The following is a 57671-nucleotide window of genomic DNA, read 5'->3' on the forward strand; positions in this document are numbered from 1 at the left end:
TATGTCCATCAGGTCAAGGAGAAGTGCCTGGGAGCTTACGCCCACCAGGAAGTGTCCTTTGAGCGGGTTGTCGAGGCGGTCCAGCCGGAGCGGCAATTGAATCACCATCCGGTATTTCAGGTCATGTTCTCTTCCGAATTCGATGACGAGCAGCATATATCTCTTGCTGAAGGGATGGATATGATCCCGATCGAACTGGAAAATAAAGTATCCAAATTTGATCTTTCGATTCATGTGGTTGAGCAGAAAAACAGTGTTAAATGTGAACTGCAGTACCGTCTCGATCTGTTTGGTGAGACGATGATGAATGAATTGGCGGATCACTGGTTGTCTCTTTTATACGGAATTGTTGAGCGATTCGATCAACAGGTATTTCATTTGCCGATTCATCATGTCAGCGTGAACACGGGCGATTCAGCCCACCCGGCGTCCAGCCCGCTCGCACAGCCTGAGCATATGTTTTTCTATGATTATATCGATCAGCTGGCAGGCCGCCAGTCTGGCGCAGCGGCTATTGTATTCGACCGGACCACAGTTACTTATAGTGAACTGACCACGTATGCCAGCCAAATTGCCGGTTATCTTGCCGAACGTACCTATCCTGCACAGTCAGCGATCGGCGTCTATATGAATAAAGATTGGAAAGTGATCCCTATCGTACTGGGTATTATGAAAGCCGGTCATATTTTCGTTCCTCTGGACCCTCAGCATCCTGTGCAGCGGACTCAATACATGATGGAAGATGTAGATTTACAGGCTGTTTTTGTACAGCAGAATCATCAGCTGGTCGGAACGAAGAGTATGGAGCTGCTGGAAGTGGACAGCCTTTGGGCGGATATGATGGCGATGGATGCCGTTTTTGTAAATACCGCACGTCAGCCGGAAGATAAAGCCTACATCATTTATACATCAGGTACGACCGGCAAGCCGAAAGGAATCCCGATTAATCACCGCAATCTGGCTTATGCCTGTCCGTCCTGGAAAAAGGCCTATCATACGGACAAAGTGAAACGCTACGTGCAGCTGGCGAGCATTGCTTTTGATGTCTTTATCCAGGACATGGTTCGAAGTCTTTGTTCGGGTGGCACATTGATTTTGTGTGATCGCCATACACTGATTAATATGCCTGATCTGTACCAATTATTGTACTCGCAGCAGGTACAGTTTGGTGAATTTGTACCTGCTGTTTTGAAAAAGCTGGCTTCCTATATGAAGGAGCAGCATAAGCGGTTGCCGGAGCTGCAGTTGATCGTTTCAGGAGCAGATACATGGTATGCCAAAGACTTCGCAGACCTTCGTCACTTGTTCCATGAGCAGGTTACCTTCATTAATTCCTACGGAGTTACAGAAGTGACTGTGGATAATCTTTATTTTGAACTTGGCCCCGCAACGGTGCTGGAAGGGGAGATTGTACCCATTGGCCGCCCGCTGCCTCATATTCGTGCCTATATTCTGGATGCTCATCAGCAGCCGGTACCACATGGTGTATCCGGTGAATTGTACCTGGGTGGCCCATCCGTATCGCAAGGGTATTATCGTCAGCCTGCGCTTACTGCTGAGAAGTTCGTATCCCTGCCGCATATTGATGAAGGTCTGCTGTACAGAACCGGCGATCTGGTACGCTGCTCATTTGCAGGACATATGGAGTTCCTGGGACGCAGGGATTATCAGGTCAAGATCAGAGGATATCGTATTGAAATTGGTGAAATTGAATCGATCATTCGCAAAACCGGACTTGTACGGGATGTGAGAGTGACTGCCAGAGAAGTTCATTCGGACAAACGGTTGGTTGCGTATCTGATCCCGCATTCGGATTCCTCCGGCAAGCTGGTTCACAGTGAACTGATTTCCATACTCAAGAATGAACTGCCGGCTTATATGGTGCCCTATGCCATTGTGGAGCTGGAACAATTTCCTTTGAATGCCAATGGCAAAGTCGATGCTCAGGCATTGCCTGAACCGGACAGCAGTCTGCGGGAACAATCCTTTGTACCGCCGCAAAATCCGTTTGAAGAATTGGTTGCTCATATCTGGCAGCAGGTGCTTCAGTTGGAACGAGTCGGCCGACATGATCACTTCTTTGAACTGGGGGGACATTCCTTGATCGCTGCGCAGGTAGCTTCAAGGTTACAGCAGCAGCTGCAAATGCCGATTCCATTAAGTCTGATTTTTGAATGTCCTGTATTGGAACAAATGGCTGTGCGCCTAGAAGAATCCGTCATGCAGACATTGAACGCCATGTCAGACGAAGATGCAATGAATATGTTGACACATTAAGGGGGAACCGTGAATGAGCTCCATGTCCGGACAGGCTGTACTTTTATCCGAAAGCAAAAACCAGCTGCTGCAGCAGTTACTGAGTCGCACAGGATCAACCGGGTATTCGATTCCAAAGGTACCGGCAGGACAGCGTATACCGCTATCTTTCAGTCAGCAGCGATTGTGGTTCCTGGACAAATTCCTGGAAGACAAAAGTGTGTATAATATCCCGCTGTTTATGCGGCTGCATGGGAGTCTGGATAAGGAAGTGCTGTTCAAGTCCATTGTTCATATGCTCAGAAAACATCATATTTTAAGAGCAAGCATTGCAGATCATGGAGAAGCTGCCGAACTCCAAATTGGAGAATCCCTGAACGGATGGATAGAAACGATACCTTATATAGCCGAGAAGGACGGCGAGCGGGAATCATTTGTACACCGTATGGCTGAGCAATGGTTAAGCCATGAGTTTTCATTACAACAAGGTCCTTTGTTCAAAATTGCTTTACTGGAGCTATCCGATACTGAATTCGTACTGCTGATCTGCCTGCATCATATGATATTCGATGGCTGGTCCCAGCAAATATGGATCAGAGAGTGGACACAGCATTACAACCAACTGGTTACCGGAACAGCACAGATCGGGGAAGAATCACTGCGTATACAATATGCGGATTATGCCTGCTGGCAGCATCGGCAGCTGGAATCCGGCCAATGGGATCATCAGTTATCGTACTGGTCAAAGCAGTTGTCCGGGGCCCTGCCTGTATTGGAACTTCCGACAGACTATTTGCCTCCGGCGATACAGACATTCAGGGGGCGTCAGCATGTGCTGGATCTGTCTGCAGAACACAGCCGACAGGTAAATGCGTTCTGTCTGCACCATGGAGTCACACCGCATATGTTCTTTCTGGCTGCGTATAAGGCACTTCTCGCCATATACAGTGCCCAGGAAGACATCCTGGTAGGAATACCGGTGGCCGGCAGGCACCATGGAGAACTGGAAAATATAATCGGCATGTTTGTAAATACGCTTGTGATTCGCAGTCTGGTTGATCCGGCGTATTCTTTTGCAGACCATGTACAAAATATTAAAAAGCTTTGCCTGCAAGCATATGAACATCAGGATATCCCGTTTGAGAAACTGGTGGAACAATTGGCGCCGGATCGCAGTACGAGCGGTTCTCCCATTTTCCGTACACTCTTTTCCATGCAGAACTATTCTTCGGACGATAATGTGGATCTGCATGGTCTGCAGTCGGAATGGCTGGAAGTCGAAAATCATACCGCCAAATACGATCTGTCTCTATTCATGAGCGAACAGACAGATCGGTTTACGGCGGAATGGCAGTACAATACAGAGCTGTTTTGTGCGGATACGATTGCCCGTATGGGCAGACATTTTGAACAGCTGGTGGCACAGGTACTGAATGACCCTCATATTACGCTTGGTGAAATCAATGTCTTAACACCGGATGAGACGTTGATGTTCTCGGAGGTTAACCGGACTCAATCCGATATTCATTCCGGATCGGTCCAGGAGCTGTTTCGCCGGCAGGCTGTGTTATATCCCGATTGGCCGGCTGTACATGAAGAAAACCGGATATTGTCCTACCAGGAGCTTGAAAATCTGTCAGATCGGGAGGCACTCCGGCTGCTGCAGCATGGAGTACAAGCGGGCCAGCGAGTGGCCGTTTGTCTGGAACGCTCCGCTTCGTTTGTTGTTGCCGTACTCGCGGTATTAAAAGCCGGAGCCGTGTATATACCGCTCGATCCTTCCCTGCCGGAATCGAGGCTCGCCTATATTCTTGAAGATGTACAGCCGCAGGCCATTTTTGCAGAAAGAAAAGCAGTATCTTTTCTGCATAAGTATACGGACCAGTTATTGATTATGGACATCGATAATCCGGCTGGAAATCAGGCTGCTGTCGGTGCGGATGAATCAGATCGTTCCGGGTTGGATTCCATACCATTACCTATCGGATCGGCAAATGATCTAGCCTATATTATCTATACATCCGGTTCTACAGGCACTCCCAAAGGTGTATGTATCCGCCATGAGGGGATTATCCGACTGGTTCAAAACACAAATTATGTGGATATTCAGCCGGGCCATCAGGTGGCGCAGATTGCCAATGCTTCTTTTGATGCCATTACATTTGAACTGTGGGGAGCCCTCTTGAATGGAGCCTGCCTCCACATTATGCCGCAGGATACGGTGCTGTCTCCTCCTGCATTCAGTGCATGGATCAAGGAGCGAAGCATTTCCTTTATGTTTGTTACAGTGACGCTTTTCAATCAGATTGTGCAGCAGGTTCCGTCCGCTTTTGAAAAGCTGGATACACTGCTTGTCGGCGGAGAAGCTTGCCATCCCAAATGGATGAATGAAGTGATCCGGCATGGTAAACCGCTTCATTTGTTAAACGGCTACGGGCCTACCGAAAGTACAACCTTTGCACTGACATATGAATTAAATGATCTGGTGCCGGATACACAGTATTCGATTCCGATTGGTCGACCTATTAGTAACTCCAGCGTATACGTGTTGGATCCGTATGGACGTCAGGTACCTGTAAATGTGCCGGGTGAACTTTACATTGGCGGAGCAGGCCTTGCCTCCGGTTACTGGCAGCGCGATGAATTAACAGCCAGTCGATTTGTTCGCTCTCCGCATCTTGATGAGGAAGTACTTTACCGCACCGGCGACCGGGTGAAGTGGCTGCCCGATGGAACGATCAGTTATCTGGAACGGCTGGATCATCAGGTGAAGCTGCGTGGGTACCGGATTGAACTCGGAGAAATTGAAGAGACGGTAAGGCGCCATTCTGGAATTCGGGAAGCTGTGGTTCGGTTACGGTATTCGGCAGATCAACAGCCATTTCTCGCCGCCTACTTTACAGCCGGGGAGCCGGTCGTGCTGATGGAGTTGAATGCGTATTTGAAATCGGTGCTTCCGGATTACATGATTCCATCTGCCCTGCTGCGGGTGGATAGCTTCCATATGACAACCAATGGCAAGATCAACACGCATCTGCTGCCTGATATTCCTCACGGTTATTTTGAGAGTGCAGAGTATGCTGCTCCTCAGAGCGAAATGGAAGAAGTGGTTGCTGAAATATGGCAGGATGTACTCGGTATATCCCGAATAAGCATGCATGATTCTTTCTTTTCAATCGGTGGACATTCTCTGCTCGCGATTCAGGTTATTGCCGCTCTGGAACAAATATTGGAACAGAGCTTGAGTATCCGGCTTTTATTTGAACATTCGACAGTTCGTGAACTGGCTGCAGCTCTGGATGCATTATGGTCTGAACAATAAGTGCCTTCGTCTATTAATATTTTGAAAAGAGGAATCAGCATGGAGTTTACAGTGGCTCAGATTCAGGCAGCACAGAGCGTGCTGCATCGGCATACGAAAGAGACACCTGTTCAGACCAGTGAACTGTTGAATCGGTTAACAGGAAAAAATGTATGGCTCAAACCCGAATTCAATCAGTACACCGGTTCATTCAAATACCGCGGCGCTTTCAATTTTCTCGCTTCTCTGGATCGTTCACAGTATAGAGGAGTAATTGCAGGCTCATCGGGCAATCATGGCATAGCGGTATCCTCGATTGCTGGCCGCATGGGGATTCCGGCGACAGTTTGCATGGCAGAAGATGCTTCTTTGTACAAAAGGAAAACCATTCTTCATCAGGGAGCTGAAGTGGTGTCCTTTAATCGGATGCTGCAGAACAGGGAAGAGGTAGTAAAGGGGATAGCGGAAGAATATCAGCTGTGCATGATTCCTTCCGCCAATCATCCATTGATTATGGCAGGAGCGGGAACCATCGCTTTGGAAATGCTGTCCGATGTGGATGAGCCTGTACTGGATGCGATTATCGTTCCGGTAGGAGGGGGAGGGCTCGCATCGGGTGTAGCGCTGGCAGCACATCATGTCCATCCAAATATCCGCATTATCGGGGTAGAGCCTGCCGCAGCCAATGACGCCAGCCTTTCCATAAAAGCGGGCCGGATTGTGACTATCGATACACCGCAGACCCTGGCGGATGGGCTTTGCCACAGTCATATTGAAAAATTGCCTTTCCGTATTATGCAGGAGCAGCTTGAAGATATTGTAACTGTAACCGAGCAGCAGATTGAATACGCATTGGAGTTGGCACATACCCGTCTGGACCTGGCGATTGAACCCACGTCGGCTGTCGTTATCGCAGCCCTGCTGTTCGCCGATCTGCCCCGGCACTGGCGCCATATCGGTATTGTACTGACCGGAGCCAACATGGATCCGTCTGTATACCCGTCGCTGCCAAACCACATTATGCAAAGTTCGGCAGTTCATTGAGACGTATACCGTTTGGCGAGATTGTTCAGCATGGGATGAGGAGATGCACCTAATGAAATCATTATTCAGCAACCTTAATTTTTTATCTCTGTTTACAGGACGTATGGTTACCAATATCGGTGACAGCATTTATTATGTAGCTTCCATGTGGCTGGTCTACCAGTTGAGCGGCAGCACATTTTACACGGGACTGGCAGGCTTTCTGATTTTGCTGCCCAAGACGCTTCAATTTCTGACCGGACCACTCGTGGACAGATGGAATGTCAAAAAGACCCTGATCACTACCCAGCTGCTGCAGGCAGTACTGATCCTGATCATTCCGGCTGCCTACATGCTGGATCTGCTGAGCGTGCAATTGATATTGATTGTTATGCCGTTGCTTGCCATTATTGCAGAGTTTGCCTATCCGGTGCAGACCAAGATGCTGCCGCTGGTGTTGACCAAGGACCAACTGGTCAAAGGAAACTCCCTGATGGCATTTGCTTACCAGGGAATTGATCTGGTGTTCAATGCGCTGGCTGGTGTAATGGTGAATCTGGTAGGAGCTATTGCATTGTACTGGATGGATTCGGTTACTTTTATTGCCGCCGCCATCTGTTTTGCCATGCTGAAGCTTTATCAGCCGGGTCTTCTGCAAAAAGAACCTGCAGCAGTGGCTGCCTCCTACTCTTTTAAAATATATATATCCGATTTGCAAAAAGGCTTTTCGATTGTTTTTCATTCCCTGCTGCGCTTTTTTCTGATCGGACTTGTGGTGGCGAATTTTGCTATCGGTTGTTCGATGGCAGTACTGCCTGCATTTGCAGATTACATAGGCGGGGCAGAGAGCTACGGATTGTTGCTGGCGGCGATGTCGGCCGGTTCACTGATTGGGGCTTTGGCAGGTGCGTCTTGCAGCAAATACCGGATGGGGAAGCTGATTATCGTATGTTTTACTATAGGTGCCGTATGCTGGACCATATCAGCCATGGTTACCCTGCCGGCTGTTTCAATTGTGCTGTTTGGAATCGCATGGATTTTTATCGGTATGGTCAATGTGATGTTCGCAGGCATTTTTCAATCGGTTATTCCCAATCATCTGCTGGGCAGGGTCAATTCGGTGATGACGAGTATCAGTGTAATTGCAATGCCGATCGGCTCCCTGCTGGGAGGATATTTTGCCACGCGTATGCAGCCTTCGCTGCTGCTCGCGGCGGCAGGTGGCGGAATCTTTTTTATAGCTGTAGTATGGCTGCTTCATCCTCGTCTGCGTCAACTTCCTGCAGTTACTCAAATCGACCGGTCCATTCTGTCTTTGAATATACCGGAAGAGAAGGAGGACGTTGAACTATCCAAGCCCATTAATCCACAGTGCAAAACAATTGGGTAATGCTCGGTAATTTCTTTCATTGACTTTAACGATTAACTTTTTTACAATAAAACCATTGTTATAACCGGGTAGCTTTATGCTGATCGGTTCATAGTTAATGCTCAGTGAAAAGGAATAGTAATATCAGCAAGCATTACATAGAGAGTCGGCGGCTGGTGCAAGCCGATATGATGCTGGTGTGAACTCGCCTTGGAGATATGCGTCAGGAATAACGGAATGCAGCCGGATCACTACCGGATATCATAACCGCAGATTCTGAAACGCATCGGCTTCCTGCCGTTATCAGGAAACTAAGTGAGTGAATGGTGAAGCATACCTGTTCGCTAACTAGGGTGGTACCGCGAGATCTAACCTCTCGTCCCTAGCGATATATACGCTGGAGACGGGAGGTTTTTTGTTGCTTTCGGACGTGAATGCTGTGTCGTCCGGACGAATAACAGAATGCATTATCAGGAGAAGGGCATCACCGGAGCAGCCATTTTTATACTACAAGGAGGAAATACTATGACAGAAGTACACACTTCCCAGCCGGGCTACCGTCCGCAGGAACTCGAACCCAAGTGGCAGGGCTACTGGGATGAGCACAAAACATTCAAAACGACCGAGGACCCGGGCAAACCGAAATTCTATGCGATGGACATGTTCCCGTATCCATCCGGCGCCGGTCTGCATGTAGGCCATCCGGAAGGTTACACGGCGACAGATATCGTTTCCCGCTACAAGCGCATGCAGGGTTACAATGTACTGCATCCAATGGGCTGGGATGCGTTCGGCCTGCCTGCTGAGCAGTATGCGATTGACAACGGCGGTCATCCGCGTGAATTTACGATTCAGAATATCAATAATTTCCGCCGTCAGATCAAGTCCCTGGGCTTCTCTTATGATTGGGACCGTGAGATCAGCACGACCGATCCGGATTATTACAAATGGACACAGTGGATCTTTATCCAGCTGTATAACAAAGGTCTGGCTTATATCGCCGAGATTCCGGTCAACTGGTGTCCTGCACTGGGCACGGTACTGGCAAATGAAGAAGTCATCGATGGTAAAAGTGAGCGCGGTGGCCATCCGGTCATCCGTCGCCCGATGCGTCAATGGATGCTGAAAATCACCGAGTATGCAGATCGTCTGCTTGAAGATCTGGATGAGCTGGACTGGGCGGAAAGCATCAAGGATATGCAGCGCAACTGGATCGGCAAATCCAAAGGTGCGGAAGTTACTTTCCAGGTAGAAAATACAGAAGAAGAAATCCGCGTGTTCACAACACGCCCGGATACACTGTTTGGGGCAACTTACTGTGTGCTGGCTCCTGAGCATCCGCTGGTAGAGAAAGTCACAACAGCGGAGCAGCAGGAAGCAGTCAAAGCTTACCAGGAAAAAGCTTCCCACAAAAGTGATCTGGAGCGTACCGACCTCAACAAGGACAAGAGCGGTGTATTCACAGGCGCCTATGCAGTGAATCCGGCGAATGGCGAGAAACTGCCAATCTGGATCGCCGATTATGTGCTGGCTGCCTATGGTACAGGTGCAATCATGGCTGTACCGGCTCATGATACACGCGACTGGGAATTCGCTCAGAAGTTCGAACTGCCGATCATCGAAGTGGTTGCCGGCGGCGATGTCACCAAAGAAGCCTATACCGGTGAAGGCGAACACGTAAACTCCGGTATGCTGAATGGCATGCAAATGGAAGAAGCGATCTCCACCATGATTCAGTGGCTGGAGGAAAACGGCAAAGGTGAAGGCAAAACGACGTATCGTCTGCGTGACTGGCTGTTCAGCCGCCAGCGTTACTGGGGAGAGCCGATTCCAATTCTGCATCTGGAAGACGGAACCATCAAGCCGGTACCGGAAGACAGTCTGCCACTGCTGCTGCCGGATCTGGAAGAGATCAAGCCGTCCGGTACAGGCGAATCGCCGCTGGCCAATGCAACCGACTGGGTAAACACGATCGATCCGGAGACAGGCATGAAAGCACGCCGTGAGACCAACACGATGCCGCAGTGGGCCGGCAGCTGCTGGTACTACCTGCGTTATATCGATCCGAAAAACAATGATGAACTGTGCTCCAAGGAGAAACTGGATTTCTGGATGCCGGTGGATCTGTATATCGGCGGCGCCGAGCACGCTGTACTGCATCTGCTGTATGCGCGTTTCTGGCACAAAGTGCTGTACGATATCGGCGTAGTTAACACCAAGGAGCCTTTCCAGAAGCTGGTTAACCAGGGCATGATCCTCGGTACCAACAATGAGAAAATGAGCAAATCCCGCGGTAACGTCATTAACCCGGATGATATCGTCAACGAATACGGTGCGGACACGCTGCGTCTGTACGAAATGTTCATGGGTCCTCTGGAAGCGACCAAGCCGTGGAACGAAAATGGCGTAGAAGGCATGCACCGCTTCCTGGCACGGGTATGGCGTCTGTTTATTAATGAAGAAGGCACTATCAGTTCCAAAATTGTCGACAACGGTGGCGATGACAATTTCAAGCGCACATGGCACAAAACGATCAAAAAAGTGACCGAAGATATGGAGAATCTGCGCTTCAATACGGCGATCAGCCAGCTGATGATCTTTATCAATGAAGCTTACAAAACCGACGAGCTGCCTCGTCAGGCAATGGAGAACTTCGTTCAGCTGCTGTCTCCGCTGGCACCGCATATTGCCGAAGAACTGTGGTCTCGTCTCGGTCACAGCGGCAGTATCACCTATGTGGAATGGCCGAAGCATGACGAAGCCTGGACAACCGAATCCGAAGTGGAAATCGTTATCCAGATTACCGGTAAAATCGTGCAGCGCGTCAACGTTGCCAAAGACATGGATGCCAAAGCGATGGAAGAATTCGCCCTGTCCCTCGATGCGGTCAAACAGGCGATCGAAGGCAAGACGGTTCGCAAGATTATTGCTGTGCCGGGCAAACTGGTTAATATCGTAGCCAACTAATTTAGACTATTGTTGGACAATGAATAATCGATTTGAGTATTGAGCTTCTTATTATTTACCTCCTATGCGATGGGAGACCAATTACCGGGATACCGGTAATATACCGGGTCCCGACAAACAGAGGTGCAGGTATGAAACGTAATATGATATGGATAGCAGCCGTGTCGGCTCTACTTGGAGTCAGTCTGATTTGTTTTGGTGCAGGGCAGCCTGCGGATGAAGGGACACCCTGGACTGTACTGAATGAGAGAACCGAAGCTTCACTGGCAGAGAACGCTCAGATCGATCATGGAAAAGGAAAGACGTATTCTGCCGATGCCAGGCAGAATGCGGAAATCCCTGCTCCGCAGACAGCGACGGTCCAGCCGGTATCCACACAAACGAAGCCGGACAGCCAGCCGGATTCAGGTCAATCTGCTGCGTCCTCTCTTGAGAGGACAGGTGAGCATGCAGCAGCTGTGCTCGGTTCCGATACCGGTACAGCCGCTCACTCACCCGGACGATCCGAAGATGCAGGTACTGTCCAATCCGGTAAAGGATCACAGCCCATATCTGGCCAGTCATCTGATCGGGTAGCAGAATCTGCGGCCGAGTCATCGATCAGTACAACCACTGCAGAGGATACGTCCGGCAGAATCAGTATCAATCAGGCCGGTCTGACCGAACTGACTGAACTGCCCGGCATTGGGGAAAAGAAGGCACAGGCTATTATCGATTACCGTAATGCACACGGTCCTTTTCGGAGTGTAAGCGAACTGGATAATGTCAAAGGGATCGGCAGCAAAATGCTCGCCAAACTGCTGCCATACGCAAGGCTTTAGATGGTTAAGGGGGAAGACCAGGATGCGTAAAGACTGGGATACGTACTTTATGGATATTGCACATATGGTATCGACACGTTCACGCTGTCCGCGCCGTCATGTCGGTTCCGTACTCGTACAGGGCAAAAAGCTGCTCGGTACCGCCTATAACGGAGCACCAATGGGTGTGCCGGACTGCTCGGAAGCGGGCTGCATGATCTCGGAAGAGGTCGAACTGGTGATATCCGGCGGTGTCGAGACGATGGTAAAAAAACAGCGCTGCATTCGTACGATCCATGCCGAGCAGAATCTGCTGCTGTTTACAGACCGTGCAGACCGCGAAGGTTCTACTGTATATGTAACGGATGAACCCTGCTGGACCTGCGCCAATATGCTGGCCAACAGCGGTATTGTCGAAGTGGTCTATCACCGTGCATATCCCAAGGATACTCGCAAAGTACATGAAATGATGCGTCAAAAGGGAATTGTATTCCGTCAGCTGCAGGCCTATGAGCCGCCGCAGCAGACGGTAATTATCGATTGATTGAATATATGCCGTGCAGATACATGTCTGCACCCTCTGTTATTTCTCATCGCACAGGAGAATAGAAGAAGTCACCGTTAATGGAAGAACCATTATCAGATCCGCCGGATGCCTGTCATCCCGCTGGTAAGATAATGGTTCTTTTTTGCGGATATCTATGGAAAAGATCCGTTTTCTCTATTCTTCCTGTGTGATGGAGACACATGAGGAGCAGATTCGCCAAATTTGAAAAGCAAAGGAGAAACGATGAAAACAAGACCACTGGTTGCATTGTGCGCAGCCTGGGTGACCGGCAGCATGTTTGCAGCTGTTTTGCAAAATGGCGGTTTTGGATGGGGAATGCTCGGACTATCGCTGATCGCGGCGGCGCTATTTATTTTTTTGCCGGATCACAGACGTGTGGTACTGATCCTTGCACTGACAGTGACCTGCGCTGCGGTATACTGGCACTGGAACGACAGACATAACATCAGCATGCTGCCGGCGCTGCTGCAGCAGTCACCGGAGCAGATAAATGAACAGCCTGTTTATGCAGAAGGAGTGATTACCAGCCTGCCGGAGACGGATGGAGACCGCGTCAGTTTCCGAATGAAACTGTATCGACTATCACAATCAGAGAAAGCAAAGCCACAGCAGGAGCAGGAGTTGGAGACGGTAATCGTACAGCTCAAGCTGGCTGCACGTCAGGAGCTGCAGCAGGCAGCAGTATGGAAGCGCGGCGACCGTATAACAGTCCGAGGGACCTGGAAACTCCCTGGAGAAGCTCGCAATTTCGATACTTTTGATTACCGTCAGTATTTGCGGACCCAGTACATTCACTGGATGATCAAAGCCGAAGGGGCCTCCACACTTCAGCCTTCCAATATTCATGTTACCGGTCCTGCTTCATGGCGATGGCAGCTGCTGCGCTGGAATGACGATACCCGGCAAATGCTTGGCAGCCGGATCGGACAGATTTTCCATACCGAAGATCAGGGTTATATGAAAGGACTGCTCATTGGCGATGCCAATGATATCGATCCGCAGCAGTTCGCTTCTTTTTCCCGGCTGGGACTGACGCATATTCTGGCCATCTCCGGCCTGCATGTAGCGATCTATACCGGCATCCTGCTCTGGCTGCTCCGCAAAATAGGTCTGACACGTGAAAGAGCCTGTCTGGTAGTCATGCTGCTGCTTCCCGTCTATGTACTGCTCACCGGGGCTTCACCGTCTGCGATTCGGGCCGGTATTATGGGAATGATTGCACTCTATGCGGCAAGCCGGGGAATGCTCAAGGACGGGCTGCATATTTTGTGTGCTGCCTGCTGGGGTATGCTCCTGTATGAGCCGTATTTTCTGCTCAATATAAGCTTTCAACTTTCCTTTGTTGTGACGGCAGGATTGATTTTGTATGTGCCTTTGATGCAGCCCTTGCTGCAAAAGCTGCCTTCCCGGCTGGCTGGAGCACTGACAGTGACGCTGGTCGCACAGATGATTTCATTTCCACTAACGATTTATTATTTTAACCAGTTTTCGCTGTTATCATTTGCGGCCAATCTGGTACTGGTACCTGTATCCAGTCTGATTGTACTGCCGATAGGTTCCATAGCGCTGGTACTCAGCTATATATGGCTGCAGGCCGCGGTATGGATTGGCAGTATGGTGTCGTGGATCAATATAGGATCTTTTCGGATTATGGAATGGCTGGATGGACTGCCATTTATGCTGACGATCTGGCACTCTCCATCGCTTGGCTGGATACTTATTTATTATGGTGCGCTGTATCTGCTGCTTCGATCCGGCCGGGACCTGATACAGTGGAAGCAGGAGCAGGACGGTTTCTCCACATCAAATGCAGTCCATCCAGGGGCTGTTGTATATGACGGTGAGGAGACGCAGGCTACCGCTCCGCTGCCTGCAAAGTATCGGAATTCCAGTATAATGGGCGGTAGGAAAGCACCTCATGGGAAAGGCCTTTTCGGCACAGGATCAGTTCAAGCGATGTCTGTAGGTATGAATGGACTTTTCCACGCAAAATTCTGCTATGTATCCGATGCTGATCGCAAAGGTTCACTGTATCCAAGCCGGCTGGAACAGCACTGGATGACCGTTTTTCCAGGGAAGGTGCTCCTCTTGGCAGTCCTGTCTGCTGTGATTACAAGGGTGGTCTTTTTCAAGAATGTAGGCTCTCCCTGGCTGCGCCGTCGACTGCTCGTGATCATGCTCGCTCCGTGTCTGCTGATTTCCATGCTCATTTACGGCTATGAGAGTCCATTGCAGCATGGAGACGGTGTCGTTCAGTATCTGGATGTAGGACAGGGCGATAGCATTCTGATTACTACACCCGGTGGAAAGCACATTCTGGTCGATGGCGGAGGTACGATGAATTTTGAGCAAAAAGGGCAGGAATGGCGCAGGCGCAAAGATCCTTATGAGATCGGAGCCAAGCTGCTCGTACCGCTGCTCAAGCAAAGAGGAATTCATCAGCTCGACGCAGTCATTCTGACACACGGTGATCATGACCATGCAGGTGGCCTGCTGGCGGTAGCAGAGCAGATACCGATTCGCCGGTTTATATTTAATGGAACGATGCCCAAGGGCAGTGGGTTGGATGAGCTGATGCGGACACTGCTGAACAGGCAGGTACCGGTATATGGCTCTTCGCCGGGAATGAAGCTGCAGCCGGATAATCAGACAGAACTTGCCTTTCTGTCACCAATAGCGGTTACTTCTGATCTAAATACCGATAACGCAAAAGAGACTGATCCTGCCGCCGCAGCCCTGCAGTCTTCCTTGTCGCATCCCCTTGTGTCTGCTGTAAATCCGCTTCCGCGCAAAGAAGAACAGAATCATTACTCTGTGGTCTTTTTGCTAACGATGAATTCACGCCGTTTTTTATTCACCGGTGATGCCGATCAAACAGAGGAAAAGGGAATTTTGTATGAGCTGGCTTCCAGGCAGAATCCGCAGCCAAATCCACAACTGCAGAATTCACAGACATTTTCCGACCAGTCTATTCCTATGCCTGTAGATGTGCTCAAAATAGGCCATCACGGCAGCAAAACATCCACCTCGGCAGAGTGGCTTCAGTATTGGCAGCCGACATTGTCTGTCATCTCGGTTGGTCAGTACAATACATACGGCCATCCGACCGCAGAAGTACTGGAGCGGATTCATGCAGCCGGCTCGGATGTGGCCCGGACCGATCTGAACGGCGAAGTGCAGATAAGGGTAAATGCAGATGGCCTGCTTTCCCGCCGTACACTGCTGCAGGATGATACCCCATCGAAATAGCGGCAGATCACATTCATTTCCGAGCCGCCGTCTTTACTACTCATCTACCGACCAAATTAGCCGGACCCGCAGCGGAAAATGCTGCGGGATTTTAAAGTTATCGGTCAGAAGATGACGAATAGAGCGGATTTTGGTATCCTGAATACAGCTCTCGTCCGCATCGCCGCTAAAATCGCTCCAAATCCGCTCTGAAAGTGATCTGGAAATGGCCCGGATTCGAATGATTCCTACATAGGGTAAGTGTTTACAAAGCCATTCATCAGTACCATCCGGGATGAATCAATAAATTGAAATTATTTTAAAAGTACTGCAACAATTAGACGGGGTTATGCGTCTAGGGGTTGTAAGGAGAGGGGGATCCTCCGTGGTGGAGCAGGGACTCATCAAGGCCGCCCAAGAGGGAGACCGAGATGCTCTAATCACCCTATTAAGAGAGATAGAACATCATGTGTACAAAACAGCTTACTACATTTTGAACAATGAACAGGATGCTCTGGATGCGGCTCAAGAGGCACTGATCCGTATTTACACCAAAATCGGTTCCTACGAAGAAAAAGCACAATTCAAGACCTGGGTGCAGCGAATCGTGACGAATATTTGTATTGATAAATTCAGACGCAGCAAACCTACTGTTTCCATTGAAGAACACGAAATGGTGTTCGAAGGTCATGACGATGTGGAACACGAAGTGATGCGTGCTTATACGTCCAAGGACGTGAGAGAAGCGATCAATCAACTGCCGGAGCATCACCGTACGGTTATCGTGCTTCGGTATATACAGGATCTATCCTATAATGAAATCGCGGATTGTCTGGATTTACCTTTGAATACAGTAAAGTCGTATCTGTTTCGAGCCCGGCAACAATTACAGAATCTGCTAGCAGATTATGAGAAAGGAGGAATGATTGGATGAAACGTGAAGTAGCGGAAGAGTGGATGAGCCGCTATTTGGACGGTGACCTGAATGGGGAAGATACAAAAGCCTTGTTCCGTTATATGGATGAGAATCCAGAAGCGGCAGAGACATTCCGGATTATGACGGCTTTATCGTTACGCCTGGAAAAGTTACCTGATGTCACACCAAAGTACAGTCTGGTAGATGCCATTCTGCCACAGCTCGATCTGCTGGATGAAGAACGGCGCACGGAAAGTGCTTCCGAGATCGGTATTATGGAACCGCAGCAGGACGATCAGGATGAATTGGCAGATCGCCGTCGCCAGCGTCGCACCTGGCGTGAACGCCTGCCGGTACGTACGATCGGTGGTATTGTTGCTGCCGGCGTGGTACTGGGCGTATCGATCGCCAGCTATGAACCGAAGACACTCAGTGAAGCTGGCCCACAACCTGTGCCTTACAGTGCGCAGCAGGAAGAAGCCCAGCCAGAAACAGGCAGTATCACCTCACCACCGGATACAGAAAGCAATGTGGATCCGCCGGAATCAGATCAGCCGTCCACCGGAAGTCAGGAACCATCCAATGGCAAGGATACCAAGGAACCTGAGACTTCATCCAATACACCTTCTGCAGGGGAAAGCACGAATACACCTTCGGCTTCAAAAGAGCCGAAAAGTGACGTGACTACCCGGGAAAGTACCCGTACATCGGATACGCGTGAGGAGCAGCCTCCTGCATCGGGCAACCGTGGCGGAATCCCTTCAGGGGACAATGGGGATTCAGGTTCGTCAAGCAGCAGCTCACAGCAGCAGCCTGCTTCGAACCCGGAAGCGTCTTCCAGCTCGAAATCCAGTTCACCGGACAGCGGCAAAACGACTCCGTCCGCTGATACAGGTTCGGGTACTGTGAACAATGAGGCTTCCCAGGACAAGAAGAGCGCAGCGGACAGCAAGTCGAACGCTGATAATGCACCTTCGATTATGTCTCAGGAAAGCACTACGCCTGATCCGGAAGCATCCGGCAATGCAGCACCAAAAGCGGATGCTCCGCCGGCTGATGCGCCTACACTGGACAGCAAGAGTACAGAACGTTCCCTGCTGCCTTCCGGTGTGAACGCACCGAAGCAGGAGCAGGAATGGAAGGCTCCTGGCGCAGAATATACCGTCGTACTAACGACAGATAATATTTTGCGACTGGATAGTCTAGCGGAAGATAATGTAAATGGACGTACCGTTGTTTCTTCCATTTCGTTGAAAGGAACCCTGATCAGCGGCAGATGGTCGGAAGATGGCAAGACATTTACCTATCAGGTCAACGAAAGCGGCATAAGCAAAACGTACAAAATCAGTATCGGTAACGATTAACAAGAGAGATAAAAAGGTTAGAATGACCTGTGATCCTGCCGTGCTGGTATACAGGCAGGATACGGGGTAAAGCATCCTGTAGATAAAATATAGTACAATGCTGAAACAAAGGACTTTCTGCGAGAAAAAGCAGGAAGTCCTTTGTCGTCTGTTCCTTTTTCCGTTACAATACTTATATTGAACTCAGGAGGAACGGAATATGGATCTGAAGACAGCCAGTAAAGACATTCAAAATAATAAACCCGCCGCGATTTATGTATGCTATGGAGCGGAGAAATACCGGATCAAGGAATTTATCGATTTTGCCACCAACCAGCTCATCGAGCCGGAACATCGGGACTTTGCGCTTGCTCATTATGATCTGTCCGAGACGGCTCTGGAGACGGTCGTGGAAGAGGCAGAAGAGATTCCTTTTATGGTGCCGCGCAAGCTGATCATTATCAGGGATTCCTCGGTACTGACCGCAGGCAAGGATAACAGCAAGCTGGAACACCGGGTCGAATCGCTACTGCGTTATATGGAAGAGCCTGCCGAATATTCCATTTTGCTGTTCTGGGTAAATGGCGAGAAATTGGATGAACGCAAAAAAATCGTCAAAGCGATCAAAAATCATGCCTGTGTGCTGCCATTCCAGCCGATGGGAGCCGAAGAGCTGCTTCACTGGCTGATCCGCCATGCCAAAAAGCAGGAATGTGAATGTTCGACTGCGGCGGCCGAAGCGCTGGTACAATCTGCCGGCACCGGACTGGGTATTTTATCGGCAGAAATGGACAAACTCTGTCTGCATGCAGGTCGAGGCGGTACGATTACCGTCGATAATGTACACCAGCTGGTCGCCCGCAGTACGGAGCAAAATGTATTCATGCTGGTGGAGCAGATCGCTGCGGTACGTCTGGAACAGGCGCTGACTATCTTTTATGATCTGCTCAAGCAGCGGGAAGAGCCGATCAAGATCGCGGCTCTGATTGCCCGCCAGTTCCGTATTATGCTGCAGGTCAAGGAATTATCCGGTCAGAATTATTCCCAGCAGCAGATCGCTTCCCAGCTCGGTCTGCATCCATACGCTGTCAAAATTGCCGGTGAACAGGCTCGCAAATTTGACAGCCAGAAGCTTCGCTCGATCGTGGCCCATCTGGCCCGTCTGGATTACCAGATGAAGACAGGGGCGATCGACAAAGTACTGGGACTGGAAATGTTCCTGCTGCGGCTGGGTGCCTGAATAGGCAGCTTCCAAAGCCCGAGAGACCCTCTCAAACAAATAGCCCTGCTGAGATCAGTGGCCTGTAAAAGGCTTCAATCATCAAGCAGAGGATATACAGAGAGAGGTCTCCGGGCTTTTTTTGCATGCCTGTTTGGTGATCCAGCCCACCGTAAAAGGATATCCGGATATAACAATAAACCCCTGACCGGCGAACCGATCAGGGGTTTATATTAATCAAGCTTAGGCTTGGCTGGAAATTGCGTTCAATTTCTTAGCCAAACGGGATTTTTTACGAGCAGCCGCGTTTTTGTGGATATGGCCTTTAGTTACAGCTTTATCAAGGCTTTTGGAAGCAGCAGCAACAGCAGTTTTTGCAGCTTCAACATCAGTATTCACAAGTGCAGTATCTGCAGCTTTCACGCTAGTACGCAGAGCGGACTTTTGTGCAGCGTTCAGAGCACGACGTTTTTCGTTAGTTTTTACACGTTTTACTGCGGATTTAATGTTAGGCATTACATTCACCTCCTGTAAAGCATATACGGATCATCGTTAAGACTCACAACTCTAAATATTTTAGCATGGACTATAGTCAATTGCAATACTATCTTGCTTCAAGAAAATTATTCCCGGTGATCCTTCCATTTTACTTAGCGTTGTGGGATTGCTGGGGAATCAAGCAACTGCTATAATAAATTGATTAATGGAATGGTTGACCTTTCAAGAAGGACCGGACCATCAGCATTATATTTCAGGCTTATGTTGGGGGTAAGGAATGACTGATATTGCAGCAAGACAGAAAAAAATTCGTAATTTCTCAATTATTGCGCATATAGACCACGGTAAATCAACACTGGCTGACCGTATTCTGGAGTACACTGGCGCACTGACTTCACGTGAAATGCAAGAACAGGTACTGGATCAGATGGACCTGGAGCGTGAACGCGGAATCACGATCAAGCTGCAGGCTGTACGACTGACGTACAAAGCCGATGATGGCGAAGAGTATTTGCTCAATCTGATCGATACACCGGGACACGTCGACTTTACGTACGAAGTCTCCCGCAGTCTGGCAGCCTGTGAAGGCGCTCTGCTGGTTGTGGATGCTGCACAGGGGATCGAAGCGCAGACACTGGCCAATGTGTATCTGGCACTGGATAATAACCTGGAGATTCTGCCGGTTATTAACAAGATCGACCTGCCAAGCGCTGATCCGGAGCGAGTTAAGCAGGAAGTCGAAGATGTTATCGGTCTGGATGCAAGCGAAGCGGTACTGGCTTCGGCCAAAGCGGGCATTGGTATCAAGGAAATCCTGGAACAGGTCGTGGAAAAGGTACCCGCACCAACGGGTGATCCATCCAATCCTTTGAAAGCGCTGATCTTTGACTCGCATTATGATCCGTACAAAGGGGTTATCATCTACTCCCGGATCGTGGACGGCAAGATCAAAGCCGGCTCCAAAATCAAAATGATGGCGACCGGCAAGGAATTTGAAGTTATTGAAGTCGGCGCATTTATGCCGCGTATGACGATCGTGGACGAACTGAACGTCGGCGATGTTGGATTTATCGTAGCGGGGATCAAGACGGTTGGAGATACGCGTGTCGGGGATACGATTACCGATGCGAAGAATCCGACAGCTGAAGCACTGCCGGGTTACCGTAAAATCAACCCGATGGTCTACTGCGGTCTGTATCCGATCGAATCTTCCGATTATGTGGATCTGCGTGAAGCACTGGAGAAGCTGCAGTTGAATGATGCTTCCCTGAGCTTTGAACCGGAATCTTCCAGTGCGCTGGGCTTTGGCTTCCGCTGTGGATTCCTTGGACTGCTGCATATGGATGTTATTCAGGAACGGATCGAGCGCGAATTCAACATTCCGCTGATCACGACGGCACCGAGCGTTATCTATCATGTTACCCTGACCAACGGTGATGTGATTACGATCGATAACCCGTCCAACTATCCGGAGCTTGGCCGGATTGAGTATGTAGAGGAGCCGTTTGTCAAAGCTTCCATTATCGTACCGAATGATTTTGTCGGCACCGTTATGGAGCTTTGTCAGACCAAACGCGGCGAATTCATCAATATGGAATATCTGGATACGACCCGTGTTACGATTACGTACCAGGTACCGCTGTCCGAGATCGTATATGACTTCTTTGACCAGCTCAAATCCAGTACCAAAGGATATGCATCCTTTGACTACGAGATTTCCGGTTACCGCAAGTCCAATCTGGTGAAAATGGATATTCTGCTGAACGGCGAACAGGTCGATGCATTGTCCTTTATCGTTCACCGTGACCGTGCGTATCATCGCGGACGGATTATCTGTGAGAAGCTGCGCGAGCTGATTCCGCGCCAGATGTTCGAAATTCCGATTCAGGCTTCCGTCGGTACCAAAGTCGTTGCCCGTGAGACTGTCAAAGCGATGCGTAAAAACGTACTCGCCAAGTGTTACGGCGGTGATATTTCCCGTAAGCGTAAGCTGCTGGAGAAGCAAAAAGAAGGTAAAAAACGTATGAAGCAGGTCGGTAACGTAGAAGTACCGCAGGAAGCCTTTATGGCGGTTCTGCGGATCGACGACTAGTCTGTCCTATAAGCAAGCTTTACCGGTGAGACGAGGGGAAGGCCTGGAAACGGGCTTTCCCTTTTGTCCATTGCCGAGATGTTATCATTTAGATCTCAATTTAACGATGACCGTACCCTGGTATACAGCCAGGTTCAAAATAGAATGACGGGGAGGAAAAGAGTCATGAATAAACCACTGAACAACGACGCGCCCCGTGCGATATACATGCACATTCCGTTCTGCACGAATAAGTGCTTTTACTGCGACTTTAACTCTTATGTTCTCAAAGACCAGCCGGTAATGGATTACCTGCGGGCGCTGGAACGTGAGATGGAATATACGGTGCAGCAGCATCCGCCGGGCACAATTGATACGATTTTTGTCGGAGGCGGCACACCTACTGTGCTCAAGAACGATGAGATGGAATATTTCCTCAAGTCGATCCGCACGTATTTTCCGGATTGGTCGGATAATATCGAGTTTACGATGGAAGCCAATCCCGGAACGACGGATGCGGACAAGCTGGCGATTATGAAGGCAGGCGGCGTTAACCGTGTCAGCTTTGGCGTTCAGGCATTTCAAAATGATCTGCTGACCGGTATCGGGCGTATTCATAATACGGACGATGTATACCGTAGTCTGGAGAATGCCCGCAAAGTGGGACTCGACAATCTGTCGATTGACCTGATGTTCGGATTGCCGAACCAGACGCTGGATATGCTGTCCTACAGCGTGGATCGTGCATTGGAGCTGGATCTGCCGCACTACTCCATTTACAGTCTCAAAGTGGAAGAGAACACGCTGTTCCACACCATGTTCCAGAAAAATCAGCTGCCATTACCCGATGAGGAAGTGGAACTGAAAATGTACCTGCTGCTGATGGAGAAGATGAAGCAGGCTGGATATGAGCAGTATGAGATCAGCAACTTTGCCAAGCCGGGATATGGCAGCCGTCATAATATGACGTACTGGCGTAATGAGGATTATTATGGTCTTGGTGCAGGAGCGCATGGATATGTAGCTGGCGAGCGCCATATGAATATTAAAGGAGTTAACCCGTATAATGAAGCGGCCCAGCAGGGTCTGCCTCGCCTGGATCACGCAGAGATCGATCGCGAAGAAGCGATGGAAGACTTTATGATGGTCGGACTGCGTATGCTGGAAGGTGTATCCAAGGAACGCTTTACCCGTCAGTTTGATGGTGCAGAGCTGGATGATATTTTCCGCGGCCCGATTCAGAAGCTGATGCAAAAGGAACTGCTGGAAGTGACTGCAGAAGGCTATCGGCTCAGCGAGAAAGGACTTCTGTTTGGCAATGATGTATTTGGTGAGTTCGTCGGCAGTCTGGTTCAACAGACGGAGACCGTCTAACCGCATGGATTCTTCCCGGAACGGTATATCTTACACAGGATGTATGATCGTTGTTAGCCGATCCGCATAAATAGACATGATATGACCCATTTGAGCAATCAGTCCCATTTTTGGAACTGATTGCTTTTTTTGTGAGTACATACGGGTAGATTGGTTTAAGTATACATAGTCATTGAATAAAAAGTGAATCATTGAATAAAAGGTGAATGATTGAGTGGAAGAATTTGCTGGTAAATGAATGCGAAAATTCGTGATATGCGCAACAGTAAAAATAATACGATTCGCACAAATACCCTTAATTTACCTGGCTGGATAGGGAATGTACGTCAGGAAAAATAATAGTGTCAGTACAGCTTTTTTTATGGGATTGGATCTTGAAAATAAATTCGTTATGTTGTATATTTATACGTATTAATTCAATCGGTATATGTATGAAGTCAAGGGTTACATGACTATCCTGTCTGCATATATCACTATAATTGCCAAGAACCCAATACTTACAATTTAAATAAAAGGTATACGGACCTGTGTCGTCGCATTATGCAACTGATCCGCATCACCGTCCCGAGGAGGAAACAAGAATGCCCGCTGTAGTCACTTGCAGAGCTGCCGTACCCGAAGATGTAGAACCACTGTATCAATTAATTGCCGGTTATGCCGAACGGGGCATTATGCTTCCTCGCTCGGCTGAAGCACTGCACCGTCAGCTTCGGCATTTTGTCGTTGCAGAGATTGATAATGAGCTGGTCGGCTGCGGCTCCCTTTGTCAGCTCGGTCCGGAGCTGGTGGAGATTCGTTCACTTGGAATCTCCGACGGGCATAAAGGGCAGGGTATCGGGTCCCATCTGCTCAACAAACTGATCGAGCATGCAGCAGCCCGTAAACTGCGCAAGGTGATGGCGCTAACGTATGAAGTTTCCTTTTTTAAAAAGAACGGTTTTGAAGTGGTGGACACCAGCATTTTCCCGGAGAAGGTATGGGCGGATTGCAGACATTGTCCCAAGCAGGATCGCTGTGATGAGATTGCTGTCCTCAAAGTACTGAATATCTGATTTTGTCAAAAAATTTCACCCGTCGAGAGCAGGACTGCGGCGGGTGTTCAATTTTTACAAAACAACCACAGTAAAATAGCCAAACTGACTTGACAATAAATGAGGCAGTTTGGTATTTTTGTATTAGTCGTTAGCACTCACTAATGCTGAGTGCTAACGAAGTGGATATCTTTCTCTATAAGGAACCGGCATATCCCTTGGCTGTTTCTTTTCAGGGAATCCGATTTGGAGATTGAATTGATCCTGGACAAAAGAACAGTGCGGAATATATGATCCTGATCCTCACAGAACGGATATCTTACCAAAAGGAGGGAGCCTCATGTTAACCGAGCGTCAAAAAATGATTCTGAATGCAATTGTGGATGATTACATTCGTTCGGCGGAACCTGTCGGGTCCCGTAGCATATCCAAACGAGGCGATGTGAATTACAGTCCGGCGACCATTCGCAATGAAATGGCCGATCTGGAAGAACTGGGATTCCTGGAGCAGCCGCACACCTCAGCCGGACGTATTCCTTCCCAGAAGGGTTATCGTTATTATGTGGATCATCTCACACCGGTTGAAGCGGTCAACACCGCCGAGATCAAGGAGCTGAAGCGTTTCTTTGCAGAAAAGCTGTCAGCGGCCGAACAGCTCATGCAGCATGCTGCGATGGTGCTGTCCAATGTGACCAACTATACTTCCATTTTACTGGGCCCCGAGGTATTCCATACCTCTTTGCGCCATTTTCAACTGCTGCCGCTGGATGACGAGACGGCGATTGCCATCATGGTTACCAGCACAGGACAGGTGGAAAACCGCAAAATTCGGATTCCGGACAATGTGTCCGCATCCGAATTGGAGCAAATGGTCAACCTGCTCAATAGCAGACTGACCGGTGTGCCTTTATATAAATTAAAAACCCGAATTTTCACGGAAATCAGTGAAGAGATGCAGCGCCATCTGGAGCATTATGAAGAAATGATGGCTACGCTGAATTCTGCTTTCGGCCACGAACAGGAACAGAAAATCTTCCTGAGCGGAGCGACGAATATGCTGATTCAACCGGAATTCAGGGATATGGACAAAGTCAAAAGTATTCTGGATCTGCTGGAAGAGACGCCAACGCTTACCCGTCTGATGGCGGAAGCTTCTGCGCCCCATGGTATCCAGGTACGTATTGGTGCGGAGAATGCGCATCAAGCTTTTGAAAATTGCAGTCTGATTACAGCCACCTATGAGCTGGATGGCGAATCATTGGGTACTATTGGTATACTGGGACCTACACGCATGGAATATGCGAGAGTAATGGGCATGCTGAATATGCTGTCACATGATATGACCCGGATACTCAAACAATGGTATCGTTAATTGTTCTCTCTGATGACTAACATATATTGCTTAAATGTATCAGGAGCTGCAGTATGAATAATAAGGAATAACGAGCTATTACAAGGAGGTGAACAATCTTGAATAAAGAGCAATCCTTTCAAGAAAACAACAACCCGGAAGATCAGGAAATGATGAACGATATCCAGGCTGAAGACAACAATGTAGCCGCAGAGTCCGTAGACACTACCGATTCTGCCAACACGGAGTCCGCAGCCGAGGAAGTCGTATCCCGTGCTGAACTGGAACGTGTGCAGGCACACGCAGATGATCAGACACAGCGTCTCCTGCGTGCACAGGCTGATTTTGATAACTTCCGCCGCCGTACACAAAAGGAAAAGGAAGAACTGGCGAAGTACGCTTCTGCCCAGCTCATTACTGAACTGATCCCGGTTATCGATAACTTTGAACGCGCGATGGCTACCCGTCCGGAGAACCCGGAACTGAAATCCTTCTCCAAAGGCGTAGATATGATCTTCCGCCAGCTGTCTGACGTACTCAAAAACACAGGCCTGACACCAATGGAAGCCGTTGGACAACCATTCAACCCGGAATTCCATCAAGCTGTCATGCAGGTAGAGTCCGACGAATACGAAGAAGGCATCGTCGTGGAAGAGCTGCAAAAAGGCTATGTGCTGAAGGATAAAGTTATCCGTCCGGCAATGGTTAAAGTAAGCGGCTAAGCGTGTGGCATCATAATTATGAGCAGCTGTCCGGCATTTTTAACGTCGGCAAGCTTATGACATGATAGGCACGAGCTTCTATCTCTCAACCTAACAGTAACTTTTGCTTGATTAAAATATCGAACATTCTTTCAAAAAAACATAGACGTTACAAGGAGGAAATTAAGCATGAGCAGAGTAATTGGTATCGACCTGGGTACAACAAATTCATGTGTGGCAGTAATGGAAGGCGGCGAAGCAGTCGTTATTCCTAACCCGGAAGGCGCACGTACGACCCCTTCTGTAGTCGGCTTCAAAAAAGACGGCGAGCGTATCGTTGGTGAGACAGCGAAGCGTCAATCCATCACTAACCCTGATCGCACGATCAGCTCCATCAAGCGTCACATGGGTACAGACCACAAAGAAACCATCGATGACAAAACATACAGCTCCCAGGAAATCTCCGCGATGATCCTGCAAAAACTGAAATCCGATGCAGAAGCTTACCTGGGCCAACCGGTAACTCAAGCGGTTATCACGGTTCCGGCTTACTTCAATGACAGCCAGCGTCAAGCAACCAAAGATGCAGGTAAAATTGCAGGTCTGGAAGTTCTGCGTATTGTCAACGAGCCAACAGCAGCAGCACTGGCATACGGTCTGGAAAAATCCGAAGACCAAACAATCCTCGTATATGACCTGGGTGGCGGTACATTCGACGTTTCCATTCTTGAACTGGGCGATGGCTTCTTCGAAGTTAAAGCAACCAGCGGTGACAACCACCTCGGTGGTGACGACTTTGACCAGGTGATCATCGACTATCTGGTAAGTGAATTCAAAAAAGATCAGGGCATCGACCTGAGCAAAGATAAAGCAGCTGTACAACGTCTCAAAGACGCAGCTGAAAAAGCGAAAAAAGAACTGTCCGGCGTACTGACAACTACGATCTCGCTGCCATTCATCACGGTCGCAGACGGCGTGCCTCAGCACTTGGAAGTAAACCTGACTCGCGCGAAATTCGAAGAGCTGTCCGCTTCTCTCGTAGAGCGTACACTCGGCCCGACTCGTCAAGCGATCAAAGACTCCGGTCTGAGCGCTAACGAAATCGACAAAATCGTTCTGGTGGGTGGTTCCACTCGTATTCCTGCTGTACAGGAAGCAATCAAAAAACTGACCGGTAAAGAGCCTCACAAAGGCGTTAACCCGGATGAAGTTGTTGCACTGGGTGCAGCGGTTCAAGCGGGCGTACTGACTGGCGACGTAAAAGACGTTGTCCTGCTGGACGTAACTCCACTGTCCCTCGGTATCGAGACAGCAGGTGGCGTATTTACCAAAATGATCGAGCGCAACACTACAATCCCAACAAGCAAATCCCAGGTGTTCTCCACTTATGCGGATAACCAGCCGAGCGTTGAAATTCACGTGCTGCAAGGTGAGCGTGAAATGGCAGCCGGCAACAAAACACTGGGACGCTTCATGCTGGGCGATATCCCTGCTGCACCACGCGGCGTACCGCAAATCGAAGTTACTTTCGACATCGATGCCAACGGTATCGTTAACGTATCCGCAACAGACAAAGGTACAGGCAAGAGCCAGAAAATCACCATCACTTCTTCCAGCGGTCTGAGCGATGAAGAAGTTGAGAAAATGATGAAAGACGCTGAGCTGCATGCTGAAGAAGACCGTAAACGCAAAGAACTCGTTGAAGTTAAAAACAGCGGCGACCAGCTGATCTATCAAGTGGAAAAAACAATCAAAGATCTTGGTGAAAAAGCGGATGCAGGCGAAGTCGAAAAAGCCAATGCTGCCAAAGACAAGCTGAAATCCACACTGGAAGGCGACGATGTAGAAGCGATCAAAGCGGCTACAGAAGAGCTGAGCACTGTGGCACAGGCTCTGGCAGTCAAACTGTACGAGCAGGCTGCACAAGAGCAGCAGGGCGCAGAAGGCGCTGCTCCGAAAAACGACAATGTTGTGGATGCAGAGTACGAAGTAGTCGACGAAGACAAAAAAGACTAAGCATTGTTTGGATTACCAATACATGTACGTCTATCCAAACGATTTTTGCCTTGCAAAATATCGTATACAAAGCGCCGGTTAATCCTGGCGCAATCAGCTAGTGCTTGAAATGGGAAGGTCAAAGCCGGGGCATCCCGTGCTTTGACTTTCATTTTTTATGGGAACATGGTATAACACACAGAGTGCTATATAACGGGAGAACTTGCCGGTATGAACAAAGTCTGCAGCGAGGTGCGTGTATCGATCGCATATCATGCAGAATTTCGGACACAGGAAGTCTTTCAGACATAAATACAACCGGATTCGTTATCCGGTAATTCATAGCATTCAGATAAAGGAGTGGAGGTGGACCGATGGCGGATAAGCGCGATTATTATGAGGTACTGGGCCTTGGCAAGGATGCTTCCGATGACGAGATTAAAAAGTCTTACCGGAAGCTGGCACGCCAGTACCACCCGGACGTTAACAAAGAGCCGGACGCGGAAACCAAGTTCAAGGAAGTCAAGGAAGCCTACGACGTACTGAGCGATTCATCCAAACGTGCCCAGTATGATCAATATGGACACATCGATCCGAATCAGGGCGGCTTTGGCGGAGGAGGATTCTCTTCCGGCGGCTTCGGTGATATTTTCGATATGTTCTTTGGCGGTCAGGGCGGCAGACAGCGTAACCCGAATGCCCCTCAGCGTGGTAACGATCTGCAGTACACGATGAACCTGGAATTCAAGGAAGCGGTATTTGGCAAAGAAACCGATATTACGATCAACCGTACCGAGAATTGTGATGTATGTGACGGTTCCGGCGCCAAGCCGGGCACCCAGCCGAAGACCTGTTCGGTATGTCATGGCTCCGGTCAGGAAGAAGTGGTACAGAATACGCCATTCGGCCGTATGGTGAACCGCCGCAGCTGTTCCAATTGCGGAGGTACAGGTACCATTATCGAAGAAAAATGTAACAACTGCAGCGGCAGCGGCCGTGTAAGAAAGCAGCGTAAAATCCATATCCGTATCCCTGCTGGGGTGGATGACGGTTCACAGATGAGAGTCAATGGTGAAGGGGAAGGCGGTGTACGCGGGGGCCCTCCGGGTGACCTGTATATCGTATTCCGCGTGAAATCCCATGATTTCTTCGAGCGTGAAGACGATGATATCTACTGCGAGATTCCGCTTACCTTTACCCAGGCTGCGCTTGGCGACGAGATTGAAGTGCCGACACTGACTGAGAAAGTCAAAATCAAAGTACCTGCAGGTACTCAGACCGGCACCTATTTCCGTCTTAAAGGCAAAGGCGTACCTCGTCTGCGCGGTACCGGACAGGGCGACCAGCATATCAAGGTTGTCGTGGTGACACCAAGCAATCTGACAGACGACCAGAAAGAACTGCTGCGTCAGTTCGGCTCACTGAGCGGCGAGAACACGCATGAGAACGAGCAGTCTTTCTTTGACCGTGTGAAAAGAGCATTCCGCGGCGATTAAGCAGCGGCATGTGAACTAAACAGGATAAAGTGACCCGGTTCTGCCAAGGACCGGGCTTTATTTTGCATAATGGGCTCAAAGGAAAGCCACGGCATTTCAGAGTTGTCAGCTATGTTTCTGTACAGCCAAGGAATACATAGTCTGTTCAAATCCATAAAACAAGTCTGTTCATCGGTCATGCCCTGTAAAAGCAGGCCATTTTGAATTATACTGTTAATCTGTAGTACAATGAAGCGTAATGCACGCTCGAAAACAGGAGGAACTTAAACCATGTTATGGCATGAATTAACTATACATACAACCGAAGAAGCGGTAGAGATGATTTCTAACTTTCTGCATGAAGCAGGCGCAGGCGGCGTAACGATCGAGGAATCCGGTACACTGAACAAGCCGCGTGATACTTCCTATGGACAATGGTATGAAATGCCGCTGAACGATATTCCGGAAGGATTGGCAGTTGTTCAGGGTTACTTTGCCGAAGCGACCGATATGGATGCGATCGCAGCCGAGATTGGCACGCGTACGAGCCAGCTCAAAGAGTTTGGTATTGATGCAGGTGCTGCGACCATCTCTGTGAAAACAGTGGACGAGGATGACTGGGCGAACGCCTGGAAGCAGTATTTCAAACCGATTCGTGTATCGGAGCGTCTGACGATCAAGCCGACCTGGGAAGAGTACACACTGGAGAGTTCGCAGGAGCAGATTATCGAACTGGACCCGGGTATGGCTTTTGGAACAGGGACACATCCGACCACCTCGCTCTGTCTGCGTACGCTGGAGACCGTAATCCACGGTGGTGAAGAAGTGATCGATGTCGGTACAGGCTCGGGTATTCTGGCCATCGGTGCCATGAAGCTTGGTGCGAAGAGTGTACTGGCACTGGATCTTGATCCTGTCGCAGTCTCAAGTGCAGGGGAGAATACACGCCTGAACGGACTGGAACAGGATATTACAGTATATGAGAGTGATCTGTTGTCCGTACTCAAGGCTGACCCCGATAGCCTGGATGTAAAGCTGAATGTTACGCTGCCGGTACAGGTAGTTGTAGCCAACATTCTGGCCGAGATCATTCTGCTGTTTATCGATGATGTCTATGAAGCGCTCAAGCCAGGCGGTGTGTATATCGCTTCCGGTATTTATAAAAACAAAGAAGACGATGTGCGTCAGGAACTGGAAGCTGCCGGTTTTGTAGTGGAAGGTGCGCATCGTGATGAAGACTGGATCGCCTTTGTAGCGAGAAAGAGGTAAGGAATGGATTTTCTGGATGACATTTTATTTGTTCCGCTGGATGTGCTGCCATTTTACGTACTGGCGCTCGTCATCGGATTTACCGTACATGAATTTTCACATGCGTATGTAGCGAGCAAGCTGGGCGATCCTACGGCCCGGCTGCTCGGACGGGTGACGCTTAACCCGGCTGCCCATATTGATCTGCTCGGGATGATCCTGCTGCTGATCGCCGGCTTTGGCTGGGCGCGTCCGGTGCCCGTTAACCGCGAGAACTTCAGTCGTCCGCGGCTGATGGGAATTATGGTATCGGCGGCAGGACCGGTCAGCAATCTGCTCGTGGCTCTGTTCACTGCCATTATTTATTACGCACTCAACTATTTCGGCCTGATCGGCTCGTTTGCCAACAACCGGATTGATATCGCGATTTATACGTTTGTGGAAAATATGATTCTGATGAACTGCTTCCTGTTCATCTTCAATCTGATTCCGCTGCCGCCGCTGGATGGCTACCGGATTCTGTCCGACTGGCTGCCTCCGCGCATCAGCGCACGTCTGCAGCGTGTGGAACAATGGGCCATGCTGCTGTTCCTGCTGCTCGTATTTATCCAGCCGCTGCGCCAGGTGACCATCCTGCCGCTGTATCAGCTCGCCAATACGCTGGGCAGCAGTTTTTACACACTCGGCAATGTCATATTTGGCGGTTGAGCAGTCAAATAACCAAACAATCTTGATGATAGCCCCAAAGCCGCTGACCGGAACTTTTTCCGAGCAGCGGCTTTTTACATATTCATGAAATTCATGAAGATCAGGAGTCGACATAATGGGTATTAACATGGTGGAGCATGAAAATGCTTTACGATCAAAAAGGATAAATATGAACAATTATTGAACATTCACAAGGTGAATGAACCTCTTCAAAAGGGCAAAATAATTGAAAATCGCCTATAAAAAGGAAGAAAATTCCTTTCCAAAATGAAGATTAAGTGAAGTCCCGTACATCGCTTGACATGACCCTGTGTATAGTATGATAATGATTCTCAGATTATACTTATTCTAATTACATTTTAGGATAACCAAAAAATATTGGAATCAGGAGGAATTTTATTATGTCTCTTATCGGTAAAAAAGTAGATGCTTTCAACGCAAAGGCTTTCCACAATGGTGAGTTCATCGATGTATCCGAACAAAACTTCCAGGGTAAATGGAGCGTTGTCTGCTTCTATCCGGCTGACTTCACTTTCGTATGCCCAACAGAGCTGGGTGACCTGCAGGATCAATACGCTACACTGAAAAATCTGGGTGTGGAAGTATACTCCGTATCTACTGACACTCATTTCACACATAAAGCATGGCACGATCACTCCGATGTAATCGGCAAAATCGAGTACATCATGATCGGTGACCCTTCCCAACGCATTTCCCGTATCTTCGACGTTCTGGACGAAGAAGAAGGTCTGGCACAACGCGGTACATTCATCATCGATCCGGAAGGCGTTGTTCAAACGGTTGAAATTAATGCTGACGGTATCGGCCGTGATGCAAGCACGCTGGTAGACAAAATCAAAGCAGCTCAATACGTTCGCAATAACCCGGGTGAAGTTTGCCCTGCAAAATGGAAAGAGGGCGCTGAAACCCTGAAACCAAGCCTGGATCTGGTTGGTAAAATCTAAGTTTAAACTGAAACGTTTAACGGTAAGGAGCATGAGCAAATGGTATTAGATGCAGAAATGAAGGTCCAACTGTCGCAATATCTCCAGATGCTGGAGAGCGACATCGTGCTGAAAGTCAGCGCTGGCGATGATAAAACATCCCAGGAAACGCTGGCACTCCTTGACGAACTGGCTGCCATTTCTCCGCGCATCAAAGTGGAAACAGCGGTACTGGAACGTACACCAAGCTTCAGTGTAAACCGTGTAGGTGAAGATACCGGCGTTATATTTGCCGGTGTTCCACTTGGACACGAGTTTACCTCGCTAGTTATGGCACTGCTTCAGGTAAGCGGCCGTGCACCAAAGGTGGATGACAGTCTGATCGCTCAGGCGAAAGCAGTTAAAGGTCCATATACATTTGAATCCTATGTCAGCCTGACCTGCCACAACTGTCCTGATGTGGTACAGGCGCTGAATATTCTGAGTGTACTGAACCCGAACATCAAGCATACGATGATCGAAGGTGGCGCATTCAAACATGAAGTGGACAGCAAAAACATTATGGCAGTGCCTACGGTATTCCTGAACGGCGAGCCATTCGGCAGCGGACGCATGTCTCTGCAGGATATCCTGTCCAAACTGGGCGCAGGCCCGGATGCGGACGAACTGTCCGAGAAAGCACCTTATGATGTGCTGGTAATCGGCGGCGGTCCTTCCGGCTCCAGTGCAGCGATCTATGCAGCCCGCAAAGGTATTCGTACCGGTCTGGTAGCCGAACGCTTTGGCGGTCAGGTAATGGATACGGTCGGTATCGAGAACTTTATCAGTGTAAAATACACCGAAGGTCCAAAGCTTGCAGCCAGCCTGGAAGAACACGTAAAGGAATACGGCGTGGATATCATGCCATCCCTGCGTGCCAAGCGTCTTGAGAAAAAAGACATGGTTGAAGTGGAACTGGAAAACGGTGCTGTACTGAAAAGTAAAACCGTTATTCTCTCCACCGGTGCACGCTGGCGCAATATCGGCGTACCGGGTGAAGAAGAATTCAAAAATAAAGGCGTAGCCTACTGCCCACACTGTGACGGCCCTCTATTCGAAGGCAAACACGTTGCAGTAATCGGCGGCGGCAACTCCGGTATCGAAGCAGCGATCGACCTGGCCGGTATCGTGAAGCACGTCACTGTTCTTGAATTTGCCTCGGAACTGAAAGCCGATTCCGTCCTGCAGGAGCGTCTGTACAGCCTGCCGAACGTAACGGTAATCAAAAACGCGCAAACCAAGGAAATTACAGGTGACGATACAGTCAACGGTATTACCTATATCGATCGTGACACGATGGAAGAGCAGCATGTGAAACTGCAGGGCGTATTCGTTCAGATCGGTCTGGTGCCTAACACCGACTGGCTGAAAGATACACTTGAATTGACTCGCATGGGTGAAATCGTCGTGGACAAACACGGTGCAACCAGCCTGCCTGGCGTATTCGCTGCCGGCGACTGCACAGACAGCGCCTACAAGCAGATCATTATCTCGATGGGTTCCGGCGCTACTGCAGCACTGGGCGCATTCGATTACATGATCCGCAACTAATCGGATACAACGAGCAACATGACTCCGGCAGTCAACCCGCTGTTACGATAGGCAGCCGGATCATACGCTCTGTATATCCGGCGCTGTGATTCATTACATGCCAACCCAATAAAACTCCCGTTCCTGCAACCGGATCATCCGGCGCAGAAGCGGGAGTTTTTTGTTGGGAGAATCAGCAGGAAATGCATCAGAATACATAACCTTACCCCGAGCATGCAGTAGCATTTACCATGAATTCCGATGTACAATTTAAATTGAAACCCTAGCCCTACCTGTTCAAAAGTTGTATGATAGGGATTCAGGTATTTCACTCCGATATGGAGCTGCAGGGCCTTTGGAAGTCCGGCTTGTCTTTACAAACCGGGCTATTTGAATGTCACCCGGTGCTCCCATGTGCTGCAATAACAGGCACCGGAGTCAGGCGGCAGGCTACATAAGCAGATTATTGATCCACGCCGCATACCGACCCATGCCAGAGAATGTCAGGATTCAATTCCAGTACGAAAATGCCATACAGAAAGTGGATGAGTGATGCAGCGATATTTTGTACCGGCCAATCAGTTCAGTGAGCAGGAAGTTACGATCACTGGTGAGGATGCACGGCATATTATAAGAGTGATGCGTTCGCAGGAAGGCGACGAGCTGATCGCCTGTGACGGCAGTGAGCTGGATGTGCTGGCCGAGATTGTCAGCATGGAGGACGGCATTGTCATCGCACATATCGTCGAGCGGCTGGAACAGCTGTCGGAGGCGGGGGTGCAGGTTACGATTGCCCAGAGCCTTCCGAAGGGCGACAAGATGGAGACCGTGATCCAGAAATGCACGGAGCTGGGAGCAGCAGCATTTGTTCCTTTTCTATCCGAGCGTACGGTGGTGCAGTATGATTCACGCAAGGAAGAGAAGCGTATTCAGCGCTGGAGCAAGATTGCCAAAGAAGCGGCCGAGCAAAGTCATCGCAGCCGTATTCCCCAGATCGGTCAGCCGCTCAGCTGGAAGCAGCTGCTTGCTACATTTGGGCAGTATGATTTAATCTGTTTTTGTTATGAAAAGGAAAATGGCAGCCAGCTGCGCGATGTGGTTCAGCCATTTGCTGCCAATCTGCAGCAGAGACAGGATGCGGACACACCTGCACGGGTGCTGATTGTTGTCGGACCAGAAGGCGGGTTTGCCGAGCAGGAAGTGGAAGCAGCCGAGCAGCAGGGGGCTGTGCCTACAGGTCTGGGCAGACGGATTCTCCGCACGGAGACGGCTGCCATGACGGCGCTGGCCTGCATTATGTATGAAACCGGAGAAATGGGAGGAATTTAACTTATGCCATCTGTAGCGTTTTACACGTTGGGCTGTAAAGTCAACTTTTATGATACCGAAGCCATGTGGCAGCTGTTCAAAAATGAAGGCTATGACCAGGTCGATTTTGAAGAACAGACTGCGGATGTATATGTGATTAATACCTGTACCGTAACCAATACCGGCGATAAAAAAAGCCGTCAGATTATCCGTCGTGCCGTACGCCGTAACCCGGATGCGGTCATCGCGGTAACCGGCTGCTATGCACAGACGTCCCCGGCCGAGATTCTGGATATCGAAGGCGTCGATCTGGTCGTCGGTACGCAGGATCGCGACAAGCTGATGGATCATATTCGCACCTTGCAGAGTGAGCGTCAGCCGATTAACGCTGTACGCAATATTATGAAGACACGCGAGTTTGAAGAGCTGGATGTGCCGGACTTTGCCAATCATACCCGCGCATTTCTCAAAATCCAGGAAGGATGCAACAACTTCTGTACATTCTGCATTATTCCATGGTCTCGCGGACTATCTCGCAGCCGTGCAGCCAGCAGTGTAATCGCCCAGGCGCATCAGCTGGTAGCAGCAGGCTACAAGGAAATCGTACTGACCGGTATTCATACGGGCGGCTACGGGGATGACTTGGAAGATTATGATCTGGCGGATCTGCTATGGGATCTGGACCGGGTCGAAGGGCTGGAACGTATCCGTATCAGCTCTATCGAAGCGAGTCAGATTGATGAGAAGGTGCTGGATGTACTGAACCGCTCTTCGAAAATGTGCCGTCACTTCCATATTCCGCTGCAGGCCGGCGATGATAACGTTCTGAAACGGATGCGCCGCAAATATACGGTAGCTGAATATGCGGAGAAAATCCGCCGTATTCGCCAGTCCATGCCGGATGTAGCGATTACGACAGACGTCATCGTAGGCTTCCCGGGCGAGACGGAAGAAATGTTCCGCAATGGCTACGAGATGATGAAGTCGATCGGCTTCTCCGAGATGCACGTCTTCCCTTATTCCAAGCGTACCGGTACACCGGCTGCACGCATGGAAGATCAGGTGGATGAAGAAGTGAAAAATGCCCGTGTACACGAGCTGATCGATCTGTCCGAACAGATGCAGCTGTCCTATGCGGAGAAGTTTGTCGGTCATGTACTTGATGTGATTCCGGAAAATAACGATAAAGGATTATACGGTGAAGGCATGATCGCGGGATATAGCGATAACTATCTGCAGATTGCTTTTGAAGGATCGGAAGATCTGGTCGGCAAGCTGTGCCGCGTTAAGCTCACCGAACCCGGCGTCAATACAAGCAAAGGTCAACTGGTTCGTGTATTGGAGCAGACTCCAACTCCGCTGGCCCAGTAAGAGCTTTTATATCGTTTTATAACAGACAGGATACGACGAAAGGATTTCACTTTACCGTTCGGTTAAGGTGAAATCCTTTGTTTTGATCAAGCATGCATCTGTGTGCATACACACAACCGGCAGCCAAAACGTAAGTTGGCGGGCTGTACGGACTTTATGAGGGAGTGACCACTATTGGCAAGCATCATTTTGCATCAGAAACGTAAAAAAAGACTCGAGCAGGGACATCCATGGGTATTTGAAGGCGAGATCGCCGAGGTGGAAGGTCAGCCGGAACCCGGTCAGATCGTCAGCATTCTGAACCATCAGCGCAAATTCCTCGCTTCCGGTTATTACAACCCCGCGTCTCGTATCACGGTACGTGTAGTATCTCATCAACCGCTGGAAGATCTGGATACCGCCTTTTTCGCAGAGCGGTTTGAATGGTGCCTCAAGCACCGGACACGTTTTCTGAGTGGGGAGAATGCTTATCGGCTTGTTTATGGCGAGGCTGACTTCCTGCCGGGTCTGATTGTTGACCGGTTTGGAGAGATTCTCGTTGTACAATTGCTGACACTGGGAATGGACCGCCGCCGCCAGCAGATCATTGATGCGCTTGTACAGGTTGTACAGCCTGCCGGCATCTACGAACGCAGCGACGTATCCGTACGCAAGCTGGAAGGTCTGGAAGAAGTCAAAGGCGTAATGTATGGAGAATGTCCACGCCACGTAACCGTATCGGAGAACGGGCTGCTGATCAAAGTCGATATTGAGGAAGGCCAGAAAACAGGCTACTTCTTCGACCAGCGCGAGAATCGTGCTTCGATTGCACCGCTGATGCTCGGCTGGGGTGAACGAAGCGGCATTCAGCTGACAGAGATGGGGCAGGATGGACAGCAGGTGACGGTACCGGTGAACCGCAACGGCAAAGTCGTCGACTTCCCGTACTGGGATGGCGCGACCGTGTTGGAGTGCTTCTCCCATACCGGCAGCTTTACACTCAATGCATGCAAATACGGAGCCAAAAAAGTGACCTGTCTGGACATATCCGCTCATGCGATTGAGAGCGCCCGTGAGAATGTGCGTCTGAACGGATTCGAAGACCGGGTGGAGTTTGTTGTGGATGATGCCTTTGATTATCTCCGCAGCAATGCCAAAGGGCTGGAAGAGCGAAATCAGCGTGCTGCTGCCGATGCCGGACAGGATACATCCAAGCCGATGACAGCCGGCGGCGGACGCAGCTGGGATGTCGTTATCCTCGATCCGCCTGCTTTTGCCAAAACCAAGAGTGCTGTACCTGGCGCAATCCGCGGTTACAAGGATATCAATCTGCACGGTATGAAGCTGGTCAATGAAGGCGGCTATCTGGTTACGGCGAGCTGTTCCTATCATATGCGTCCCGATCTATTCCTGGAGACGATCCAGGATGCAGCCAAAGATGCTGGCAAAGTGCTGCGTCTGGTCGAATGGCGTGCAGCCGGCAAGGATCACCCGCAGATTCTGGGTGTAAATGAAGGACATTACCTGAAATTTGCGATCTTTGAAGTACGCAGCAAAGACTTTTAAACTATAATCAGATAACGATCAATAATTTCTAAGCCATTTATTGATCTTATCCCATAATCCCCTCTTTCCGGATATACAATACGATGTATTTCAGGCAGAGGGGATTTACATATGTTTGCCGGATAATGGCGAACAGGATTGAATTATGAGCCGGATTGTATTACTCTTAATAGGATAAGGGTAGGAACATGTGTTCCTTTTTTTGGTATTGTATTTTTATGGATATGACGCTGGGGATGCTTATTTGCGGTCCTTGCTTAATGATCCTTGCTTGTGATCCTTATATGTTCTGTTTCTATAACAGGTTAATTGTGAATATAGATTTTATTTTGCAGGAATGAAGGTGATGGTATGCCACTCAAGTTTATGCTGGGCCGTTCGGGCAGCGGCAAGACGACAACAGTCATTCAACGGATTATCGATCGGATTGGGCAGCAGCCGGATGGTCCGCCCATTTTGCTGCTTGTGCCTGAACAGGCTTCCTTTCAGGCGCAGTATGCACTGATTCGCACGCCCGAGCTTCGCGGTAACATACGGGCGCATACGTACGGGTTCCGTCATTTTGCCGATTGGATTCTGCGGGAGACCGGCGGTTCGGCTCGTACGCCAATCGGCGATGAAGGCAAGAAAATGCTGCTGTATAAGCTGATTCATGCCCATCAGCCGGAACTGCGGTTATTCGGTGCATCCAGTGACCAGTTCGGTTTCATCGGCAAATTAAGTGAATTGTATACGGAGTTCAAGCATCATGCTCTGTCTGCAGAAGAGCTGGCCCGTTATGTACAGCAGCAGGGGACACGGCGTTCGCCGCTGCTGAGCGATAAGCTGCATGATCTGCAGCGCATCTATCAGGAATATGAACAGGGACTGGCCGGTCTGTATGTGGATCGTGATGATACGCTGAATGATCTCGCAGCCGCGATCCCGCAGTCGGAGTCGCTGAATGGGGTGGAAGTATGGATCGATGGATTTCACAGCTTCAGTCCGCAGGAGTATGCGGTTATCGCCGCGCTGCTGGCCAAGGCTGTATCGGTTACGATTACGCTCACCCTGGATCGGCCTTATGAGGAGGAGCCGCCGCAGGAGATGGAGCTGTTCCATCCGACGGCGCTGACGTACCGCAAGCTGTCCCAGCTGGCTGCTGCGATCGATGGAAGCACTATGCCGACTATCGAGAACCTGTCGGCCTCTTTGGATAGCGTACCGATTCGTTTCCAGCACAGTCCGCAGCTGGCGCATCTGGAATACGGCTATCGCCACCGCAAAGTATGGCGTGCGCCATCTACTGATCATGAAGACGCTCAGGAGCATGATATTACTATTCACAGTGCGCCTAATCGACGCTCCGAAGTGGAAGCTGCCCTGCGTGAGATGGTGCGGATCGCCCGGGATAAAGGTGCGCGATGGCGAGATATGGCGCTGTTCGTGCGTACGCTGGATGATTATGAACATGTGATTGAGCCGCTGCTGCAGGATTATGGCATTCCTTATTTTATGGATAAACGACGCGGCATTCTGCATCATCCGCTGGCCGAGTTTCTGCGTTCTGCGCTTGATATCGTCATGTATCACTGGCGCTACGAAGATGTATTTCGCTGCATCAAGACGGGGATGCTCGTTCCCGATGATGGGCGTGTCAGTGGGGAAGACCTCGACCGGTTGGAAAATGCGGTGCTGGCGACAGGCATCTACGGCTCCCGCTGGACCGATGGACGTCCATGGCGGAATATCCCCGGTATTCATATGGACAATGAAGAAGAGCGCAGTGAAAGCCAGCGTGCGGCTGCACAGCGTATCGAGCAGGCGCGAGACCTGGTGACCGGGCCATTGATTACTTTTGAAAAGAAAATCAAAAAGGCTCGTCATGCGACCGAGATGTGCATCGCTCTGTACCAGCTGATCGAAGACTGCAATATTGCCGGACAGTTGGAGCAGATGAGCGGCAGTGCAGCCCTGGCAGGCGATCCGCTGCGGGCACGTGAGCATGTACAGATCTATGGCAGCATTATGGATCTGCTGGAGCAGATGGTGGATATTATGGGAGAAGGCGAGCTGGAGCTGGCTACTTTTGCAGGTCTATTGGAGACAGGGCTTGCCGGTCTGCGGCTTGGTATTATTCCGCCCGCGATGGATCAGGTGCTGATCGGTTCGATGGATCGGACCCGCCCGATGGATATCCGGTATGCATTTGTGCTCGGAGTGAATGACGGGATCGTGCCGTCCGTATTTATGGATGATGGTATTCTCAATGAAATGGAACGCACCAGCATGTCGGAGGACGGACTGGCGCTCGCACCGGGTATTACGCGCCGTCAGCTGGATGAGCGTTTTCTGATATACAATACGCTGACCATGGCAAGCGACAAGCTGTGGATCAGTTATTCCCAGACCGATCACGAAGGCAAAGGACTGCTGCCGTCGGAAGTGATCACCCAGGTACGCAGTCTGTTTCCTTTCCTGCAGCATCAGAATAACAGCCCGGCTGTATCAGCGGCAGAGCAGGACAGTGCCCGGATTAGCCGTCCGGCGACCACGCTGCCGGTGCTGATCGGACAGCTGCGGGACTGGAGCAGAGGCAGCGCGATTCAGCCATCCTGGTGGCATGCCTATAACTGGTATGCAACGCAGGAGAAATGGCAGCCCCAGCTGCACATGCTGCTGGATTCGCTGTTTTATGAAAATAGTGGACGGCAGCTGGCCGAGGATACGAGCCGTCATCTGTATGGCAGTGTACTGCGGACAAGTGTCTCGGGTATGGAGCAGTTCGTCTCCTGTCCGTTTGCCCACTTTGCGGCTCGGGGACTGAGGCTGCGGGAACGTCAGGAATATCGGCTCAAAGCACCGGATATCAGCAAGCTGTTTTATGCTTCACTGACCGACCTGGCGAAAGATCTAAAAAATCAAGGACGCAAATGGGGCGATCTCAGTCCCGAGGAATGTATCCAGGCTGCCGAAGCGGCAGTGGACAAGCATGTGCCAAGGTTGCAGGGAGAGATTCTGTTCAGTTCCAAACGATACGGCTATATTATGCGCAAGCTGCGTGAAATCGTCAGCCGGGCCTCTGTGATTATCGGAGAACAGTCCCGCCGCGGAGACTTTGAACCATGGTATCTGGAGCTGGTATTCGGTCCCAATGGAGACTGGCCGCCGCTGCGCTTCACGCTGGATAATGGCTGTACGATGGAGATCGTCGGCAAAATTGACCGGGTGGATATCGCCGAAAGCGATAATGGACTGCTCGTACGCATTATCGACTACAAGTCCAGCCAGACCGATCTGAAGCTGCATGAAGTCTATTATGGACTGGCACTGCAGATGCTTACCTATCTGGATGTACTGCTGACCCATGCGGAAGAGATGCTGGGACAGCCAGCTTCGCCTGCAGGTGCATTGTATTTCCATGTGCATAATCCGATGCTGCAATCCGGCAATCGGTTGACCCTGCAGCAGTCCCAGCAGGAACTGCTCAAGAAATTCAAAATGAAAGGCCTGTTGCTCGCCGATCGCGATGTGATCGGCCGGATGGATATGGAACTGGACAAAGGCTATTCGACCATTTTACCGGTAGCCGTGAAGACCGATGGCGGATTCTACAGCAGCTCGGCGGTAGCATCGCCTGGACAATGGGATGAACTGCTGCGCAATGTCAGACAGACCGCACGCGATATCGGCACAGGCATTACCGATGGACAGACCGATATTACCCCATACCGGATGGAGCAGGAAAAAGCCTGCACCTTCTGTTCCTACAAGTCAGTCTGTCAGTTCGATGAATCCGTCAAAGGCAATGCCTATAACATATTGAAGAAACCAAACAAAAATGAAACGTGGGAGCTGCTGCAGAACCAGCAGAACACGCAGAAAGGAGAGAATTCCATTGACCGTTAACCCAACCGATTATCCTGAAATGCCAAGACCGGCAGACAGCACATGGACCGATGCCCAGTGGAAGGCCATCTCTTTGCGTGGCGGCAATATGCTTGTCGCTGCTGCAGCTGGTTCTGGCAAGACGGCCGTACTGGTAGAGCGAATTATTCGCCAGGTGACAGATACGAATCATCCGCTGGATGTGGACCGGATGCTGGTAGCGACTTTTACCAAGGCAGCAGCGACCGAGATGCGTCAGCGTATTCGGACGGCGTTGGACAAGGAAGTGCTGCAGCGTCCGGATGATGAACGATTGCGCCGTCAGCTGGCTCTGCTCGGCCAGGCTTCGATTACTACCTTGCATTCCTTTTGCCTGGAAGTGATTCGTCGTTATTATTCACTGATTCCGCTGGACCCGGGTTTCCGTATTGCCAGTGAAAATGAAAGCGGCCTGCTGCGTCAGGAGCTGCTGGAAGAATTGTTTGAGGAGAAGTATGGCGAGGAAGAAGAACGCGATTCCAAGCAGTTTCACCGATTGATGAACTGGTTCGGCGGAGAACGCAGCGATGATGCGGCGATTGTGCTCGTAGAGCGGCTGTATCATTTTGCCCGCAGTCATCCGTGGCCGGAACACTGGCTCCGGCAGACGGCTGCCCATTTCCAGGCCGCCGATGGAGCCGCTCTGCAGAACACGCCATGGGTGAGCTATATTATGCAGGATATTGAAGTGTCGCTGGAAGGGATCGAAGCACTGCTGCTGCAGGCTATCGATACTTCTCGGCTGCCGGGTGGACCGGCTGCCTATGCAGACAGTCTGAATGAAGATCTGGAAGTGATCCGTCAGCTGCAGGATGCGCTGCGAGAGCAGCCCTGGACAGCGCTATATATGACTTTCCAGAATGCCGGATTTGGCAAGCTCAAAGCGGTACGCAAAGAGGGCATTGATCCGAATCTGCAGGATACCGTCAAGCAGTTGCGAGAGAATGCCAAGAAAACGCTGGCTGATCTGAAATCTTCGTTTTTCGGTCGTACACCGGATGAATTTGCTCAGGAGCTGCGTGAAGCGGCTCCGCTCATGATGGAGCTGGCCGAGCTGGTTATTCGTTTCAGTAACAAATACCAGCAGGAGAAGCAGCGCCGAGGCTGGGTAGACTTTTCCGATCTGGAGCATTATGCTCTGCAGATTCTGCGCGATCCGGCATCTGAGTCTGATCATGTGCTGCCTTCTTCCGCTGCATTGGAGTACCAGGAACGATTTGATGAAGTCATGCTGGATGAATACCAGGATACCAACTCGGTGCAGGAGCAGCTGATCCGGCTTATTTCTAGGCCCGAACAGGGCAACCGGTTTATGGTAGGCGATGTAAAGCAGAGCATTTACCGTTTCCGTCTGGCAGAACCGGGATTGTTCCTGGAAAAGTATCATACCTACAGCGAAGACTGGCAGGGAGAAGGCCGTCGAATCGATCTGTCACGCAACTTCCGCAGCCGTCAACAGGTCGTGGATGCCGTGAATATGATTTTCCGTCAGGTGATGAATGAGAAGGTCGGCGAGATCCGTTATGATGAACGTGCCGAGCTTGTAGCCGGTGCCCAGTATCCTCCTGGTGAACAAAATGCCTACGCACCGGAGTTCTGGCTGATTGACCGTGCGGGCAGCGAACGAGCGGCAGACAGCGAAGAGACAGCAGAGCTGCCTGCCGGTTCCGCTGCGGATGAGGCGGAGTTGGAAGCGGCCCGTCTGGAAGCTCAGGCGATCGCCACGCGCATCCGTGAGATGGTAGCACCTGACGGTCGTCCACTGATGATTTATGATAAAAGTATGGATGGACTGCGTCCGGCGGAATACCGGGATATGGTTATTTTGCTGCGCTCCGTATCCGTATGGGCGCCGATGATGGTAGAGGAACTGCAGCTGCTGGGCATTCCGGCTTACAGTGATCTGGAGCAGGGATATTTCGAGGCGGTGGAAGTGGACATTATGCTGTCGCTGCTAGAAATTATCGATAATCCGCAGCAGGATATTCCGCTCGCCTCGGTACTGCGTTCACCGATTGTGGGACTCAACGAGAATGAGCTGGCAGCAATCCGGCTGTTTGGCAAGGATGTTTCCTATTATGAAGCGATGCTGCTGGCATCCGAACAGATGGAAGAGCATCCTGCCGGTTGGAACAGCAAGTTGCGCCGTTTTATGGAGCAGCTCTCCAATTGGCGTGCCCAGGCGAGAGAAGATGAGCTGGGCGATCTGATCTGGCGGGTTTATCGGGAGACCGGTTATGTGGATTGGCTGGGCGGATTGCCGGGTGGTATCCAGCGTCAGAACAATCTGCGCATCCTGTACGATCGTGCACGCCAGTTCGAGCGTTCCACCTCATCCCGCGGCTTGTTCCGCTTCCTGCGCTTTATTCGCCGGCTCAAGGATAATGGCGGCGATCTTGGTGCTGCTGTATCCGGCAATCAGGAGAACGCGGTTCGTGTGATGACCATTCATAAGAGTAAAGGTCTGGAATTCCCGGTCGTATTCCTGGCAGGCATGTCCAAAATGTTTAACATGCAGGATCTGAATGGCTCGTTCCTGATGCACAAGGAACTTGGTTTTGGTCCCAAGTTTGTCGATGAAGACACACGGGTGAGCTATCCGATGCTGCCCAATCTGGCGATCCGCCGGAAGGCACTGACAGAACTGCTCGCTGAGGAGATGCGCGTCTTGTACGTTGCACTTACACGTCCAAGGGACAAGCTGATTATAGTCGGAACGGTACGTGGGCTGGACAAGAAAATCTCCGCCTGGAGTCAGGTTCAGAATTCGGATCAGCTGGAGCTGCCGGATTATATACTGGCCCGCGGCCGCAGTTATCTCGATTGGCTTGGACCTGCGATGATGCGTCACCGTGCGGCATCCGTGTTCCGCGAACGCAATGAAGCAGCAGCGGGACCTTATTCGGACTGTCTGGCTGCCGATCCATCCGACTGGCAGATTCGCATCATCGACAGCCATGAACTGCGGATAGCAGATGAAAATGGCGAACTGAGCTATGCCGGCCCGCGTGAGCATGATCCCAAATGGCATGCATTGATGGAAAAACGTGCAGTCACCGCATCGGAAATCCGCGACCATTTGGATACAGATACAGATACAGATACAGATACAGATACAGATACAGATACAGATACAGATACAGATACAGATACAGATACAGATACAGATACAGATACAGATACAGATACAGATACAGATACAGATACAGCAGATTGGCAGCACGTCGTTCATGATCGTCTTTCCTGGGAGTATCCGTATGAGGATGCGGTGCATACCCCGGCTAAGACAACAGTCAGTGAGCTGAAAAGGCAGCTGGCTAACGATGACGTGCCTGATGCGGATGTATGGGAAGGAATCTGGAACCTGCAGCCGCTGCTTGGCTCGTTTGCCAGCCGCAGTGCATCTGCACCATTGGCTGCAGATACCGCTCCATCTTCACCGCAGCCGGATTCTACAGCAGACAGCGACATAGAAGCCGGTACGATGGCTTACAGCCTGGCGTCCAGTCTGTATACCGACGGTACACTCAAGCTGCAGCGTCCCAAATTTATGGAGAAGCGCGGCTTGAGCGGAGCCGAGCGGGGAACAGCCTACCATACGCTGATGCAGCGAATTCCGCTTAACACAGGTGCGGTAGATGATTCGCTCGTAGACCGTGTCAGGGAGGAATTGGTTCAGCTGCAGATTCTCACCCAGCCAGAGGCAAATGCAGTGAAGACCAGGGATATTACTGCCTTTTTCTCTAGCGATCTGGGACAGCGCTTGACAGCATCTCAATGGGTCAGACGCGAGATGCCATTTAGCTATGGCATTCCTGTCAATGAACAGGGCGATATTATGCTGGCGCAGGGAATTGTCGATTGTCTGTTCCGCGAAGGTGAACGAACCATTCTGATCGATTACAAAACGGATCGCATCGCAGCCCATGAAGGCGGCCTGGAAGCGCTGGAACAGCGTTATCGCCTGCAGCTGGAATTATATGCCCAGGCGGTTCGTGAATCGCTGGGCTGGAAGGTGGATGAGCTGTGGCTGTACTTTTTCGATGGTGCACGGGCCGTGAAGCTCTAAAGGTAGAAGGCAGCAAGGTCAGGTACAATTGAAATGGATACCTTGCATCCGTAGTTAGACCAGCCTTCCTTTTGCATACTGTTACAATAGGAACAATCTGCAAATAGAGAATACAAGAATGAAGAATGAGAAATAAAGAGCGCAAAATGAAAGCCAAACGAAGATCAAACCAAGAAAAACCGAATACCAACGAATACCAAACGAGGTAACTGTCAGGGCCGCCTTTTTAAGTGCAGCCCTGCCGTTATTATGATAGAGATGAAGGAGGAGTCCAATGCGTATTTTACATACGGCAGACTGGCATTTTGGCAAAACACTGGAAGGCCGCAGCCGTCTGGAAGAGCAGGCTGCCTTTGTGGATGAATTGACACGGATCGCAGACGAGCAGCAGGCCGATCTAATCCTGATGGCTGGTGATGTATATGATTCGGTCAATCCTCCAGCAGCCGCAGAGCAATTGTTTTATGAAGCGGCAGCCAAACTGACCGGCAATGGACGCCCGATGGTTATTATTGCAGGCAATCACGATCAGCCCGAGCGGATCTCGTCGGCTACACCGCTTGTCCGCGGTAGAGGGATTCACCTGCTCGGTGTACCGGCCGCAGAGGGGCTGCAGATTCATATTCCTCGCACATCCGAGACAGCGGTTATCGCACCACTGTCCTATCCATCGGAAGCCCGATTGAATGAATTACTGACCGATGATAATGAGGAAAATCTGATCCGGCGCGCCTATAGTGAGCGTGTCGGTCTACTGATGAAACAGCTGGCGGCAGGGTTCCGCCCGGACACGGTAAATCTGGCGATGAGTCATATTTATGTACTGGGTGGTGTAGAGACCGATTCGGAGCGTCCGATTCAGGTAGGCGGTGCCTATACGGTTGATCCGTCGGCACTGTATACGGGCGCCCAGTACACGGCGCTCGGTCATCTGCATCGCGCGCAGGCGGTCAAGGGTGAGGGTATGATCCGCTACAGTGGTTCGCCGCTGGCCTACAGCTTTTCCGAAGCCGGTCAGGCCAAATCTGTCACCATGCTTGATATACAGCCCGGCGGTATTCCGCAGATGGAAGAAATATTCCTGACGAGCGGACGTCCGCTCGTACGCTGGAAAGCCAAAGGCGGCTTGGCAGAAGTATACCAGTGGCTGGAAGAAGGCAGAGATCCGAATTCCTTTATCGATCTGGAGATTTCCCTGCAGGAAGCGCTGGCCATGAGTGATATCCAGAATTTACGCAAAGTCTGTGGAGGCATCGTTAACATCCGTCCGGTCTATCCGGAGACCGAAATGCAGGAGCAGTTCAGCGAGCGCTCCCAGCTGCCGGTGCACGAGCTGTTCCGCAAATTTTATGAACGCCAGACCGGCGGCGCTGTTCCGGAAGACCGGCTGGTAGAGCTTTTCCTTGAACTGATTGATGCCGAGGATGCCATGGAATCACTGAGTCAGGATAGCGATGCCCGGTAGACTATCCAATAGACTTTTTTCTTTTAATTTGAAAAAACAGCTGAAATATCAGCTTCAACCATATCGCAAGGTGAATAAAAGCAAGCAGATTATATGTACAGATAGAGGGGATGCAGTATGAAGCCGATCACCCTGAAATTATCAGGCCTGCAAAGCTACCGTGAACAACAGGAAATCGATTTTACCGTTCTGTGCGAGACCGGTCTATTCGGTATATTCGGCCCAACCGGCAGCGGCAAATCCACCGTACTGGATGCCATTACACTGGCGCTGTACGGCAAGGTGGAGCGCGCGCAAAATGGAACACAGGGTATCCTGAATCATTCCGAGGACGCCGTGTTTGTTTCGTTCTCGTTTGAGCTGCTGTCCGATCTGGGTCCGCATACGTACCGGGTGGAGCGGCGGTTCAAGCGTACAGGAGACCATACCGTCAGCAATACGATGAGCCGGTTTATTGAATGCCATGCCGATGGAGATCGGGTGATGGCGGACAAGCTGGGCGACGTTACCCGCTGCGTGGAAGAGTATATCGGACTCAAAATGGACGACTTTACCCGGGCAGTGGTACTGCCGCAGGGCAAATTTGCCGAATTCCTGTCATTAAAAGGCAGTGACCGGCGCCAGATGCTGCAGCGTCTGTTCCACTTGGAACGTTACGGCGACCGGCTGATGCAAAAGCTCAGTCAGCGTGTCAAGGAAACCGACAATCAGCTCGGCCGTCTGGCTGCGGAGCAGGCCGGTCTGGGCGATGCTTCGGCCGAAGCGGTGAAGCTGTCCAAGGAGCGTCTGCAAGCCGCCATTCAGGAAGCGGAACAGATTCGTCGTCAATTACAGGAAATCAATGTACAGGCCGAGCAGCTGGGCAAAATACGCGAATTGATGAAAGAACAGACCATGCTGCAATCCAGACTGAATGACCTGCAGCAGCATGAGCAGGATATACAGGCACTGGAGCAGCAGATTGATGGTGCAGCCGCCGCGCGTGTGCTGCTTCCGCTGCTGGACGCCTGGAAAACGGCGCTAACCCGGCTGGAACAGGAACAAAGCCGCTCCAACCTGCTCAGAGAACAACTGCAGCAGGCCGAGCAGGCTGCAGTACATGCTGCTGAATGCGAAGATCAGGCCAAACAGACATTATCCCTTAACGAACCTCGTCTTGTTCTGCGAATGGAACAGCTGCAGCAAGCGTTGCAGTTGCAGCAGGAATGCAGCGGTCTGGAACAGTCGCAGGCGCTGCTGAACTCCCGTCTGGAACAGACCAAGCAGCAGCTGGCAGAGCTGCGGCGCCAAGCCGATCATGAACAGACCATGCTGGACAAGGCAGAGAAGCGGCGTGAAGAGCTGTCTGCCCAGCTCAAAGCCTGCGAGGTACGCAATCAGGATCGCAAAGAGCTTCAGGATGCCCAGCAGCGCCTGTCTGCCCTGGATGCGGCTCGTACCCGTCTGCATGAAATGCAGCAGGAACACGACCATTACCAGCAGACCAATCAGCGTACGCATGAAGCTTGGAATGCACTGCAGCAGGAGACACTGCAGCACAGTGAGCAGGAGCGGACGCTTTATCAGACAGCTTCCCGTCTGTTGCAGAGACATCAGCAGGATGAACAGCATTTGCTGCAATTCCAGAACGTCCTACGTGATCAGGAACAGCAGTATCGTCAGGCAGCCCGTACAGCCGAATCCCATCGTCTGGCCGCTGTACTGGCGGCTCGTCTGCAGGATGGAGAACCCTGCGCAGTCTGCGGTTCGGTACACCATCCTCAGCCGGCTGCTGCACCGGACACTAACGATGCTTCGGCAGACCAACATGAACAGCAGCTCGGCGAGCTGGAGCAGCTGCAGCAGCTGCAGCAGACTGCCCGTCAGCTGAATGACAGTATCCGTGCCCGCCGCTTTGAACTGGATAGTTTGCTCGGTGAGTGGGAATGGACGGCTGCTGATACTCAAGCGGCTGCGAATGACTCTGGGCAAGCAGACAACATCAGTCCGGATGCGACTAATGCCATGCAACAACTGGAGAGCTTAAACGGATATCCGGCGATGAACAGCTGGCTTGCTGCTGCACAGCAGCATAGTACTGAGCTGGAACAGCAGCTAAGCCGTCTCAAGCAAGAGATCAGAGTATGGCGTCAGCAGCAGCGTGAATGGTCTCAGCGTACAGCGTCTCTGCAGACCGAGCAGCAGAGTGCAGCCCGTCTGCTGGAGCAGTCTTCAGTCCGGCTGAATGCCGCCCATCAGGCAGTGAATGATCTGCAGCAGGATTGGCAGGCCAAGCTGGCTCATCTGACCGAGCAATCCGCGCGCGAAGGATTTGCCCGTATTGCCGCTCTGGACGAGCAGGCAGAGAAGATCCGCGAAGGTCTGGAGAAAAGTACACCCTATATTGAGGAACGCCAAAAAGCACTGCGTCACTGCGAGCAGCAGCTGAACCAGCTTGACCGTCAGCTTATTCAGGACAGCACCCGGCATGAAGGCGACGAACGACTGCTGCAGGAGAAAAAGAACCGTCTGCAGGAATGGATCGGCAGCGAGTCGGTAGAGCAGCTGATCCGTCAGGTCGAAGTGGAGCTTGCTAAGTATCGTCAGGAATCCGAGAAATGTATTCGCCAGCTGCGAGAGGCGGAGCAGCGTCAGCAGCAGGCTGCCCAGGCGGTAGCGCTGGCTGAACAATCCTGTGCTTCGCTGGAAGAACAGTCCGTACAGACTGGACAACAGTGGCAGCAGGCGCTGGAGGATTCTCCTTTTACAAGTGCCGAGAGCGTCAATGCTGCCCGTATGGAAGAGCAGCAGATTCAGCTCAGCCGCCAGCGGATCGACCGGCATCGTGAGCAGCAGCGTGAACTGTCGCTTCATCTGCGCGAAGTAGAGACGAAGCTGGACGGACAGAGCATTACCGAACAGCAGTGGCAGGAGATTCAGCAGCGCTGGACGGAGGCTCGTCAGGCCGATGAGACGGCACTGGAAAACAGAGCCAAAGCCGCGCGCGATTTTGAAGATCTGGAGCACCGTCATGTGCGCTGGTTGGAGTTGGAGAACGAGCGTACCTCGCTGGCCGTGGAAGCAGGACATCTGTCCAAGCTGCAGGCAAGTATGCGCGGTAACGCCTTCGTCGAGTATATTGCCGAAGAGCAGTTGATGCAGGTCAGTCTGGCTGCATCGGAGCGTCTGCGTTTCCTGACCAAGCAGCGCTATTCACTGGAAGTCGATTCCGGCGGAGGCTTTGTCATTTGCGATAATGGCAATGGGGGGATACGCCGTCCGGTATCGACATTGTCCGGTGGTGAGACGTTCCTGACCTCCCTCTCGCTTGCCCTGGCACTGTCGGCCCAGATTCAGCTGCGTGGACGCTATCCGCTGCAATTCTTTTTCCTGGATGAAGGATTTGGTACACTGGACCCCGAACTTCTGGATACAGTGGTAACTTCTCTGGAGAAGCTGCACACGGATCGGCTGTCTGTCGGTATTATCAGCCACGTGCCCGAACTGCGTATGCGACTGCCGCGCAAACTCGTTATTATTCCTGCCGAGCAGGCAGGCAGCGGCTCCAAAGTCATGCTGGAAAAAATGTAATGAAACACCGCTTCTCCAACCAATTGAATGACGAAAGGGGCCATTTCATATGGTACAACAACAAAACTGTTTATTTTGCAAAATTGTAGAGGGAAGCATACCGAGCAACAAAGTATACGAAGACGAGCGACTGCTTGCTTTTCACGATATTGCTCCGGCAGCTCCTGTCCATGTGCTCATTATTCCCAAAAAGCATATCGACTCCATGAATGAGGTGATCGAGGAGGATCTCTCCCTGATTGCCGATATCCACCGTACAGCCATTCAGCTGGCGGCGGAACTGGGAGTTGCCGATAGCGGCTATCGCCTGATCAACAACTGTGGTCCGGACAGCGGCCAGGCCGTTCAACATATTCATTATCATCTGCTGGCCGGTACCAAGCTTGGAGCACTGACAGGAATTTCCGATTCTCACGCCTGATGATTGCTTTTGGGATTGGAGGCGGACGTGCTAAGCACTGGTCTCTCCCCGCCTTTCTTCAAGCCAGATATGCTTTGAATTCAATAATTATATAAAAAAGTAATTATTTGAATATTTTTAACTTAAATTAGGCCGGAAATAGTGTTTCCAATCGCCCAAAAACCGGGTATATAATATAACGTTAAAAAAATGACTGGAAAAAGCCCTGTTCAGGTTGACACTTCATTTAACTTTCACCTATAATGAAAGTTGATAAGCCGTGTTATTTTTCCGGACGGTCTGGTCGGAGGGAGGGAAAACTGGTGTCTGAAACGAAAGTTCGCAAAAACGAAACAATTGATGCAGCACTTCGTCGCTTCAAACGCTCCATCGCTAAAGATGGCGTTCTGGCTGAGGTGAAAAAACGCAAACATTATGAAAAGCCGAGCGTAAAGCGTAAGAAAAAATCCGAGGCTGCGCGCAAGAGAAAGTTTTAGGAGGATTTATCCGTTATGAGTCTTAGCGAACGATTGAACGAGAATATGAAGCAGGCCATGAGGGACAAGGACAAGTTCAAATTGTCTACGATCCGCATGGTGCGTTCCACGATAAAAAATCTTGAAATAGATTTAAAACGTGATTTGAACGATGAAGAAGTGCTTGATATTCTTAGCCGTGAGATCAAACAGCGCAAAGATGCCCTCCAAGAATTTGAAAAAGCAGGTCGTGACGACCTGACAAGCAACCTTAGAGCTGAAATTGAGATCATTTCAGAGTATCTTCCCGCCCAGCTTTCTGAAGAAGAAATTAAAGTCATTGTACAGCAGACCATCCTGGAGACCGGTGCTTCTTCAAAAGCCGATATGGGAAAACTGATGAGCGCCTTGATGCCTAAGGTCAAAGGTCGCGCAGACGGAAAAGTTGTGAACCAAACGGTTCAACAACTTCTGCAATAAACAAATTCAAAAGCACCTTCTTTCTTTGAAAGAAGGTGCTTTTTTCTATACTTTCTTCGGGAAAGACAGTTCCTCGGCGCTTTTTCAAAGGAATGTGACATTTTAATGAAACGTATTCATTGATTTCCCGTATAATAAAAAGAGAAGGTTTTACCAGTTCTAACTATATTTTAGTATCGTGATGACAGTATCGTAGTGTCCGTATGAAAGGCAGCCTGATCCGTGTGACGAAGAAGGTCTACCTGAAGAGAAAGGGGCTACAACGCATGATGAAACAAACAGACGGCTTGAAACGTTATCGCCGTCTTCTGATGTGGGTATTCATGTCGATGATGATTTTTGCTATGGGAATAACATCCATTCATTCGGTATTCGCTGCTTCTCCATCGGCAGGAGCAACTTCAAGCGGGGCGGTTTATGTTATTCCAATCGACCGTGAGATTGAGAACGGGTTACAGAAGTTTCTTGCTCGTGGATTGCAGGAGGCAGAGCAAAATAAAGCCTCATGGGTTCTGCTGGAGATGAGTACGCCTGGCGGGGAAGTTCGTGCAGCGGAAGGTATCGGCCAAATGATCCGCAACAGTGCAGTTCCAACAGCTGTGCTTGTACAGGACAGAGCCGCTTCGGCAGGTAGTTACATTGCTCTAAATGCAGACAAAATTTATATGCAGCCAGGCAGCATGATTGGTGCAGCTGCAGTCGTGGATGGTAAAGGACAGCCCATCAATGATGCCAAGCTGGTGGCTTACTGGAAAAGCGAGATGCGCTCTGCAGCTCAATTGAATTCGCGTAATCCCGATATCGCAGCAGGGATGACGGACGTTAACATGACAGTAGCCATGCCAGAGATTGATCAGACCAAGGAAAAGGGACAAATTATTTCCCTCACTGCCCAGGAAGCTCAAAAAGTCGGTTATGCCGAAGGAGTGGTATCTTCTGTAAATGAGGCGGTAGCCGCTCTGGGGCATTCACCAGCTGATATCGTTCGTGTAGAGCCTTCGATCGGTGAGAATATTGCTCGTTTCCTGACCAATCCTATAGTAGCGACGATCTTACTGTTTATCGGTATTGCCGGTATTGCCATCGAGATTCTGGTCCCGGGTTTTGGGATACCAGGTATTATTGGCGTTGTTGCATTTGGCCTTTATTTCTTTGGTGGTTATGCAGCAGGTTTTTCCGGATCAGAGACATGGATTTTGTTTGGTGTAGGCCTTGTGCTGCTCATATTGGAGGTGTTTATACCAAGTTTTGGTATTCTAGGTGTTCTTGGAGCTGCCAGTCTCATAACCGGTGTAGTGAAAGCCGCCTATGATACGAGCAACGCGCTTCTGTCGCTGGGGATTGCTTTTGGAGTAGCAGCAATATTCGTATCGATTGTAGCCGTTATTTTCAAAGAACGAGGCATCTGGAATCGTTTTATACTGAAAGAACAGCTGTCTTCAGATCAGAATTATATGTCCAATCTGCAGAGAGAGCAGCTGCTCGGATTGGAAGGTGTTAGCCTCACACCTCTTCGGCCTTCCGGTACGATTATAGTGGATGGCCAGCATCTGGATGTGGTGACTCAGGGTGTATATATTGATAAAAATTGCCCGGTGCGGATCATTCGCATTGACGGTAGCCGGATCATCGTAGATGAGAAAGCTGAAGATACCGAGCCTGATGTTCATGGAAGTATAGGACCTCTTATTTAACCGGATCGCTGAAAAAGGCAGGGAAGTGTCATCTTGTCTCTGCATATTCAGCGGGTATGTCGCTTGAACAACAGTAGAATACAAGAGTGATTGGTTGGTTTCATCATCTGTCATTCTACTGTTATTCTTACATATATACCTGCTTATCGTTTTATTGGCTGGACCATCCGTCAGAACTGTGTACAAACTGCTCTTTCTCTATATGTATAAAGCAGGTATTTGTTTTGATCAAGCAATGACCCAGCCATCAAGATTATTTTTGATTGTTATTTTGTTAGTAAATTCTGAAATGGAGTGTGATCTAACCAATGAGTCCAGGTATTTTAAGTTTTCTACTAATCGCCGTTGTTGTTATCGTTGTCCTTAGTGTGTTTTTCAGTTTCTTCCCGGTAGCCTTATGGATTTCCGCAGTGGCTTCCGGTCTGCGGGTGAGCATCATTACCCTCGTTGCGATGCGCCTGCGCCGGGTTGTGCCTTCCCGTATCGTTAATCCGCAGATCAAAGCGCATAAGGCCGGTCTTGGATTGAGCTTGAATCAGCTGGAAAGTCACTATCTTGCCGGTGGTAATGTGGACCGCGTGGTAAACTCCCTGATCGCGGCACAGCGTGCCAACATTCCACTGGAATTTGAACGCGCCGCAGCGATCGATCTGGCAGGCCGTGATGTGCTGCAAGCCGTACAGATGAGTGTTAATCCCAAAGTAATCGAGACGCCTGTCGTAGCTGCAGTAGCCAAAGACGGTATTGAAGTCCGGGTTAAAGCCCGTGTAACCGTACGTGCTAATATCGACCGCCTGGTCGGGGGTGCCGGTGAAGAGACGATCATCGCTCGTGTTGGTGAAGGTATTGTTACAACTGTAGGTTCGAGTACATCTCACAAGCAGGTACTGGAGAATCCGGACCTGATTTCACGTACTGTACTGCAAAAAGGACTGGATGCCGGTACCGCATTTGAAATCTTGTCCATTGATATTGCGGACGTGGATGTAGGCAAAAATATCGGCGCGATCCTGCAGACCGAACAGGCAGAGGCGGACAAACGTATCGCCCAGGCCAAAGCCGAAGAAAGACGTGCAATGGCTGTTGCACAGGAACAGGAAATGAAGGCGCGTGTCGTAGAGATGAGAGCGCGTGTAGTTGAATCCGAATCGGATGTACCTCTGGCTATGGCCGAAGCGCTGCGTAAAGGCCAAATGGGTGTAATGGATTATATGAACCTCAAAAATATCGAGGCGGATACACAAATGCGTGGTTCGCTCGGCAAAGTAAACGATCCGAATCAGGGTGGCAGTGATCAGAACCCAAGTAAATAAGGATGTGCTTAATATATGATGGACTGGATTTTTAGCAACATCTATATTGTGCTGATTATTGGCTTTGCTATTTTCACAGCAATCAGCAGCCGTTCGGGTAAGGGAAAGTCCAATAATCGTCCTTCATCCATGCCTACATTTGGCGGACAGCCAAGGCAGGGAGATCGTTCTGCCCGTGACGCTGTTCCACCGCTTATCAATGATAATGGAGCCGAGGAAGCCCAGCGTCGTTATCATGAAGCCCAGCGGCGTTATAACGCTCCGGATACGTATGAGAGCAGTGAATCCTATGAACAGGATGAGAGCTGGGATAACAGTTCCGCTCGTCCTGCACTAGAATCCAGCAGAGATCATACAAGCGTCCGGGGAGAAAGCGGCGAACTTGAAGGATTGTCCGGCAGACAGGCAGCGTTGGATCAGCGTCTGAAGAGTCTGGAATCCAACCTCAAAAGTCGTGCCGGCGGACTGATTACTGGCAACAATGCTCTAAAAAGCAGTCCCGAGGAGCCGGAAGCTGTACAGGTGAGCGGAGAACAGGTGCATGCCGATCAGCTGCGTCAAGGAATGATGTGGGCAGAGATTCTCGGATCACCGCGTTCCCGTCAGCCATAGGTATGGAGCCGCGGGAGTAATCGCAATTCCTGAGGAATACGTTTTGTTCCATCAGGAGCCCAGCAGCAGTTATTACTTTAATGAACCGGTCTCTACGAGGCCGGTTTGTTCTTTACATCTGCTTCAAACCGCTGCATAAGGGTGAATAATAAAACCATATGCCCCTAAAAAATTTTGCATGAGCACGGATACAATGGTAAAGTTTATGAAGAAGGCAGCATATACACTAATTCTATAATTGAGGAGATTGAGGCTATTTGTCAGAGCAAACGCAAAGCGTCAGAATACCCTTGCAAAACGCAGAAGAAGGCTTGTCGTTGTTCGGTCCACAGGATAGTTTTCTAAAAATCATCGAACGCGAAATGGAAGCCAATATCGGCAGCAGAGAAGCGGATATTGTTATTCAGGGTCCTGTTCAGATGGTGGATAAGGTACAGCAGTTATTTGAAGTGCTGCTGGAGCTGATCCGCAAAGGCTATGTTCTCACAGAACGGGATATTTTATATGCTATTGAGCTTGCGAAGGATATGCGGGCAGATCAGCTGCTCGACTTATATAAAGGAGAGATCACCCAGACGTTCCGTGGAAAGCCGATTCGTGTTAAAACGATTGGTCAAAAGCACTATGTATCCACGATTCAGAAACGTGATATCGTCTTCGGGATTGGCCCTGCAGGTACCGGTAAAACCTACCTGGCGGTAGTGCTGGCTGTAGCCGCACTGAAAGAAGGTAAAGTAAAGCGGATCGTGCTGACTCGTCCGGCTGTTGAAGCAGGCGAAAGTCTCGGCTTCCTGCCAGGCGATCTGCAGGAAAAGGTAGACCCTTACCTGCGTCCGCTGTATGATGCCCTATACGATGTTATGGGTCAGGAGCAGACAGCCAAAGCGCTGGAACGCGGACTGATCGAAATCGCGCCGCTCGCTTATATGCGCGGCCGTACACTTGATGATTCCTTTATCATTCTGGATGAAGCGCAGAACACCACGCCGGAACAGATGAAGATGTTCCTTACACGACTTGGCTTCGGCTCCAAAATGGTAATTACAGGAGACGTGACCCAGATCGATCTGCCACGCGGTAAAAAGTCAGGACTGGTGGAAGCCCGTCTTGTGCTAGATGGCATAAAGGAGATCGGGTTTGTAACATTTGCCGAGCAGGATGTGGTGCGTCATTCACTGGTACAGAAAATTATCGTCGCATATGACAGAGCATCAGAGAATCTGGAATAGCAGACGGTCAGTGGGTACGCAGCAACCGCACATTTTGAATATTCAAAAGTGAGAGGACTGTATGTATGACTTCCAAGGAACCGTCCCAACGCAATTCGTTCTATTCCAGAGTGGCAGGATGGAAGAGCGGCCGGGGAACCCGCTATATTTTATTTGCAGTACTGCTTGTGCTTTTTTATGGAAGCCTGGCGCCCAATCTGGTACCGCAGCGTTTTGATATTCAGGTCGGTGCGGTTAGCGAAAAAGATATTGTGGCGCCTATGCAGCTTCCCAATAAC

At 50.3% G+C, this 57671-nt stretch carries 38 protein-coding genes and 1 other annotated feature (1 of these 39 running past the window's edge); of the genes, 37 read left to right on the plus strand and 1 reads right to left on the minus strand.

Going from position 1 to position 57671, the window contains the following annotated elements:
* The 11 genes from WH45_RS12050 to holA form a co-directional block, all read left to right on the plus strand.
* A partial coding sequence (locus WH45_RS12050) for a non-ribosomal peptide synthetase (protein ID WP_046214682.1) occupies nt 1-2277 on the plus strand: 2277 nt, incomplete at its 5' end.
* A gap of 13 nt (nt 2278-2290) precedes the next feature.
* Complete coding sequence (locus WH45_RS12055) at nt 2291-5578, plus strand: non-ribosomal peptide synthetase (protein ID WP_046214683.1); 3288 nt, start codon at nt 2291-2293, stop codon at nt 5576-5578.
* A 39-nt stretch (nt 5579-5617) separates the two neighbouring features.
* Nucleotides 5618-6601 (plus strand): threonine ammonia-lyase, encoded by a 984-nt coding sequence (locus tag WH45_RS12060; protein WP_046214684.1) that lies wholly within the window; start codon nt 5618-5620, stop codon nt 6599-6601.
* A gap of 52 nt (nt 6602-6653) precedes the next feature.
* A complete protein-coding gene (locus WH45_RS12065) occupies nt 6654-7970 on the plus strand; it encodes an MFS transporter (protein ID WP_082096762.1) in 1317 nt (438 codons plus the stop codon).
* Nucleotides 7971-8065: 95 nt separating this feature from the next.
* Nucleotides 8066-8336: a binding site (T-box leader), on the plus strand.
* 138 nt (nt 8337-8474) lie between these two features.
* A complete protein-coding gene (leuS, locus tag WH45_RS12070; RefSeq protein ID WP_046214685.1) occupies nt 8475-10916 on the plus strand; it encodes a leucine--tRNA ligase in 2442 nt (813 codons plus the stop codon).
* 131 nt (nt 10917-11047) lie between these two features.
* Nucleotides 11048-11737 (plus strand): ComEA family DNA-binding protein, encoded by a 690-nt coding sequence (locus WH45_RS22865; RefSeq protein WP_052723756.1) that lies wholly within the window; start codon nt 11048-11050, stop codon nt 11735-11737.
* Nucleotides 11738-11759: 22 nt separating this feature from the next.
* The gene (locus WH45_RS12080) at nt 11760-12260 is read left to right on the plus strand and encodes a deoxycytidylate deaminase (protein WP_046214686.1); all 501 of its coding nucleotides are present in this window, start codon (nt 11760-11762) and stop codon (nt 12258-12260) included.
* 246 nt (nt 12261-12506) lie between these two features.
* A complete protein-coding gene (locus tag WH45_RS12085) occupies nt 12507-15533 on the plus strand; it encodes a ComEC/Rec2 family competence protein (protein WP_046214687.1) in 3027 nt (1008 codons plus the stop codon).
* Nucleotides 15534-15897: 364 nt separating this feature from the next.
* On the plus strand, nt 15898-16446 hold the full coding sequence (locus WH45_RS12090; RefSeq protein WP_017811864.1) for an RNA polymerase sigma factor: 549 nt from the start codon (nt 15898-15900) through the stop codon (nt 16444-16446).
* Entirely contained in the window at nt 16443-17792 is a 1350-nt protein-coding gene (locus WH45_RS12095; protein ID WP_046214688.1) for an anti-sigma factor family protein, read from the plus strand. The genes WH45_RS12090 and WH45_RS12095 overlap by 4 nt, the downstream gene beginning before the upstream one ends.
* A 199-nt stretch (nt 17793-17991) precedes the next feature.
* On the plus strand, nt 17992-19011 hold the full coding sequence (holA, locus tag WH45_RS12100) for a DNA polymerase III subunit delta (protein ID WP_046214689.1): 1020 nt from the start codon (nt 17992-17994) through the stop codon (nt 19009-19011).
* Nucleotides 19012-19233: 222 nt separating this feature from the next.
* Here holA and rpsT read toward each other — a convergent pair whose 3' ends face one another.
* Entirely contained in the window at nt 19234-19506 is a 273-nt protein-coding gene (gene rpsT, locus WH45_RS12105) for a 30S ribosomal protein S20 (protein WP_046214690.1), read from the minus strand.
* A 259-nt stretch (nt 19507-19765) separates the two neighbouring features.
* On the opposite strand from rpsT, the gene lepA reads away from it, so the two are divergent.
* The 26 genes from lepA to WH45_RS12235 form a co-directional block, all read left to right on the plus strand.
* Complete coding sequence (lepA, locus tag WH45_RS12110; RefSeq protein ID WP_046214691.1) at nt 19766-21580, plus strand: translation elongation factor 4; 1815 nt, start codon at nt 19766-19768, stop codon at nt 21578-21580.
* Nucleotides 21581-21745: 165 nt separating this feature from the next.
* On the plus strand, nt 21746-22933 hold the full coding sequence (gene hemW / locus WH45_RS12115) for a radical SAM family heme chaperone HemW (protein ID WP_152663554.1): 1188 nt from the start codon (nt 21746-21748) through the stop codon (nt 22931-22933).
* A 581-nt stretch (nt 22934-23514) separates the two neighbouring features.
* Nucleotides 23515-23985 carry an N-acetyltransferase gene (locus tag WH45_RS12120; RefSeq protein ID WP_046214693.1) on the plus strand — a complete coding sequence of 157 codons (471 nt, stop codon included), beginning with the start codon at nt 23515-23517 and terminating at the stop codon, nt 23983-23985.
* A 319-nt stretch (nt 23986-24304) separates the two neighbouring features.
* Nucleotides 24305-25336 (plus strand): heat-inducible transcriptional repressor HrcA, encoded by a 1032-nt coding sequence (gene hrcA, locus WH45_RS12125; RefSeq protein WP_046214694.1) that lies wholly within the window; start codon nt 24305-24307, stop codon nt 25334-25336.
* A gap of 98 nt (nt 25337-25434) precedes the next feature.
* Nucleotides 25435-26037: a nucleotide exchange factor GrpE gene (gene grpE / locus WH45_RS12130; protein WP_046214695.1), complete on the plus strand. Its 603-nt coding sequence runs from the start codon at nt 25435-25437 to the stop codon at nt 26035-26037.
* Between the two features lie 168 nt (nt 26038-26205).
* Nucleotides 26206-28032, plus strand: a complete 1827-nt coding sequence (dnaK, locus tag WH45_RS12135; protein ID WP_046214696.1) for a molecular chaperone DnaK — start codon at nt 26206-26208, stop codon at nt 28030-28032.
* 353 nt (nt 28033-28385) lie between these two features.
* The gene (gene dnaJ / locus WH45_RS12140) at nt 28386-29507 is read left to right on the plus strand and encodes a molecular chaperone DnaJ (protein ID WP_046214697.1); all 1122 of its coding nucleotides are present in this window, start codon (nt 28386-28388) and stop codon (nt 29505-29507) included.
* A 270-nt stretch (nt 29508-29777) separates the two neighbouring features.
* Nucleotides 29778-30755: a 50S ribosomal protein L11 methyltransferase gene (gene prmA / locus WH45_RS12145; RefSeq protein WP_046214698.1), complete on the plus strand. Its 978-nt coding sequence runs from the start codon at nt 29778-29780 to the stop codon at nt 30753-30755.
* Between the two features lie 3 nt (nt 30756-30758).
* Nucleotides 30759-31442, plus strand: coding sequence for a site-2 protease family protein (locus WH45_RS12150; RefSeq protein ID WP_046214699.1), 684 nt, complete (start codon nt 30759-30761; stop codon nt 31440-31442).
* Between the two features lie 401 nt (nt 31443-31843).
* Entirely contained in the window at nt 31844-32407 is a 564-nt protein-coding gene (gene ahpC / locus WH45_RS12155; protein WP_046214700.1) for an alkyl hydroperoxide reductase subunit C, read from the plus strand.
* A 39-nt stretch (nt 32408-32446) separates the two neighbouring features.
* Nucleotides 32447-33976: an alkyl hydroperoxide reductase subunit F gene (ahpF, locus tag WH45_RS12160; protein ID WP_046214701.1), complete on the plus strand. Its 1530-nt coding sequence runs from the start codon at nt 32447-32449 to the stop codon at nt 33974-33976.
* 531 nt (nt 33977-34507) lie between these two features.
* Nucleotides 34508-35284: a 16S rRNA (uracil(1498)-N(3))-methyltransferase gene (locus WH45_RS12165; protein ID WP_046214702.1), complete on the plus strand. Its 777-nt coding sequence runs from the start codon at nt 34508-34510 to the stop codon at nt 35282-35284.
* A 3-nt stretch (nt 35285-35287) separates the two neighbouring features.
* Entirely contained in the window at nt 35288-36634 is a 1347-nt protein-coding gene (mtaB, locus tag WH45_RS12170; RefSeq protein ID WP_046214703.1) for a tRNA (N(6)-L-threonylcarbamoyladenosine(37)-C(2))-methylthiotransferase MtaB, read from the plus strand.
* A 174-nt stretch (nt 36635-36808) separates the two neighbouring features.
* A complete protein-coding gene (locus tag WH45_RS12175; RefSeq protein ID WP_046214704.1) occupies nt 36809-38179 on the plus strand; it encodes a class I SAM-dependent rRNA methyltransferase in 1371 nt (456 codons plus the stop codon).
* A gap of 351 nt (nt 38180-38530) precedes the next feature.
* A complete protein-coding gene (gene addB, locus WH45_RS12180; RefSeq protein WP_046214705.1) occupies nt 38531-42067 on the plus strand; it encodes a helicase-exonuclease AddAB subunit AddB in 3537 nt (1178 codons plus the stop codon).
* Nucleotides 42068-42086: 19 nt separating this feature from the next.
* Entirely contained in the window at nt 42087-46154 is a 4068-nt protein-coding gene (gene addA, locus WH45_RS12185) for a helicase-exonuclease AddAB subunit AddA (protein WP_046215143.1), read from the plus strand.
* A 274-nt stretch (nt 46155-46428) separates the two neighbouring features.
* On the plus strand, nt 46429-47619 hold the full coding sequence (locus WH45_RS12190) for an exonuclease SbcCD subunit D (protein ID WP_046214706.1): 1191 nt from the start codon (nt 46429-46431) through the stop codon (nt 47617-47619).
* 117 nt (nt 47620-47736) lie between these two features.
* Nucleotides 47737-51189 (plus strand): AAA family ATPase, encoded by a 3453-nt coding sequence (locus WH45_RS12195; protein WP_046214707.1) that lies wholly within the window; start codon nt 47737-47739, stop codon nt 51187-51189.
* 49 nt (nt 51190-51238) lie between these two features.
* Nucleotides 51239-51610, plus strand: a complete 372-nt coding sequence (locus tag WH45_RS12200) for a histidine triad nucleotide-binding protein (protein WP_046214708.1) — start codon at nt 51239-51241, stop codon at nt 51608-51610.
* A gap of 302 nt (nt 51611-51912) precedes the next feature.
* On the plus strand, nt 51913-52086 hold the full coding sequence (gene rpsU / locus WH45_RS12205) for a 30S ribosomal protein S21 (protein WP_005547957.1): 174 nt from the start codon (nt 51913-51915) through the stop codon (nt 52084-52086).
* Between the two features lie 15 nt (nt 52087-52101).
* Nucleotides 52102-52545 (plus strand): GatB/YqeY domain-containing protein, encoded by a 444-nt coding sequence (locus tag WH45_RS12210; protein WP_046214709.1) that lies wholly within the window; start codon nt 52102-52104, stop codon nt 52543-52545.
* Nucleotides 52546-52811: 266 nt separating this feature from the next.
* Complete coding sequence (locus WH45_RS12215; protein ID WP_046214710.1) at nt 52812-54239, plus strand: NfeD family protein; 1428 nt, start codon at nt 52812-52814, stop codon at nt 54237-54239.
* Nucleotides 54240-54547: 308 nt separating this feature from the next.
* Nucleotides 54548-55552 (plus strand): flotillin-like protein FloA, encoded by a 1005-nt coding sequence (gene floA / locus WH45_RS12220; protein WP_046214711.1) that lies wholly within the window; start codon nt 54548-54550, stop codon nt 55550-55552.
* Nucleotides 55553-55567: 15 nt separating this feature from the next.
* A complete protein-coding gene (locus WH45_RS12225; RefSeq protein WP_046214712.1) occupies nt 55568-56164 on the plus strand; it encodes a hypothetical protein in 597 nt (198 codons plus the stop codon).
* A 257-nt stretch (nt 56165-56421) separates the two neighbouring features.
* Nucleotides 56422-57393, plus strand: a complete 972-nt coding sequence (locus WH45_RS12230; RefSeq protein WP_046214713.1) for a PhoH family protein — start codon at nt 56422-56424, stop codon at nt 57391-57393.
* Between the two features lie 65 nt (nt 57394-57458).
* Nucleotides 57459-57671 carry the 5' end (the start) of an HD family phosphohydrolase gene (locus tag WH45_RS12235; protein WP_046214714.1) on the plus strand. Its footprint extends 2034 nt past the window's final position, so 213 of the gene's 2247 nt are visible here — the first part of the coding sequence; it begins with the start codon at nt 57459-57461; its stop codon lies off the right edge, out of view.

It is taken from the genome of Paenibacillus wulumuqiensis (assembly GCF_000971965.1).
Taxonomy (GTDB): Bacteria; Bacillota; Bacilli; order Paenibacillales; family Paenibacillaceae; genus Saccharibacillus; species Saccharibacillus wulumuqiensis.

What these genes read in the sequence shown, in the direction of transcription:
- WH45_RS12095 (WP_046214688.1), top strand. Translation starts at nt 16,443, where the DNA reads ATGAAACGTGAAGTAGCGGAAGAGTGGATGAGCCGCTATTTGGACGGT.
- dnaK (WP_046214696.1), top strand. Translation starts at nt 26,206, where the DNA reads ATGAGCAGAGTAATTGGTATCGACCTGGGTACAACAAATTCATGTGTG.
- ahpF (WP_046214701.1), top strand. Translation starts at nt 32,447, where the DNA reads ATGGTATTAGATGCAGAAATGAAGGTCCAACTGTCGCAATATCTCCAG.
- lepA (WP_046214691.1), top strand. Translation starts at nt 19,766, where the DNA reads ATGACTGATATTGCAGCAAGACAGAAAAAAATTCGTAATTTCTCAATT.
- dnaJ (WP_046214697.1), top strand. Translation starts at nt 28,386, where the DNA reads ATGGCGGATAAGCGCGATTATTATGAGGTACTGGGCCTTGGCAAGGAT.
- leuS (WP_046214685.1), top strand. Translation starts at nt 8,475, where the DNA reads ATGACAGAAGTACACACTTCCCAGCCGGGCTACCGTCCGCAGGAACTC.
- mtaB (WP_046214703.1), top strand. Translation starts at nt 35,288, where the DNA reads ATGCCATCTGTAGCGTTTTACACGTTGGGCTGTAAAGTCAACTTTTAT.
- WH45_RS12060 (WP_046214684.1), top strand. Translation starts at nt 5,618, where the DNA reads ATGGAGTTTACAGTGGCTCAGATTCAGGCAGCACAGAGCGTGCTGCAT.
- hrcA (WP_046214694.1), top strand. Translation starts at nt 24,305, where the DNA reads ATGTTAACCGAGCGTCAAAAAATGATTCTGAATGCAATTGTGGATGAT.
- WH45_RS12225 (WP_046214712.1), top strand. Translation starts at nt 55,568, where the DNA reads ATGATGGACTGGATTTTTAGCAACATCTATATTGTGCTGATTATTGGC.
- WH45_RS22865 (WP_052723756.1), top strand. Translation starts at nt 11,048, where the DNA reads ATGAAACGTAATATGATATGGATAGCAGCCGTGTCGGCTCTACTTGGA.
- WH45_RS12150 (WP_046214699.1), top strand. Translation starts at nt 30,759, where the DNA reads ATGGATTTTCTGGATGACATTTTATTTGTTCCGCTGGATGTGCTGCCA.
- WH45_RS12210 (WP_046214709.1), top strand. Translation starts at nt 52,102, where the DNA reads ATGAGTCTTAGCGAACGATTGAACGAGAATATGAAGCAGGCCATGAGG.
- addA (WP_046215143.1), top strand. Translation starts at nt 42,087, where the DNA reads ATGCCAAGACCGGCAGACAGCACATGGACCGATGCCCAGTGGAAGGCC.
- prmA (WP_046214698.1), top strand. Translation starts at nt 29,778, where the DNA reads ATGTTATGGCATGAATTAACTATACATACAACCGAAGAAGCGGTAGAG.
- WH45_RS12200 (WP_046214708.1), top strand. Translation starts at nt 51,239, where the DNA reads ATGGTACAACAACAAAACTGTTTATTTTGCAAAATTGTAGAGGGAAGC.
- WH45_RS12215 (WP_046214710.1), top strand. Translation starts at nt 52,812, where the DNA reads ATGATGAAACAAACAGACGGCTTGAAACGTTATCGCCGTCTTCTGATG.
- hemW (WP_152663554.1), top strand. Translation starts at nt 21,746, where the DNA reads ATGAATAAACCACTGAACAACGACGCGCCCCGTGCGATATACATGCAC.
- WH45_RS12190 (WP_046214706.1), top strand. Translation starts at nt 46,429, where the DNA reads ATGCGTATTTTACATACGGCAGACTGGCATTTTGGCAAAACACTGGAA.
- WH45_RS12085 (WP_046214687.1), top strand. Translation starts at nt 12,507, where the DNA reads ATGAAAACAAGACCACTGGTTGCATTGTGCGCAGCCTGGGTGACCGGC.
- WH45_RS12065 (WP_082096762.1), top strand. Translation starts at nt 6,654, where the DNA reads ATGAAATCATTATTCAGCAACCTTAATTTTTTATCTCTGTTTACAGGA.
- rpsT (WP_046214690.1), bottom strand. Translation starts at nt 19,506, where the DNA reads ATGCCTAACATTAAATCCGCAGTAAAACGTGTAAAAACTAACGAAAAA.
- WH45_RS12195 (WP_046214707.1), top strand. Translation starts at nt 47,737, where the DNA reads ATGAAGCCGATCACCCTGAAATTATCAGGCCTGCAAAGCTACCGTGAA.
- WH45_RS12055 (WP_046214683.1), top strand. Translation starts at nt 2,291, where the DNA reads ATGAGCTCCATGTCCGGACAGGCTGTACTTTTATCCGAAAGCAAAAAC.
- holA (WP_046214689.1), top strand. Translation starts at nt 17,992, where the DNA reads ATGGATCTGAAGACAGCCAGTAAAGACATTCAAAATAATAAACCCGCC.
- floA (WP_046214711.1), top strand. Translation starts at nt 54,548, where the DNA reads ATGAGTCCAGGTATTTTAAGTTTTCTACTAATCGCCGTTGTTGTTATC.
- WH45_RS12120 (WP_046214693.1), top strand. Translation starts at nt 23,515, where the DNA reads ATGCCCGCTGTAGTCACTTGCAGAGCTGCCGTACCCGAAGATGTAGAA.
- ahpC (WP_046214700.1), top strand. Translation starts at nt 31,844, where the DNA reads ATGTCTCTTATCGGTAAAAAAGTAGATGCTTTCAACGCAAAGGCTTTC.
- WH45_RS12080 (WP_046214686.1), top strand. Translation starts at nt 11,760, where the DNA reads ATGCGTAAAGACTGGGATACGTACTTTATGGATATTGCACATATGGTA.
- WH45_RS12165 (WP_046214702.1), top strand. Translation starts at nt 34,508, where the DNA reads ATGCAGCGATATTTTGTACCGGCCAATCAGTTCAGTGAGCAGGAAGTT.
- addB (WP_046214705.1), top strand. Translation starts at nt 38,531, where the DNA reads ATGCCACTCAAGTTTATGCTGGGCCGTTCGGGCAGCGGCAAGACGACA.